This is a genomic window from Janthinobacterium sp. JF4, assembly GCF_059617925.1.
Genome location: NZ_JCAQAV010000023.1, coordinates 1 through 57,671 on the forward strand (window position 1 = coordinate 1; position 57,671 = coordinate 57,671).

Genomic DNA, 57,671 nt, shown 5'->3' on the forward strand with positions numbered 1-57,671 from the left:
GGAAAAATATTTGATCCGACCTTGCACGCCGCTTGACGGGGATAACAGTATCTACAGGTAATACGCCGTCTTCGTCATCACTTTGCCCATGATGCCCATCAGCGCCTTCACGGGCGCCGGGGTATCGATGGCGCCCAGCCGCTGGGCCGCGGCGCCGTGTTCCACTTCGTCGATGGCCATCTGCCTGACGATGGCGCGCGACTTGGCGTCCTGCGGCGGCAATTCCTGCAAGTGGCTGGCCAAGTGCGCTTCTACCTGGCGTTCCGTTTCCACCACAAAACCCAGGCTGCGGCCGTCGCCCATGCGCGCGGCGATGGTGCCCAGCGCAAAGGAACCCGCATACCACAGGGGATTGAGCAGGCTCAGACGCGAGCCCAGCTCCGTCAGGCGCTGCGCCGTCCAGGCCAGGTGATCTTCCTCTTCGCGTCCCGCTTCGTCGAACTGGGCGCGGATGGCCGGGCTGTGCGCATAGCGCGCCTGCGAGTTGTACAAGGCTTGCGCGCACACTTCGCCCACATGGTTGACGCGCATCAAGCCGGCGCTGTGGCGCTGCTCGGCCGGGCTCAGCTCCGCATCGGGCGCATGCGCGGCCGGCGTGGGACGCGAGGCCGAGGCCACGCCCGCCATGACGCGCAGGGCCTTGTCGGCGCCAACAATCAAACGATCCAGGGGGTCAAAATGGCGGTTCGCGGTCATCGTGGCTATGCTCATGAGTAGTAAAGCATGAATTATAGGACCATCGGGGCCAGCCGTCCCCACGCCGCGCGCAGGGTGAACGGGGCTTTATTGACTTGTGCGCGCTTTTTCCTGCTCGATCCAGTCCACCACAGGGCCGACGGCGTCCAGGCCGGACAAGCTTTTCGCCACGCCCAGGTTCAGTGAAATCAGGAAAAAAATGCTGTCGACGGGAATGTCCGGGCAGTGCTCGGCAAACGCGGCGAGAAAACGCTCCGATTGCAGCACGCGCAAGACTTTCTCGCCGCTCATGAATTGCAGCACGCTGGCGATGCTGTGCCCGCCACCTATCGAGTGATAGATAAAGCGGTTGTACTTGGCGTCGATCTGCTTGAAATCGAGGGTTTCCTCCGTCATCAGGCCGGCCAGGTAGTACAGCCCCAGGCTGACGCGGAAGAAACCGATGGCTTCGGCACTCGTCATGCCGGCACGGGCCACGGCCAGTACCTTGTCCTGCATCGCCTGATCGATCGTTTGCATTGCGCTCTCCCGCGCCGTCCGCCGGCGCCCACCGGGCCAGCTTGCATGAAGATGCTGTTTTTTTCAATAGACCAAACGATATTTCCACCTTGCAAGTTACATTTTTTGCATGCTACTCTCGTTCCTCACCGTCAAATGGATGAAGCACATGATTGAGGTCAAGCATCTGGCAAAACGTTTCCGCATGCCGCCCCACAAGGGCAAGGCCATGCACGTCAGCGATCCGCGCGAACACGAGGGCTGGTTTCACGCCGTGCGCGACGTCAGTTTCAGCTGCGCCCCCGGCGAAGTGCTGGGCCTGCTGGGCCCGAATGGCGCCGGAAAGACGACCACCCTGCGCCTGCTGTCGACGGCCTTGCAGGCGGACGCGGGCAGCGCCCTCGTCAACGGCGTCGATGTACTTCAGCAACCGCTGGTGGCGCGCCAGAGCATCGGTTTCCTGTCCGGCTCGACGGGCTTGTATGGCCGCCTGACGGCGCGCGAAAACGTGGAATACTTCGGCCGCCTGCATGGCATGCCGGCCGACAAGCTGAAACGCCGCTGCGACGAGCTGTTTTCCCTGCTGCAAATGGAAGAGTACGGCGGCAAACGGGCAGATCAGTTGTCGACCGGCATGAAACAGAAGTGCGCGATCGCCCGCACCGTCGTGCACGAGCCGCAGGTGGTCATCCTCGACGAGCCGACGACGGGCCTGGACGTGATGTCGGCCAAGATACTGCTCGACTTCATCGCCAGCTACAAGGCGCTGCGCGTGCCGCTGATCTTTTCCACGCACCATCTGCACGAGGTGGAAAAGCTGTGCGACCGCGTCTGCATCATCAACCGCGGCACCACGGCCTTCAATGGCACGGTCAGCGAACTGCGCCACCTGGGCGGCAGCGCGGACTTGTACGACGCCTTTGTCAGCGTCATCAACCAGGGAGCCTGAAGCATGTGGACCATTTATCTGAAAGAGCTGCTGGAACTCACGCGCGACCGCAAGACGCTGATCTTCACCATCCTCATCCCCATCTTTGCCATGCCGCTGATCTTTGGCGGCTTCGCCTATGTCTCGAACAATATGTTCAAGAATGCCAAGACGGCGGAAATGCGCTACGCGCTGTTCGGCAAGGACCATTCGCCGGGCCTGAGCGCGCGTTTTGCCCAGCAGCACAACCTGCGCGAAGTGCCGCTGGCCAACGAAGGCGACATCCGCCGCGCCATCGGCGACGACAGCATCAAGTTCGCCGTCGTCATTCCCCCCCGGTTTGAAGCGGCGCTGCAGCAACAGCAGCAAGCCAAGGTGGTGCTGCACTACAACAGCGCCAGCACGGTCGATGTGACCCAGCAGCGGGTGCGCGAGATCGTTGAGGCGTACAACGCCAGCCTGCGCGAAGGCGCGCTGTCGGCCCTGAACCTGAGTCCGGCCCAGCTGGCCTTTGCCCTGCACCCCATCGTGCTCGACAAGCAGTCGACGGCCAACGAGCGAGAGCAGATGGGCGCCATCGTCGGCGGCATGCTGCCCTATCTGCTGCTGATGGTGTGCCTGACGGCGGCCATGTACCCGGCCATCGACCTGGGCGCCGGCGAAAAGGAGCGGGGCACGCTGGAAACCCTGCTGCTGGCGCCCGTGCCGCGCAGCGCCATCGTGCTGGCCAAGTTCCTCGTGCTGTTTACCGTCGGCATGACCTCGGCCGTGCTGATGGTGGGCAGCATGGGCGCCCTGCTGGCCATCTTCGGCAGTTCTCTGGAAGGCAACATGGCCGTCATGGTGCGCAGCATCGGCTTGCCCGACCTGGCCATGGTGACCCTGATGCTGGTGCCGACGGCCGCCATCTTCGCTTCGCTGCTGCTGTCGATCTCGATCTACGCGAAAAGCTACAAGGAAGCGGCCGGCATGATCACGCCATTGATGCTGTTCGTCATCCTGCCCACGGTGGCGGCCATGCTGCCCGGCGTCGAGCTGAACTGGATGTGGGCCATGGTGCCGCTGACGAATGTGTCGCTGGCCATGAAGGAACTGGTCAAGGGCACCATGGATTACCGCATGTTCGGCGTGATCCTGGCCTCGACCACGGTGATCGCGGGCGCCCTGCTGATGCTGTGCCGCTGGTGGTTTAACCGGGAATCAGTACTGTTCCGTAATTGATAATTACGCGGCGCGCTGGAAGGACCAGATCCGGCGCGCCATCCACCCCGCCCATCTGCACTCTGGCCACGCGAAAATGCCGTGTATCGCATGTAACTGCCCAGTACGTCTTAAATTCAATACAATGCCAGCATAGAGTAGCCCTGCACCATCGGGCAGCAACGCATGAGTCAGGAGTTGTATGGAATTGCATATCCGTAAATTGTCGAAGACCTACGCGAATGGCGTGGCGGCGCTGGATAACGTGTCGCTGACGATACCGCCGGGGATGTTTGGCTTGCTGGGCCCGAATGGCGCCGGCAAGTCGACCCTGATGCGCACCCTGGCCACCTTGCAGGAATGCGATTCCGGCTCCATCTTCTTCGGCGACTACGACGTGCTCGACGACAAGGACGAGATCCGCCGCATGCTGGGCTACCTGCCGCAAGACTTCGGCCTGTACCCGAAAGTGACGGCGTATGAACTGCTCGACCATTTCGCCACCTTGAAAGGCTTGTCACAGCGGGCGCGCCGGCGCGAAGTCGTCGATGGCCTGTTGCAGCAAACCAACCTGTTCGACGTGCGCCACCAGCGCCTGGGCAGCTTTTCCGGCGGCATGCGCCAGCGCTTCGGCATCGCGCAAGCCCTGTTGGGCGACCCGAAACTGATCATCGTCGACGAACCGACGGCCGGCCTCGACCCGCAGGAAAGAGTCCGCTTCCATAATCTGCTGTCCGACATCGGCGAAGACAAGACGGTGATCCTGTCTACCCATATCGTCTCCGACGTGGCCGACCTGTGCGCCAACATGGCCATCATCAACAAGGGTCATTTGCTGCTGTGCGGCAAGACCCAGGAATTGATCGACGAAGTCAGCTGCAAGATCTGGGCGCGCTTTGTCGAAAAGAAAGAACTGGCCAGCTTCCAGCAGCGCCACGCCGTCATTTCCACGCGCTTACTGTCGGGCCGCACCTTGATCCACGTCTACAGCGACGACGACCCGGGCGACGGCTTCGAGGAAGCCATCGGCGACCTGGAAGACCTGTATTTCGCCACCATTGCGGGGCGCCACCGCGTCGCTCCGCAGTGCGACTGAGGGGACGGCCATGTTTGCCATCGCCCGCTTTGAAGCGCGACAGCGGCTCAAGCTGCTGTCCACCTGGGTGTATTTCGCCATGTTTCTGGCGCTGGCCATGCTGTGGATGGCTGCCGCCGGCGGCGTCTTCAAGGAAGCGAGCATCAGCTTCGGCGGCAAGTTCCTGATCAACGCGCCGCGCTCGCTGGCATTCACGTGCAGCCTGCTGGGCTGCTTCGGCGCCGTGGTGGTGGCCGCCATGATGGGCCGCTCGGTGCAGCAGGATTTCGAATACGGCATGCAGCATTTCTTCTTCAGCGCGCCGATCAGGAAGTACCAGTACGTATTTGGCCGCTTCCTCGGCGCCTGGCTGGTGCTGGCCGTGGTGTTTTCCAGCATCGTCATCGGCGCCTGGCTGGGCGCCTGGCTGCCCGGCATCGACCCGGAACGGCTGGGGCCGCAACGGGCCCTGGCCTACCTGATGCCGTATATGTTTACCTTGCTGCCCAACCTGTTCATCTTCGGCGCCATCTTCTTCGTCATCGCGGCCCTGACGCGGCGCATGCTGCCCGTGTACATCAGCTCGGTGGTCATGCTGATCGGCTACCTGGTGGCCCCGTCGCTGGCGCGCGACCTCGACTACAAGACCCTGGCCGCCCTGATCGATCCTTTCGGCACGACGGCGCTGATACGCCTGACGGAATACTGGCCGAACGCGGAGCGCAACACGCGCCTGGTGACACTGGAGGGCGTGTACCTGCTGAACCGCGCCATCTGGTCCGGCTTCGCCCTCGTGGCCTTGCTGCTCGGTTACTGGCGCTTCCAGTTCCACGCCACGACGGACGCGGGCGCCGGCAAGCGCCGCAGCGAGGGCGACGTCCCGCTGCGCCTGTCGAACGCCTCGCTATCCACGCAGGAAACACCGGACTTCGCGCAGCGCAGCCTGGCCGCCCTGCTCGTCAAGATGAGCTGGCTGAACCTGCGCGAAACCATCAAGAATATCTATTTTGTCGTCATCGTGCTGGCCGGCGTGCTGACCATGTATGCGGGCGCGCTCGACATGGGCTCCCTCTACGGCACGAATACCTATCCGGTGACGGAAAAGGTGCTGGACATGGTCAGCGGCTCGTTCGCCCTGTTCATGCTGATCATTACCACCTTTTACGCGGGCGAGCTGGTGTGGCGCGAACGCGAGGCGGGCATGCATCTGATGCTCGACGCCCTGCCCGTGCCGAACTGGCTGCCCCTGCTGTCGAAACTGTTCGCGCTGATCGGCCTGCAAGCACTGCTAAGTCTGGTCATCATGCTATGCGGCATGTCGATCCAGGTCTTCAAGGGCTATTACCGCCTCGACCCCGGCCTGTACCTGGAATCGCTGTTCCTGTCGCACCTGCCGTCCTACGCGCTGATCGCCGTGCTGGCCATCTTTTTGCAGGTGTTGATCAATCACAAGTACCTGGCGTATTTCGCCATGATTCTGTACCACATCGCCAGCATCAGCTTTTCCTCGCTGGGCCTGGGCGACCCGCTGCTGCTGTACGGCATTACGCCAGACGTGGTGTATTCGGCCATGAACGGCGCCGGCCACTTCGTGTTGCGCGAGCGCTGGTACTTGCTGTACTGGAGCGGCGCAGCCGTCATGCTGACGGTGCTGTCGCTGCTGTTCTGGCCCCGCGGCGCGCCGGACAGCTGGCGCATCCGCCTGCGCCTGGCGCGCCACGGCCTGACGCACGGCGTGCTGGCCAGCTTTGCCGGCGGCGCCCTGCTCTTCGTCGGCGCCGGCACGGTGCTGTTCTACGTCTTCCACGTGGCCAACGATTACAAGTCCGAATTCGCGCGCGATGCGGACCGCGCCAGTGCCGAGCGCCAGTACCGCAAGTTTGCCGCCACGCCGCAGCCGAGAATCACCGACGTGAAACTCGACGTGGCCATCTATCCGGCGCAGCGCAGCCTGGCCGTCACGGGCCGCTATGTGCTGCAAAACAAGACCAGCCAGCCGATCAGCCACATCTTTGTGCAGCAAGACCCGACCGCCACCCTGCGCCTGCGCTTTGACGCGCGCGTGCATCCCGGCCTCGATGACGGCAAGCTGGGCTTTTACAGCTACCGCCTGGCCGCGCCGCTGGCGCCGGGCGCCACCCTGGGCCTCGATTTCGACGTGCGCTATGCGCCGCGCGGCATCTTCGACCTGGGCCAGGATACGCCCGTGGTGGCCAACGGCACCTTCTTCACGAATGCCGTGCTGCCGCACATCGGCTACCAGCCACAGCAGGAATTGACGGACCCGCGCGACCGCAAGAAACACGGCTTGCCTGCGCGCGAACGGGCCCTGCCGCGCGACGATGCGCGGGGACTGGCCGACAATTACGTCAGCAACGACGCCGACCGCATCAACTTTGACGCCACCGTCAGCACCGTCGACGGCCAGACGGCCATCGCGCCGGGCATGCTGGACAACGACTGGATCGCCAAGGGCCGCCATTACTTCCATTACACGATGGAGCAGCCGATCCTGAATTTTTACGCATTCCAGTCGGCCCGCTACACCGTCAGGCACGAGCGCTGGCAAGACGTGGCCATCGACGTGTATTACCACCCGGGCCATGAATACAACCTCGACCGATTCGTGCGCGGCAGCAAGGAAGCGCTCGAGTACTACACGAAGAACTTCGGTCCCTACCAGCACAAGATCCTGCGCATCGTCGAGTTCCCCCGCTACGCCACGTTTGCGCAGTCGTTCCCGAACACGATACCGTACTCGGAAGGGCTGGGCTTCATCGCCAAGGTGGACGACAAGAATCCGAAAGATATCGACTACCCGTTCTACGTCACGGCGCATGAAGTGGCGCACCAGTGGTGGGCGCATCAATTGGTGGGTGGCAATACACGGGGCGCTACCGTGCTCAGCGAAACCCTGGCCGAATACTCGGCCCTGATGGTGATGAAGAAAACCGTGGGGCCGGCCAAGATGCGCCGCTTCCTGCGCTATGACCTGAATCAATACCTGATGGGGCGCAGCGAAGAGCGCAAGAAGGAATTGCCACTGGCCGAGAATGAAAACCAGGCGTATATCCACTACCACAAGGGCAGCCTGGCCATGTACTTGCTGCAAGACATCATCGGCGAAGACAAGGTCAACGGCGTGCTGCGCGAACTGCTCCAGACCCACGGCCAGAAAGGCCCGCCGTATGCCAGCGTGACGGCACTGATTGCCGGCTTGCGCCAGGTCACGCCGCCCGAGCAGGCTTACCTGATCGACGACCTGTTCGAGAAAATCGTGCTGTTCGACAACCGCGCCCTGTCGGCCACGGCCACCAAACGCAGCGATGGCAAGTACGCCGTCACCCTCAAGGTGCAGGCGGGCAAATTGACGGCCGGCGAACAGGGCGAGGAACACGACGCGCCCCTGCACGACTGGATCGAGATCGGCGTCGACGATGCGAACGGCCATCCGCTGCTGCGCGAACGCCTGCGCATGACGGCGCGCGAAGCGAGCTATACCGTCATCGTCGGCAGCCGGCCCGGCAAGGCGGGCATCGATCCCGACAACAAGCTGATCGACCGCAAGCCGGACGACAATATGGTCACCGTCGAACTCGAAGAACCGTGACGAAAAATGGCCACCCTGAACAGGTGGCCATTTTTTGGAGTGTCAAACGCTCATCAGGCTGCCGCGCAGCGCGTCACCAGGCTCAGGCTGATGCCCATTTCCGTCAGGTGCTCCATGTCGGCCAGCGAGAGGTCGAGCGGCGCGTCAACGGTGTCGTCGCCATTCAATTCCAGTTGCAGCTCGGCCACGATGCGCGGCATGCTGAAGGTGACGCCGCGCGAGCGGCATTCGGCCAGGTAGCTGCGTATGCGCGAGGGCAATACTTGCGATTTGGGCGCCTGCGCGATCAGCACTTCGAAGCCGGAATCGAGATGCACGCGGCCCGCGCCCTTCGCCTCGCCCTTGCGCCATTGCCGCTCCGGATCGGTGGGCAAGACTTCGAGGATGGATTTGAGCGTGGGGTCGTCCCCATGCACCGACAGCTTCGCCATATTCATATTGCAAGACTTTCTAGTCAGGACGCCGCCAGGAAGACGGTGCGATCATCAGACCGACAAGTCTACGCATGGATGGCAAATATGTCCATACGGCAATATTTGCAATATTGGATATCCAGCTCTGATTTGTGCTGCATCAAACAGGCGGAACAGGATTGTTCCGCCGCCACACACAATTACAAGGCCACGCCACGCGCCTGCAAGGCGGCCCGCACGCCGGCGCCGTAGGCGGCATCGGCCCGGTCGAAGTGGCCCAGCTGACGCTGCAAGGTTTCCGGCCGCACCTGGCTCAAGGGACCGGCCAGGTTGTCGAACAGGTTTTGCTTCGCCTGCGCCGGCATCAGGCGGAACAGATTGCCCGCTTGCGTAAAGTCATCTTCCACGCCGCGCCCATCGTAGCGGGCCGCGCCGCCATCGAGCGCCAGCGCCCCCTCGCCATGGCCCAGGCCTTGCGGCTGCGTGCCGGCCGCCGCCACGTTCGCGTAGTTCTGTGCCGCGCCGCCATTATGGATGGCCATGCCGCCGTCGCGCTGCTGGTTATGGAAGGGGCAGCGGGCCGCATTCACGGGCAAGTGCTGGTGGTTCGTGCCGACCCGGTACAGCTGGGCGTCGTGGTAGGCGAACAGCCGGCCTTGCAGCATCTTGTCCGGCGAGTAGCCCATGCCCGGCACGGCGTTGGCCGGCGAAAAGGCCGCTTGCTCGACTTCCGCGTGATAATTGACCGGGTTGCGGTTCAGCTCGAAAATACCGACGGGCAGCAGCGGGAAGTCCGCGTGCGGCCACACTTTCGTCAGGTCGAACGGGTTCCAGCCCGTGCGCTGCTCCCATGCATCGAGTTGCTCCTGCGTCGCCACCTGCAGCTTGACTTCCCACTGGGGGAAATCGCCGCGTTCGATAGCGCCGAACAGGTCGCGCTGAGCGTAGTCGGGATCAAAGCCGGCCAGGCGGCCCGCTTCCGCGGCAGGCAGATTCCTGATGCCCTGGCGCGTCTTGAAGTGCCATTTCACATACACGCGCTGGCCGTCGGCATTGATCAGGCTATACGTGTGGCTGCCGAAGCCATCCATGTGGCGGTAGCCGTCCGGCGTGCCGCGGTCCGAGAACAGCATGGTGACCTGGTGCAAGCTTTCCGGCGCATGGCTCCAGAAATCGAACATCATCTCGGCCGATTTCAAGTTGCTCTGCGGATCGCGCTTTTGCGTGTGGACGAAATCGGGGAACTTGATCGGGTCCTTGATGAAGAACATGGGCGTGTTGTTGCCAACGAGGTCCCAGTTGCCTTCTTCCGTATAGAAGCGCACGGCGAAGCCGCGCGGATCGCGTTCCGTGTCGGCACTGCCGCGTTCGCCCCCGACGGTGGAAAAGCGGGCAAAAGTCGCCGTCTGCTTGCCCACTTCACTGAACAGCCTGGCCTTGGTGTAGCGCGAAATGTCGTGTGTGACGGTAAAGGTGCCGTAGGCGCCCGAACCTTTCGCATGCACCACGCGCTCGGGGATGCGCTCGCGGTTGAAATGCTGGAGTTTTTCGATCAGGTGGAAGTCTTGCAGCAGCAGCGGGCCACGGGGACCGGCGCTGAGGGAATTCTGGTTGTCGGCGACGGGGATGCCCGAGGCGGTACTGAATGGCGGCTGTTGGCTCATGGCTGCTTTTCCTTCGTTGTTGACTGATGGAAGCAGTGTAGCGAGGTCAACAACAAAGGAAAAGCTAATTGATTTTATCGAACCGATAGCTATTTACAATGCACACCCTTGTGCGTCGCATACGCCGCCCAGTTGCGCCTGCAACTTCGCGGGCTGGCCCAGGAAGCCCCCGATATCGATCACGGACCACTTGCCGCTGCCGTCGTCGAGCACGAACGTGGGAAAGCCCTGCCCGCCCACCTGCGCCAGCAGGGCGCGGCTGGCCTCGATGTGCTGCAACGTGGCGGCGCCGGACTGCCGGACATACTCGGCCTGGAATGCCGCCCCGTCCATGCCCAGTTCTTGCGCCAATGTCACCAGCACGGGCACGTCGGCGATGCGCAAGCCATCCACGTAATGGGCGCGCTGCACGCGCTGCAGCATGTCCAGGCCCTTGCCAGCCAGCGATTCGGCTGCCAGGATGGCCGTAATCGGCGGTTCGGAATCCATCATGGCCGTGGTGTCGTTCAGCAAGCCGTTGATATAGGCGTCGCCGAAGGGCTGGCCCGACAATTGCTCGATGCGCCGGTCATGCGGCAGCACATAGCCGCGCCAGGCGGGCGTGATCTGGCGGCGATTGCTGCCCGTCATCATGCCGCCACCATGAAACGCGACCGTCAGCCCCGGCACGGCGCGCGCCGCCTCGACCAGCGGCGCGGCGCCGTAGCACCAGCCGCACAGGGGATCGAAAATGTAGTGCAGTGTGGGCATGACCCTATCCTTTATAAAAGACTTGAAAAACCGTAGCGAGCGGCGCTAGTTCTGGCTGAGAAGCGCAACTGTGCTAAAGCACAGTGAGCATCACAGGCCGGAAATCGCATCGCGCAGTAGGTTTTTACCATTTCATTTCGCCTTTGGCGACTTTCGCACTGGTCTCCAGGGCGCCATCGAGGCCCAGCTTCGGATAGCGCATTTTCATCGCCTCGATCAGGGCGGCGGAATTGGCGGCCTTGGCCGTTTCCGCTTCAAACGTCACCAGGTAGTCGCGCGTAAAACCGATGCTATCCGGTGTCAGGGGTGAACCCACCTTGAAGTGGCCGGGCACGACGGTGACGGGTTGCAGGGCGGCGATGCCATCGAGCGTCTTGAGCCAGTCCTGGCGCGATTGCGCGCTTTGCGTATCGGCCGTCCACACGTGCAAGTTGCCAAACAGCACCACGCCGCCGACGACGGCCTTGAGCGATGGAATCCACACATAGGTGCGCGCTGGCGTCGGGCCGGCGATGTCCAGCGACTGGCCTTCCAGGGCAATGCGCTTGCCCGTCAGCGCTTCGGGAATGACGATGCTTTTCGGCGCATTGTCTTTCAGGATAGGCCCCCAGTAGGCGACCTTGGCATCGGCCTTGCGGCGGATTTCCGCCACGGTTTCCGCCGTGGCAACGATTTTCGCCTGCGGGAAGGCGGCCTTGATCACGTCGAGGCCAAAGTAGAAATCGGGATCGCTGTGGCTGATGTACACGGTCGTCAGTTTCTTGCCACTGGCGCGTATCTTTTCCACCAGCTTTTGCGCTTCGGCGCGCGAAAACTGCGCATCGATCAGCACGGCGTCATGCTTGCCCGCGACCAGCACGGAAGCGACGGGGAAGATGGCCGCTTCGCCCGGGTTGAAGACTTCCAGGGTCAGGGGCGCGCTGGCGGCGGCCGAAGCGGCGCCGGCGGCAAACAGGGTGGAAACAAGAACGCTGCTGATGGATTTGGAGAACATGATCTGCCTTCACAAGATGATTGGGATGGCTGCATCTTACGTTGCTTAATCCGGTAGAAAAACCGACTAAAGCGCAATAGTTTATTGCACAAATCGGCGTAATCGCCGGTCATCGAACACCAAATGTGTCACAGCGTCATGAGGGCGTCACATTGGATTGTTATCTTGCCAGCTCTTTCAAACCTAGCCGGATGAACCACATGACACGCAGAAAAATTTCCGTCGCTGGCTGCAGCGTCGCCATCACCCTGATGCTGGCCGCCTGCGGCAGCGACGCAAAAAAAGAAGAGGCAGTGGCTGAAGCCCCGCCGAAAAACGTCATCTTCTTCCTCGGCGATGGCATGGGCCTGACCACCATGACGGCCGCGCGCATCTATTCGGTGGGCGAAGACGGTGCGCTGACCATGGACACCCTGCCGGAAACGGCGTTCGTCAAGACGTTCTCGAACGACGCGCAAGTGACGGACAGCGCGCCATCGATGGCCGCTTACATGACCGGCGTCAAGATGAACAATGAAGTCATCTCGATGTCGGCCAACACGGTCGCCATCGATCCGGGCACGGATGCGAACGGCAACAAGCTGCTCAACAAATGCGGCAGCGGCAACGGCACGCCCGCCACCACCTTGCTGGAACTGGCCAAGGCCAAGGGCTTTGCCGCCGGCGTCGTCAGCACGGCGCGCGTGACGCACGCCACGCCCGCCGCGACCTACGCGCACATCTGCCACCGCGACCTGGAAAACGATATCGCCGCGGCCCTGGTGCCTGGCGGCACCGGCTACAACAGCGCGCTGGGCACTGCCGGCCTGGACGTGGTCCTCGGTGGCGGCGCGCAATTCTTCAAGCCGTTCAAGGATGGCGGCAAGCGTTCCGACGGGCGCGACCTGCTGGCCGAACTGAAAGCGAAGAGCTACACGGTCGCCAACACGGGCGCCGACTTCAAGGCCGTCGATGCGGCCAAGACGGAGCGCCTGTTCGGCGTGTTCACGTCCAGCCACATGAGCTACGACCTGGACCGCGATGCAAGCAAGGAGCCTAGCCTGGCGGAAATGACCACCAAGGCCATGGACGTATTGACCAAGAACAAGAAGGGGTATTTCCTGATGGTCGAAGGCGGCCGCATCGACCATGCGCTGCACGAAACGACGGCCAAGAAAGCGCTGCAAGACACCGTCGCGTTCGATAACGCCATCAAGGCGGCCATCGAGAAAGCCAAGCTCAGCGACCCGACCCTGGCCAATACCCTGATCGTCGTCACGGCCGACCATGACCACACCCTGGTGCTGAACGGCTATGCCAAGCGCACGGGCAAGACGGCTGCCGGCAATCCTGGCGTGCTGGGCGTGGTGAAGAACTACGTCACCGGCGCGGTCGAGAAAGACCTGGACGGCGCACCATATTCGATCATCGGCTTCGGCAATGGCGAAAACCGCACCCAATCGAGCCGCGCCGCCATGGCCAGCCTCGATGAAACCGTCACCAGCGCCAATAATTACCACCAGGAAGCGGTGATCCGCACCGCGGCCGGCAATGAAACCCACGGCGGCACCGACGTCTTCCTGGGCGCCATCGGCAAGGGTTCGGAAACCTTCCTGGGCACCATCGACAACACCAAAGTATTCGGCCTGGTCAAGACGGCCGGCGGTCTGTAATCCCAAGAGACAAGAATTGGACAAGCACATGAAATTCACCTTGAAACCCGCATTGAAACTGTCGTTGCTGACCACGCTCGTGGCCGCCAGCGTTGCTAACGGCGCCTACGCCGCCGACGCCAAGAACGTCATCTTCTTCCTCGGCGACGGCATGGGCCCGTCCGTCGTGACGGCGGCGCGCATCTACCAGTACAAGGAAGATGGCAGCCTGACCATGGACACGCTGGAACGCACGGCCCGCATCAAGACGTTCTCGAACGATGCGCAAACGACGGACAGCGCGCCATCGATGGCCGCCTACATGACCGGCGTCAAGATGAACAATGAAGTCATCTCGATGGCACAGGACACCATCGCCAAGGAACCGGGCCGCGACGCCAACGGCAACCTGGGCGTGGACAATTGCCCGGCCGGCGGCAAGAGCGTGCCGACCATCCTGGAACTGGCAAAAGCCAAGGGCAAGGCCGTGGGCGCCATCACCACCACGGAACTGACGCACGCCACGCCGGCGACGACTTTCTCGCACATCTGCAACCGCAATGCGCAATACGCGATCGCCGCGCAAGCGACGCCGGGCGGCGCGGGCTACAACGCGGCGCTGGGCGACGGCGTCGACGTGCTGATGGGTGGCGGCCGCAACCACTTCACCCCATGGTCGGCAAGCAACAAGTATGGCCGCGTCGATGGCCGCAACCTGTTGACGGAATTTGCCGCCAAGGGCTACACCGTGGCCGCGACGAAAGCGGAAATGGCGGCAGCGCCGAGCGGCAAGAAATTCATCGGCCTGTACAGCACCCGCAGCCATCTGGAATATGAACTGGACCGCACGGCCACGCCACCACTGGGTGAAGGCGCGACCCAGCCTAGCCTGTCGGAAATGACGCTCAAAGCCATCGACTTGCTGTCGAAAAACGCGAACGGCTACTTCCTGATGGTTGAAGGCGGCCGCATCGACCACGCCTTGCATGGCATCAACGCCAAGCGCGCGCTGACGGACACCATCGCCTTCGACGACGCCGTCAAGGCCGCCATCGGCAAGATCAGGGAAACCGATCCGAAGCTGGAAAATACCCTGATCGTCGTCACGGCCGACCATGACCACACCCTGGCATTCAACGGCTACGGCAAGCGCGGCAACCCTATCCTCGACATCAACCGCGGCTACAAGGATAACCAGCCGAGCAAGGATGCCGATGGCAATACCTACACCACCCTGGTGTTCGGCAACGGCCCAAACCGCCCTGCCCTGCGCAGCAACGTCGACAGCGCCACGGCCCTGAAAGATAACTACCTGCAAGAAACAGGCGTGCGCCTGGCCAGCGAAACCCACGGCGGCGGCGACGTCAAGCTGCTGGCCACGGGCGCCGGTGCCAAGACCTTCAAGGGCACCCTGGACAACACCAAGGTGTTTGACTTGCTGAAGGCGGCCTTCGGCTTCTGATCCACAGCAACACGGCAACCCCACCGGGGCGGATGGCGCAGGCCCTCCGCCCCTCTGCACGTAAAGGCAAGACCATGAAATCGTCCCTGATCGCCGTCCTCCTCGCCGCCGGCTTTGCCGCCAGCGCGCAAGCCGCTCCTGCCACGCCGTCTGCCCCTGCCGACCTGGACCTGGGCATCACCTATTACAGCCGCGTCCTGACGCCGGAAGGCGTGACGCGCGAGAGCCGCTACGAAGAAAAGATGCTGCGCCGTCCCGGCCACGTGTGGGTCGAGCGCGTGCTGGCGCCGTCGACGGACGCGCATGCGGGCCACAAGCATGGCGACAACACCAAAGTGGCGCTGAAGGCCACGCAGCATGAGCACAAACACTTCAATCCCGTGCTGATCCCGCGCCACGTGGTGCTGGAAAAAAACATCGTGCGCGTGGAATACATCGATGCGCATGACAAGATCGTCGTCGCCATCCCCAAGGCCGAGTACGAAAACGTCAATTTCGACGGTTCCTGGGAAAACAGTTTTTATCTGCTGGACCCGAAGCTGGTGGCCGCCATGCCGCTGTCGAAACAGGCGTCAAACGTGACGGGCGCGCGCTGGCGCGAAGTGGAAAAGAATGGCGTGTTCCAGCGCATCCTGTGGAATGAGCAAAAGCAGATTCCGCTGATCATCGAAAGCGGCGACCGCGCGAATACCTTCTATCGCCGGGTCGACGTCAAGCTGCAGCCAACCGTCAGCAAGGCGCAGCCGTGGGCCAACCTGCAGAACTACGCGCAGCGCGAGTATTCCGACTACCTGGATTAAGCGCCAGGTAACAGCGGGACGTAAAAAAAGCCAGGGAGCGATCCCTGGCTTTTGTCTGCCTGTCTGCCTGGCGCCGGATTACTCCGCCGCTGCCGCTTTCTTCGCCGGCGCCTTCTTGACAGCCGGCTTTTTCACGGCCGTGGCTTTCTTGACCGGCGCCTTTTTGACGGCTGCCGCTTTCTTGACGGCCGTTTTCTTTACTGGCGCCGCGCCTTCTTCGCCTTCGACTTCGACGGCTGCCGCCTTGGTCTTCGCGCCCGGCTTGGCCTTGCGCTCTTCAAACTCGAAGCTCACCTTGCCATCCTTGCCGCGCACGAGGAAAGCCTTGAACGGACGACGCGTACGCTGTGAAACAAAGCCAGGCAGCAAGTCCGTCTTGCCATCGTTGAGCAGTTTTGCCATTTGTTCCGGCAAGATTTCCTGCTGCAAGATGATGCGGCCGCTGCGGAAATCGCATGTCTTCGGCTTGGCCATGCTGTGTTCGCACACATAGGCCAGGCCCATTTCGTACACGCCGGCGTTGCACTTGGGGCAAGGTCCCACGGGCGTCTGGCCCGTGAAATCGACGCCTTCGCCATCTTCGCTTTCGTCGTTCTGGCCGAAATCGAATTCCAGCTTGAAGTTCTTGATCTCTTCATCGCGCACGATGCGCAGGATGGCGGCGAACGGACGGCCCATCTTCGAGCGGAAGCCTTGCAGCGGGCCGATGGTGCGGTCCTTCAGCAATTGTTCCACTTCGGCGATTTCGAACTGGCGCGAACCGGGTGTCTTGCTCATCGAAAATTCGCACTTGGTGCAGGCGAAACGGCGGTAGTTTTCCTTCACCACGCCGCTGCAATTCGGGCAGGGCGTTTCCAGGGTGGCGTAGTCGCCGGGAATGGTGTCGTTGTCGTATTCCTTGGCGCGCTTGACGATGATTTGCGTCATCTGCGCGATTTCGCGCATGAATTCCTCGCGCGAAATCTTGCCTTTTTCCATCTGCGACAGCTTGTATTCCCACTCGCCCGTCAGCTCCGGCGCCGTCAATTCGTTGACGCCCAGGCCTTTCAACAAAGTCATCAGCTGCGATGCCTTCGCCGTCGGAATCAGTTCGCGGCCTTCCCGGATCAGGTAGCGTTCCGTCAGCAAGCCCTCGATGGTGGCCGCGCGCGTGGCTGGCGTGCCGAGGCCCTTGCCAGCCATCGCATCGCGCAGCTCGTCGTCGTCGATCAGCTTGCCGGCGCCTTCCATGGCCGACAGCAACGTCGCCTCCGTGAAGCGCGCAGGCGGCTTGGTGACCAGGCCGTTGGCGTTGACGCTTTCCGTCTGGACTTTCTCGCCCTTGGCCACTGGCACCAGGTTGCCGTTGCCATTGCTTTCCTTGTCGGCGTCCGTCGACGCTTCCTTGCCGTAGATGGCCAGCCAGCCCGGATTGGTCATGACCTTGCCTTCCGTCTTGAACTGATGGCCGGACACTTCCGTGTAGCGCGTGGTGACCTGGAATTCCGCAGGCGGGAAGAACACGGCCATGAAACGGCGCGTGACCAGGTCGTACAATTTTTGTTCCGGCTCGGACAAATTCTTGGGCGCGATCGTCGTCGGGATGATCGCGAAGTGATCCGAGATCTTGGTGTTGTCGAAGATGCGCTTGTTCGGCTTGACCCAGCCCTTGTCGATGATCTGCTTGGCGAACTGGTGGTAGTTGCTGTTTTCCTTGACCGTTTCCAGCGCCTGCAACACGGTCGGCATGTAGTCTTCCGGCAGGTGGCGCGAATCGGTACGCGGATACGTCAGCACCTTGTGCTTTTCGTATAGCGCCTGGGCCAGGCCCAGGGTATTCTTGGCCGAGAAGCCGAAACGCGAGTTCGCTTCGCGCTGCAGGCTGGTCAGATCGAACAGGCCCGGCGCCATCGAGGTGGTCGGCTTCGACTCTTCCGTGACGATGCCTTGACGGCCGCGGCAGGCGGTGGCGATCGAGTCGGCAGCCGTCTTGCTCCACAGGCGCTCGGCGCGTTTCTCGGGGTCGTTCTCGTCCTTCTTGAACTTCGTGTCGAGCCAGCGGCCTTCATAGATGCCGGCCGCGCAGACGAACTCGGCGCGCACTTCCCAGAAGTCGCGCGGCACGAATTTCTTGATCTTGTCTTCGCGTTCGACGACGATGGACAAAGTTGGCGTCTGCACGCGGCCCACGGTGGTCAGGTAAAAACCGCCTTCTTTCGAATTAAACGCCGTCATGGCGCGCGTGCCATTGATACCGATCAACCAATCGGCTTCCGAACGGCAGCGGGCCGCGTCCGCCAGCGGCAGCATTTCTTCGTCGCTGCGCAGGTGCGAGAAACCGTCGCGGATGGCGCCCGGCGTCATCGACTGCAGCCACAGGCGCTTGACCGGTTGCTTGGCTTTCGCGTTTTGCGCGATCAGGCGGAAAATCAGCTCGCCTTCGCGCCCCGCATCGCATGCGTTGATGAGGGTGGTGACGTCTTTGCGTTTGATCAGCTTGTTTAATACTTTGAGGCGCGCTTCCGTCTTGGCGATCGGGTTCAGCGCGAAATACGGTGGAATCATCGGCAAGTGCGCGAAACTCCATTTGCCGCGCTTCACGTCGAATTCTTCCGGTACGGCGATCTCCAGCAAGTGGCCGACCGCCGACGACAGGACGTATTCATCCGATTCAAAGTACTCATCGTGCTTGGTGAAGCCGCCAAGCGTCTTCGCGATATCGTTCGCGACAGAAGGCTTCTCGGCGATGATGAGGGTTTTTGTCATATTTTTTAGTCTCGAAAAATGCTCTAGGATAGTTTCAGCATGCGCATCATACAGTGCATTGCCAGGCGCCGACGCTTTTGTCTGCGCAAGGCCTTGTGACTTGTGGTCTTGTCAAGCGGCCAATGATAAGCGCCTATTGAAGAATTCGGCAAGTTATCTGCAAGCAAGAATGCGCAGGCGCAAACGCGATTGTCAAGCGTGCATGCCGATGCAGCACATAGTAAAGGGGATGGCGCGGCGATGGCGCCAGGGTCGGGCAGGCAGCGACAGTGGCCGCCAGCGACGTCTATATGATTAGTGCAATAGGCGCGGGGGGAGGTCTTCGTCGTCGACAAACAGGTCGTCGAACATCAGGGCATCCGGTTCCTTGCCCTGGCTCCACAGCAGCATCAGCACGATGACTTTCAGCTTGCCCAGCGAAACGGGCGCCTCGTCGAGCGCCAGCGCCCGTTCGATGACGATTTCGCGCTGCAGCGGCGAGAGCACCTTGGCGCTTTCCAGGAACTGGATGAAACCGATGGCGGCCGTGCCCAGCACATCACTTTCCTGCTGCACATAGAAGCGCGTGCCCGTGGAGCTGGCCGTCAGGGTTTGTTCGACGCCGGCCATGGCGTTCAAATCCGTCAGCCACACGAGCGCTTCGGAAATCTCCACGTCGTCGAAACCGACGGCCGACAGTTTGCGCGCCAGGACTGCCGGCTCGGGGCAGGCATCGGGGCGATAGTAAGTCTCGTAGAGGTACACCAGGATATCGAACATGGCTCTACTCTAGCAGCTAAGTTCGCTAAGACACAAGGGTGTGCACCGACAAAGCGCCCCCGTGCGGCAAGGCCGCCACACAAGTGACAAGCTGTCATTTACAGCGTTGAAACAGTCCTCCCGGCAAGCGCTCCACCCGGCCTGCCAGCTCCAGCGCCAGCAATTGCCCCATCAGCGCGCCCATGGCCAGGCCGCTGCGCGCGGCCAGGGTATCGGCATCGACGGGATCGTGGCCCAGCGCCGCCAGCAGCGGCGTCTCGTCTTCCACCACTGGCGCAACCTCGGGGATACCGCCCAGCCACTGCAGCTCCTGCAGCACGTCATCGGCCGACTCGACCAGCTTGGCGCCCTGCTTGATCAATGCATGGCAGCCCTTGGCCAGGGTGGCATGGATGGAACCGGGCAAGGCATACACGTCGCGCCCCTGCTCGCCGGCCAGGCGCGCCGTGATCAATGAACCCGATTGCGCGGCCGCCTCGATCACCAGCACGCCGCGCGCCAGGCCGCTGATCAGACGATTGCGGCGCGGAAAGTTACCTGGCATGGCGGGCAAGCCCAGCGCATACTCGCTGACGATGCAGCCCTGTTCAGCAATTCTTTGCGCCAGATCAAGGTTACGTCGCGGATACACCAGATCGGCGCCCGTGCCGATGACGGCGATGGTGGCGCCCGCGCCGCGCAAGCCACCCTCGTGCGCGTGCGTGTCGATGCCCAGCGCCAGCCCGGAAATGATGGTCAGGCCCGCCGCGCTGAGGGCCTGCGCAAAGGCGGCCGCATTCTGCATGCCTTGCGCGCTGGCATTGCGGCTGCCGATGATGGCCACGCCAGGACGCGACAGCAGTTCCGCCCGCCCCCTTACATATAGCAAGAGCGGCGGATCGGCGATTTCCAGCAGCAGGGGCGGATACGCGGCATCGGCCAAGGTCAGCACGGCGTTGCCGGGGCGTTGCAGCCACTGCAGGGTGAGTGCCAGCTGGCTGTTGGCCACCGGCTTGGGCGGCTGCGCGATGGCGCGCGCCACGCTGGCCGGCACCACTTCGCGCAGGGCCTCGAATGATGCGGCGAAGATGGCCGGCGGCAAGCCGAAGCGGGCCAGCAAGGCACGCGCCGCCACCGGCCCCACGCCGGACAGATGCTGCAGGCGCAGCCAGCCCGCCAGTTCCGTGGCCGTGTCTGTCATCGTTGCTGGTGCATGCATGGCAACCTCGCTGTGTACTGTGCCACCCCATGCTAGCGCCATGGCGCGCGCGCGATACCGATGCGCGCAACAATGCGTGCAATGGCCATGCAAAACGGCCCGCCGTCCACAGGGGCATGGGCGTCTGTGATAAAATTTCCCTTTGCAGCAAACGAATAGCGCACGGGCAAACGCATCTGCCGTGCCGTTGTGCCATACGCGCTCAAGGCGTACCCAACACAAATAGCCCTGCCATCGTTCGCATGGCCCAGGCATGAATAATCCGGCGCACCGGCGCCCACCTTAACCAGTCGAATCCGTATGTCCATATTAAATATCCTGCGTTACCCCGATCCGCGCCTGCACACGATCGCCAAGCCCGTCACCGAATTTGACGCGCGCCTGCAAACCCTGATCGACGACATGGCTGAAACCATGTACGACGCCCCAGGCGTCGGCCTGGCTGCGTCGCAAGTAGACGAGCATATCCAGATGATGGTGATCGACACCACCGAAGAAAAAAACCAGCTGCAGGTATTCGTCAATCCGGAAATCACCTGGGCCAGCGAAGAAAAGCAGATCTACGACGAAGGCTGTTTGTCCGTGCCTGGCGTCTACGATGGCGTCGAGCGCCCGGCCCGCATCAAGGTGCGCGCCCAGGACCGCCATGGCAAGCCGTTCGAGCTGGAAGCCGATGGCTTGCTGGCCGTCTGCATCCAGCATGAGATGGATCACTTGCTGGGCAAGGTATTCGTCGAATATCTGTCGCCGCTCAAGCGCAACCGCATCAAGACCAAGATGATCAAGGAAATCCGTGGTCTTGAGCGCGAAGCGAGCCTGCGCGCACAGAACCGCCGTTTCTAAGCCGCTTTTGCGATACTGCTGATAGACTAAGCAACAACAGTAGCCGTTCCACCATGCCAGCCTGGCGCCTCCGGCGCGGGCCTGCGCACCTCACGTCAAGGAACCATATGAAAGTGATCTTCGCAGGCACGCCTGAATTTGCCGCCACGGCCCTGAAAGACTTGCACGAAGCGGGATTCGAGATTCCGCTGGTGCTGACCCAGCCCGACCGCCCTGCCGGACGCGGCATGCAATTGCACGCCTCGGCCGTCAAGCAGTATGCGCAGCAGCACGGCATCGAGGTGCTGCAGCCGCTGTCCCTGCGCATGGACAGCAAGGACCCGCAGCGCGCCGCCGAGGCAAAAGCGGCCCACGAGCGCCTGCTGGCCCTTGACTACGACGTGATGGTGGTGGCGGCCTACGGCTTGATCTTGCCGCGCAGCACGCTCGACATCAAACCCTGCATCAATATCCACGGTTCATTGCTGCCGCGCTGGCGCGGCGCCGCCCCCATCCACCGCGCCATCGAGGCGGGCGACGATGAAACGGGCGTGACCATCATGCAGATGGAAGAAGGCCTCGATACGGGTCCCATGCTGGCCATCGAGCGCACGCCCATCGAAGCGGGCGATTCCACCGCCACCCTGCACGACAAGCTGGCCACCCTGGGCGGCAAGATGATCGTCGAGACCCTGCGCAAGATGCAGCAGCAGCCGCTCGAAGCCGTGCCGCAGCCGGAAGCGGGCGTGACCTACGCGGCAAAGATCGCCAAGGAAGAAGCGGCGCTCGATTTCAGCTTGCCGGCGCTGGAACTGGGCCTGAAAATCCGCGCCTTCAATCCGTTTCCCGGCGCCTGCGGCCAGGTCGATGGCGTCACCATCAAGATCTGGTCCGCCGAGGTAATTGAAGCGGACAGCAAGGAAGCGCCGGGCCAGGTACTGGCGGCCGACGCCCAGCACGGCATCGTCGTGGCCTGCGGCAATGGTTCCCTGCGCCTGACGGAACTGCAAAAACCGGGCGGCAAGCGCCTGCCTGCGGCCGAGTTCATCAAGGGCTTCCCCCTCGAAGGCAAACGCTTCGTCTAAGCAGGCAATCGATACCGGCGGCACGCTCCCATGGACCAGCTGACCGCCTTGCGCGCCCTGCGCCGCGTCGTGGAACTGGGCAGTTTCACGGCCGCCGGCGCCGCGCTGGGCATCTCCCACTCCATCGTGTCGCGCCAGATCCGCCAGCTGGAAAGCCAGCTGGGCGCCCAGTTGCTGAACCGCACCACGCGCCGCTTCGCCTTGACGGCCGCCGGGCAGGAATACTATATGGCCAGCCGCGACATTCTCGACGCCCTTGACGCGGCCGACCGCGCCGTCGCCATGCACCAGGCGCAACCGTCCGGCAGCCTGCGCATCAATGCGCCGATGGCCTTCGGCACCCTGGAACTGGCCGCCTGGCTGCCCGATTTTACCCGCCAATACCCGCACATCCACATCGACCTCGTCTGCAATGACCGCATCGTCGACCTGATCGACGATGGCTTCGACGTGGCGCTGCGCCTGGCGCGCGGCTTGCCCGATTCCACCCTGGTGGCGCGCCAGCTGGCCAGCAGCCGCACGGTGGCCGTCGCCTCGCCCGCCTACCTGGCCCGCCATGGCCATCCGGCCACGCCGCAAGAGCTGGCGCAGCACAATTGCCTGATATACACCTCCGGCGACAAGCCGGCGCAGTGGTCGTTCACGGATCGTGACGGCGCCGCGCACCAAGTGGCCGTGCGTGGCAGCCTGCAAGCCAATACCAGCGTCGCCCTGCGCGCAGCCGCCGTGGGCGGCATGGGGATTGCCGGCGCGGCCGCCTTCATCGTGCGCGACGCGCTGCACAGCGGCCAGCTGGTCGAGATATTGCCCGGCTACACCTTGCACCCACGCACCTTGTACGCGCTGTATCCGCACAGCCGCCAGCTGTCGCCAAAGGTCAGGGTCTTCGTCGATTTTGCCGTGCAACACTATCAGGATCGCCGCTGGGATTGATCACGGCTGCTGCAGCGCCTTGCGCACGGCGCGGAACTGCTGCGTCAAGCCGCCATAGCCCCAGGCCGCCTGGCGCGCGTCGTGCACGTGGATGTAGCTGACGTCATGCAGGGCGCCGAGACACTCCTGCATGGCGGCGAACACTGCGGCGATATACGCGGCCTTTTCCGCCGCCGTATTCGTTTCATCGCTGATCAGGATATCGAGGAAAAAACTGCTCTTGCCCTGGGCTTGCAGCGAGGGGCCGCCGACAAACCAGTGCGCCGCGTCGACATGGCTGATCGCCACCGACGTCAATTCGGGCGCCTTGTGCAGCAGCCGCGCCGTCAGGCCGCTCAGGGTGGCGGCGATGGCGGCCGACTGGCGCGCATCGGGCGCGGTGGACAAACGCAGGTTCAGGATGGGCATGGGATGCTCCGCAAGTGGATGAAGACCCATTCTAGGCAGGCGTGCCGGGAAATGGCAGCCTCCGCCAGGCACAGGATCTGTGCAATTTATGCACCAATGCCTGCGCGCATAAAAAAAGGGCTTGCCGCGGCAAGCCCTTTTTGCATCCCCCGCTGGCTTAGCGGCGCTGGACGTTCATCAGGCGCGCGCGGACGGACGACGACAGGCTGACCTCGAAGCGGCCACCGGCCGGCAAGGCGCTCACGTCGACGCTGGCATTGCCACCCGTCAAGCCGCTGGCGACCACCGTCTTGCGGCCATCGGCGGCCACGTGCAGCACGGCCGCATACGGCTCCGCATGCGCATCCCAGACCAGCGCCAGCTGGCCGCCGTTTTGCTTGACCTCAAAGCTGCCATCGTTGGCGGCCTTGCCGCGGCGAAGCGGGCGGTCCAGGGTGGCCAATGCCCTACCTTTTGACAATACTTTCACGTCGCTGATATCGCCCGGATTGGCGAAGCTGACGCGGAAGTGGCTCATGGCGCTGCCGCCATGGTCGGCCACGGTCACGGCATCGAAGGGCAAGTCAATAGTCGCTCCGGACGCCGTCAGGACCCGCAAGGTGTAAGCCTGGCCGCTGCCGCTGGCCGCTGCGCCAACGCGCGTGGACGAGGCTACGGCTGGGCGCAAGGCCACGCCGCTTGGCGTGATGCGGCCGGAAATGGTCAGATAGCCATTCTCCGCCACGGACATGCTGGCGGCCAGCACATTGCTGCCCGTGCTCTGCGTGCTGCGTTTTTCCAGGAATTGCTGCACCCGCGCATAGCTATAGTCGGAAAACCAGGCGCCGCTGCAATAGCTCATCACGTCCTTCATCGGCGTGCTGCCGTAGACAGGCTTGCTCAGCTGGCCAATGTTGCCCGCATAATCGCTGTTATACAGCGGTTGCGGGCCCAGATTGCCATTCGCATACGGGTAGTCGGCAGCGGTGCCGGACGGGCCGCCGCAGGCAACGTGCTGCAGCGAGTGGTTGTGGCCCAGCTCATGCACGAGCGTAGTCAGCCATTCCGGCCATTGATTGCCGAATGGATCGACCGATGCGGTGCTGTTGAACCTGGCATCGAGGCCGATGGCCGACGTGAAGTCGCTGCCGCTGCTGCGCTGGTTGATGTAGGCCAGGCCGGCGGCGCGGGTGGAAGACATTCTCGGCACGAAACCATAATAATAGGCGCCGCTGTCTTCCAGCGCGCGCTTGCTTTCCAGCTTGCCCAGGGTATCGCTCCACCAGCTGTCGGCCGTGCTGCTGCCTGGCATGCTCAGCGCAGCGCGCGTGGTGATGCTGATATTTTCCGTCGCATACGGATACACGCGCAGCAGCGCGGCACGGATCGTCTCGGCATCAGGCAGTTGTGCCACGCCATCGTCGGTGCTCAAGGGCACGAGCACCAACCGGATTCTGGCCAGGCTGGCCACTACGGGCGCCGCTTCCTGGCTCACCTGCACGCCATCATTGCCGACGGCCGTCACGCGCACGCGCACGCCGGGCAAGATCCAGCCGGAGGGCAGGACGGCACTGAAATTGCCATTGAAACTGTCATCGTTCTTCGTCGTCGGCAAGAGCGCCGGCCCTGTCATCGCGATGCTGCCCAGGTTGCTGCCATTGGCGGCGGTCGCATTCAAGGTGACCGCCGGGCTGGCCTGGCCCGCCTGCGTGGCCAGCACGGACACGCGCACGGCGGCCGGCTTGCCGCGCGTCAGGCGCAATGCCGTATTGCTGGCGTTCAAATTCAGTACTTGCGCGAAATCAATGCTGCCCAGGGTAAAGGCCGACACCGTGCCCGCATTCACCGCGATGCGCGAAGCGGCCGACAGCATCACATTGCCCGTTGCCGCCGCTGGCGCGGACAGCAGCAGCCGGCTGGCACTGGCGCTGACGATGACGGCCGGCGTATTGCCCACCGAAGCCGAGCTGACCTGATCGAGATTGCTGCCCTGCACCGTTACCGACAAGGTCGCGCCGTTGACGGCCGAGGTGATCGACGTCACCGCCACGCTGGCCAAGACCGTGTACGCGTCGCTGCTGACCACATCGTTGTAGGGACCGCGCACCGTCAGCACGCCTGTCGCCGCACCCGCAGGCACCACTACGGTCACGCTGCTGGCCGTCTGGCTTTGCGGCGTTGCCGCCGCGCCATTGCCAAACTGCACCGCCGTCACGGCACCCATGCCGCCGCCCGTGATCGTCACGCTGGAACCGACACCGCCCGTCGCCGGGGCAACGCTGCCCACGCTCAATGGCAGATACACATTGACGTTATAGCTGGTGGCCGCCGTGCCACTGGCGCTGACCAGGCTCAAGGCGCCCGTGACGGGTACGCCAGGCATGGCCAGGGTCACGCTGGTGTCGCTGGCGGCACTGGTGGCAACGGTCACGCCGGCCACCTGGAAGGCCGTCACGCGGCTCAGATTGGTGCCCGTCACCACCAGGCTGCCACCCACGGCGACATTCGCCGCCGAGACGGCCGTCACGGCAGGAGTCAGGACAGGCGTACCCGAAGTGGTCGCCACCACCGTGTCGCCACCGCCGCCACCGCCGCCGCCGCAGGCGGACAGGCCCAGCATGACAAACAATGCTGCAAGCAGATGGTTTTTCATGGCTGGCCACCATGTTGATGCAGCGCGATGCCGGGGAGGACACAAGATAAATGTGACATATTGGTGACTTTTGGTGAGAATTTGATTTCCAGGAATCAATATTATCGGCTAATTCAATTCCCAATAACAACTATTAATGCTTTTGATTCAATTGGTTTTGATAATAGTTAAAATATCTGCTTGGCAAACTTTATTCTGAGCACTATTCCTCTCACTCTGTACTGACTTAAATCAAAATTATTTTCCTTTGCGGCTATTGCCATTCGATTCATGAAAAAGAATCGGAACGGATTCAAATAATGTGGAAATTTTTCCACAGCCCAGACGCCAATACTTTCCTGCCAACTTAGACGAAAGAATTAACATTTTTAATAAGATTTTCAGGAATGTCATTTTCAGCAGCAGGCGTGGCGGAAGGCGATGTGTTGCAAGAAGGCCTGCCGTGGGGCGAACGGCTGCTTTTGCTTAAAGCCGAAGCAGCCTGATGCCGTATAATTTTAGACCCGGTGAAATCAGGCGATTGCCACCTTCTGCCTGCCCTACCCGGCCGGCACTCTCCGTCAGCTGATCCTGCTGGCCCGCAACCGCCTCGTACCAGTCCTGTCGCCGCGCCGCCGCCCGTTTGCCTATTGAAAGCATGAAATGAACGATACCGTGATCCCCGCCATGTCCCCGACCGAAGCCACCTTGCGCGCCATTCTGGCGCAGCGGATCATGATCCTCGACGGCGCCATGGGCACGATCATCCAGCAATACAAGCTCGACGAAGAAGCCTACCGTGGCGGTCCCGCCGGCCGCTTCATCGATTTCGCCGCGCCAGCCGACAGTGGCGCGCGCGAACTGTTCGTCAAGGGCAATAACGAGCTGCTGACCCTGACGCAGCCGCACATCATCCAGGAAATCCACGAGCGCTACCTGGCAGCCGGCGCCGACCTGATCGAAACGAATACCTTCGGCGCCACGACCATCGCGCAAGACGACTACCACATGGCCCACCTGGCCTATGAAATGAACGTGCAGGCAGCCAGACTGGCGCGCGCCGCCTGCGACAAGTATTCCACCCCGGACAAGCCACGTTTCGTCGCCGGCGCCCTGGGACCGACGCCGAAGACGGCATCGATCTCGCCCGACGTCAACGACCCGGCCGCGCGCAACGTCAGTTTCGACCAACTGGTGGCCGCCTACCTGCAACAGACGCAGGGCCTGGTGGAAGGCGGCGCCGACGTGCTGCTGGTGGAAACCATCTTCGACACCTTGAACTGCAAGGCGGCCCTGTTCGCCATTGACTTGTTCTACGAGCAAAATCCTGGCGTCGTGCGCCTGCCTTTGATGATTTCCGGCACCGTCACGGACGCCTCGGGACGCATTTTGTCCGGCCAGACCGTGCCCGCCTTCTGGAATTCCGTGCGCCACGCAAAACCGCTGACCATCGGCCTGAACTGCGCGCTGGGCGCCGCCCTGATGCGTCCATACGCGGAAGAGCTGGCCAAGATCGCCGACACCTTCGTGTGCATCTACCCGAACGCGGGCTTGCCCAACCCCATGAGCGACACGGGTTTCGACGAGTTGCCAGCCGACACGTCCGCCCTGCTGCGCGAATTTGCCGACGCGGGCTTCTTGAACATGGCCGGCGGCTGCTGCGGCACCACGCCCGAGCACATCGCCGCCATCGGCGAATTGCTGTCGAAAAACACGCCGCGCACCGTGCCGGCCCCATCGCACGACTTGCGCCTGGCCGGCCTGGAGCCGTTCGTCGTCAATGACGATTCTCTGTTCGTCAACGTGGGCGAGCGCACCAACGTCACAGGCTCGAAAGCGTTTGCGCGCATGATTCTCAACGAGCAATACGACGAGGCCCTGTCCGTGGCGCGCCAGCAAGTGGAAAACGGCGCGCAAGTGATCGACATCAACATGGACGAGGCCATGCTCGATTCGCTGGCCGCCATGACGCGCTTTTTGAACCTGATCGCCTCGGAACCCGATATTTCGCGCGTGCCCATCATGGTCGACTCGTCGAAATGGTCGGTCATCGAAGCGGGCCTGAAGTGCGTGCAGGGCAAGGCCATCGTCAATTCCATCTCGATGAAGGAAGGCGAGGAAGAATTCCTGCGCCAGGCGAAACTGTGCCGCCGCTACGGCGCCGCCGTCATCGTCATGGCCTTCGATGAAAAGGGGCAAGCCGACACCTTCGAGCGCAAGATCGAAATTTGCGCGCGCGCATATCACTTGTTGATCGATGCGCTGGACTTCCCGCCGGAAGACATCATTTTCGATCCGAACATCTTTGCCGTCGCCACCGGCATCGAAGAGCATAACAACTACGCCGTCGACTTCATCAACGCCACGCGCTGGATCAAGGAAAACCTGCCGTACGCGAAGATCTCGGGCGGCGTGTCGAACGTGTCATTCAGTTTCCGCGGCAACGATCCCGCCCGCGAAGCCATCCACACGGTCTTCCTGTACCACGCCATCAAGGCCGGCATGACCATGGGCATCGTCAACGCCGGCATGGTGGGCGTGTACGACAACCTGGACCCGGAGTTGCGCGAGCGCGTGGAAGACGTGGTGCTGAACCGCCGCGAAGACTCGACCGAGCGCATGATCGAATTTGCCGGTACCCTGAAGGCGGGCGGCAAGGCCGAAGCGCAAACCCTGGCCTGGCGCGAAGGCACCGTGCAGGCACGCCTGTCGCACGCGCTGGTGCACGGCATCACGCAATTCATCGTGGAAGACACGGAAGAAGCGCGCCAGGAACTGCTGCACAATGGCGGACGCCCCATCCACGTGATCGAGGGCCCGCTGATGGCCGGCATGGACGTGGTCGGCGACCTGTTTGGCCAAGGCAAAATGTTCTTGCCGCAAGTGGTGAAATCGGCGCGCGTCATGAAGCAGGCCGTGGCCCATTTGATCCCGTTTATCGAGGAAGAAAAGCTGCTGGAAGAAAAGCGCACGGGCATCGTCGCCAAGCCGAAAGGCAAGATCATCATGGCGACCGTGAAAGGCGACGTGCATGACATCGGCAAGAATATCGTCACCGTCGTTCTGCAGTGCAACAACTTCGAAGTGGTCAACATGGGCGTGATGGTGCCGTGCTCGGAAATCCTCGCCCGCGCCAAGGTGGAAAACGCGGACATCATCGGCTTGTCCGGCCTGATCACGCCATCGCTGGAAGAAATGGCGTATGTCGCCAAGGAAATGCAGCGCGACGAACATTTCCGCATGCTCAAGATTCCCCTGCTGATCGGCGGCGCCACCACCAGTCGCGCCCACACAGCCGTAAAAATCGCCCACAACTACGAAGGCCCCGTGATCTACGTGCCGGATGCCTCGCGTTCCGTCTCCGTGGCGCAATCGCTGCTGACGCCGGAACAGCGCGACAAATACGTGGAAGACATCGAACTCGACTACGCGCGCATCCGCGAGCAGCACGCCAACAAGAAGGCGCTGCCCATCCTGCCGCTGGCGCAAGCCCGCGCCAACAAGATGATCGTGCCCTTCGACGGCCCCTGCACGCCCGTGAAACCGAAGTTCATCGGCCGCCGCGTGTTTAAAAATGTCGACCTGGCCACGCTGGCCAACTATATCGACTGGGGCCCGTTCTTCCAGACCTGGGACCTGGCCGGCCCCTTCCCCGCCATCTTGACGGATGACGTGGTGGGCGACGCGGCCACCAAGGTGTACGCGGAAGGCCAGGCCTTGCTGAAAAAACTCATCGACGGGCGCTGGCTGACGGCCAATGGCGTCGTGTCCCTGCTGCCGGCCAACAGCATCAATGACGACGATATCGAGGTGTACACGGACGATACACGCAGTACCGTGGCGTTCACGTACTACGGCATGCGCCAGCAGGGCGTCAAGCCGGTGGTCGACGGCGTGCAGCGTCCGAACCAGTGCCTGGCCGACTTCATTGCACCGAAGGCTTCGGGCGTCAAGGATTACATCGGCATGTTCGCCGTGACGTCCGGCCTGGGCATCGAAAAGTACGAAAAACGCTTCGAGGATGCGCACGACGATTACTCGTCCATCATGCTCAAATCGCTGGCGGACCGGCTGGCCGAGGCGTTTGCCGAATACCTGCACGAACGCGTGCGCAAGGATTTGTGGGGCTATGTGCCGGACGAGCATTTGAGCAATGACGACATGATCGGCGAAAAGTATGTCGGCATCCGCCCCGCGCCCGGCTACCCGGCTTGCCCCGAGCACACGGTCAAGAAAGAGATGTTCGAGGTCATGCAGGCCGGGGAAATCGGCATGCTGCTGACGGAATCGTATGCCATGTTCCCCGGCGCAGCCGTTTCCGGCTTCTATTTTGCCCATCCGGAGTCGAAATACTTCGTCGTCGGCAAGATCGGCATGGATCAGGCAGAAGACATGGCCAGGCGCCGTGGCGCCAATATCGAGGACGTGGAACGCTGGCTGGCACCGAATCTGTCATAATATATGTACAAGGCGCGCGGAACTTATCGCGCGCCGAAGCGCACTAACGCAGTATGCCGGTCGGCATGCTGCATGCCCGCTCCGGCCCGTTCCCCAACTGGCAAGGAGGATATATGGCAACCAATTTCAAACTGAAACGCTGGCAGGATCAAGTGATCCTGTTGCTGGGCCTGTGGCTGGTCGTCTCGCCCTGGGCCTTTTCCTATCCCGAGGGTTCACCGCAGATGATCAACGCCTTTGTCTCGGGCCTGGTGATCGCCGTGCTGGCCGCTTTCGACCTGTACAAGACCTATTTCTGGGCCGTCGTCGTCAACCTGCTGGTGGGCGTCTGGGTGGCTGCCTCGCCATGGGTACTGCGGCTGGCCGAGCAGCCCGTCGTCATGTGGAACGAGCTGCTCGTCGGTATCGCCGTCGTCGTGCTGGCCCTGTGGGAATTGCGCACCGACCCCGAGCTGCACAAGCACTGGCCGGGCGCCGCAGCGTAGCGGCGTAAAAAAGCCCTGCCACGGCATCGCCGTGCAGGGCTTTTTTTTTGGGCGGGTCGCGTAGGTCGGATTAGCGCTTGCGCGTAATCCGACAACACCACAACCATGCCAACAATATTGTCGGATTACGGCCCTGCGGGCCTAATCCGACCTACAGCGCATATCTGACAACGTTGTCGCTCCATTCGTAGGCGGCCATTTCCAGCTCCACCAGGTCGTCCGGCGACATGGCCAGGTCGCGCAAGGTCGGTACGATCTCGCCTTCCATGTCTTCGATGCGCTCGATGCATTCGGCCAGGCGCAGCAGGTCGCCGTAGAAACCCTCGCGCGACAGCAGCGCTTCGGCCACTTCATCGATCACTTCGATCTGGCTGAGGATTTCCGACATCGGCACGCCGAACAGGGTATCCATCAGCGACATGATGCCGACCGTAAAGGCGATATCGGCCGAATGGGCGTGGTTCGGGCGCAGTTTATGCGCCAGCAATTCCAGCAAACGGCCGCGCGTGGTGGCCAGCATCAGCAGCGGCGTCATGCTATGGCCGCGCTTGCTTGGTTCCGCATACAGCATGATTTGCAGCCAGCGCTGCAATTGGCGGCGGCCCAGCACGGTCACGGCCTGGCTCAGCGAATCGATGCGCTGGCGTGCGCCCACGGCGGGCGTATTGACCAGGCGCAACAGGTTCAGGGCCAGCGACACGTCGCGCTTGATGGCGCGCTCGATATCCATGTTGTCGGCGTCCGACGTCACCAGTGTCATCAGTTCCATGACGGCCAGTTGCGACGGCGACAGCTTCTTGCCCGTCATGATGGCGGGCTTGGCAAAGTAATAGCCCTGGAAGAAATCGAAGCCCAGATCCAGGCCCGACTTGAATTCTTCGCGCGTCTCGACCTTCTCCGCCACCAGTTTCTTGTTTTGCTGCTTGAAACGGGGCGCCAAGGTTGCCAGCACTTTCGGGTCGACCTTGCTCATGTCCATCTTGACGTACTGCACCAGCGGCAACAATTCCTGCACTTGCGCCGTATCGGAGACGACGTTTTCCAGCGCGAAGGTGAAGCCATGGCCCACCAGTTCGCTGACGCGCGCGCGCACTTCCGGCGTGACGGGCATCGATTCGACGATTTCCAGCACGACTTTTTCACGCGGCAGGAAAACGAAGATGTCGCTCATGATCACGTCGGCATCGACGTTGACGAAACCGAGCGCGTCGCCGATGACCTTTTCCATCCCCAGCTGGGAAGCGTGGGCGATGACGGACGCCGTGGCGGACAGGTCGCTGGTAATGTTGGCGGGACCGACCGGAGCGTTGCGGAAAAGCAACTCATAGCCAAACAGGGCTTGATTGCGGTCAAGGATAGGTTGTCGCCCCAGATAGAACTCGCGCACGCGCAAGGGTTTCGGGGTGATGTCGTTGCTGGAAATATCGATCATTAATTCTTCATCAATCACGTCGAGTGACGCCGGCCGCGCCGCGCCCGCATCAAGGTTCACTATTGACAATACTTTAGCTGAATTCCGCCCGCGCTGTGGATATTTTGGCAGCAATCGAGCGTATTGTCGTCAACAAATTAGGCCACTGGCGTGTCTTGCACCATCCCGTCGACAAATAATTTCAATTCGCCCGGCGCAAACGCCGTCCATTGCTCATTCGTCGTCAGCGGTTGGGTAACGATCACGGCCACGCGGTCCTGGGGTGTCGTCACCTGGGAAAAGTCCACGCTCAGGTCTTCATCGGAGAGTTTAGCAGTTGGAAACGGATGTTGTCGCACCAGATAGTGCAAGCTGGTCGAACAATGGGCAAACAGCGCCTCGCCGCTCGACAGCATCATGTTGAAGGTACCGTGGGCCGCGATGCCGGGCAACCACTCCGCCAGGGCGGCATGCAGTTGCGGCAACGCCGGCGGGGCATCGCCAAAGCGCGCGTGCAATTGCTGCAGCAGATAGCAGAACGCCAGCTCGCTGTCCGTGCAACCGACGGGGCGGTAACTGCCCGTCAGCACGGGGTGGAAATCCTTCAAATCGCCATTGTGGGCAAAGACCCAGTAGCGGCCCCACAGTTCGCGCACGAAGGGGTGGCAGTTTTCCAGCGCCACCTGGCCTTGCGTGGCCTTGCGGATATGCGCGATGACATTGCGCGACTTGATGGGATAGCGTTTGATCAGTTCGGCCACGGGCGAGGCGATGGCCGCCTGGTGGTCGACGAAATGGCGCACGCCGGCGCCCTCGAAAAAGGCGATGCCCCAGCCGTCATGGTGGGTATCGGTATGGCCGCCGCGCATGGCGAAGCCGGTAAAACTAAAGACAATGTCCGTGGGGACATTGCAATTCATTCCGAGAAGTTGGCACATGGTCTGTTTGCAGCAAGGTAACACAGCCACCATACCACGCCGCCTGGCGGATTGGTATGGTGGCGAGCACCATCAGACAGCCACTGTCAGTGCAACAGGACGGGCTGGCTCATGAGGGAATCGTAGCTGCCCAAAAATTCATCGATCTCTTCCATGCTGGGTTCACTGGCGATCAATTCCGTGACGTCGCGGCGGAAGTTTTGCGCAAGAATGCCGGCGATAAACGTTTCCCGCTTGCCGCCCTTGTCGACGATTTCATAGCCGCCAAAGCGCAAGGCTTCCAGGTCGACGTCGGCGCCGAATTCCACGACACTATATTGTTCGCTGTTATAGATCAGGTTCATTTTGCATCCTTCGCTCAAGCAGGAGAAGCTCCTGCGGTGTCAGAACAGAGGTGGGGTTCACACGGCGCCATTTCAAGCGGCCATGCCACCCTGCGGGCTACAGAGTTGTAACGAGATGCAAACTGCGCTTGCGGTGAGTCGATCAAACAATCGTCAGGAAACCACGATGTCGGCTTGCAGCGCCAGCAGGGCATCGTAGGGACTGGCGGTGAGCCAGGTGCGCAATTGTTCGATGTGCGAGGCGTCGGCCAGGCTGATGAACAAGCGCGCGGGTGGATGGCGCAGCAGACGATTCAATGTTACACGCAATACGAGATTGCCGCTGCAGCACAGGCAACCGGGCGCGATGCGCAACAGTTGCAAGGGAAATGATGGAGAAGGGGAAACTTGTTCGGCCAGGTCGGCCAGGATGGCGCTGCTGTCAGCGAGGCCCTCGAGGATCACGGCGGCCGGCTGGCCAGGCGACAAGGCTTGCGCGATGGCCGCCTCACGCCCGGCGGCGCGTCCACCGCTGACCAGGGTCAGCGGCGTCGGACGCCGCACGGTTGCCGTCACAGGTTTTTCTTGGCCAGCTTGCCCGGTTCGACGCCCAGCTGTTTCAGCTTGCGGTACAAATGGGTACGCTCGAGGCCCGTTTTTTCCGCCACGCGGGTCATGCTGCCACCTTCGCGCCCCAGGTGGTGTTCGAAATACATGCGTTCAAACGCATCGCGCGCCTCGCGCAGCGGCAAGTCGAACGACAGGTTGTAGCCATGCCCTTCGGCCACCGCCGGTAGCGCGATGCCCGGGCGTACCATCAACTGTTGCGGCGCGCTGCCGCCAAAGCTGGGCACGGGATGCGTGCTTTCCTCGACCACCACGGGTGCCACGGGACGCGGCGCCACGCTCGGCGCACGCACGGTTTCCTGTGCCCGCGTCAAGCCTTGCTGGACTGCCTTCAGCAGTTTTTGCAGGGCAATCGGTTTCTCCAGGAAGTTCATGGCGCCGATGCGCGTCGCCTCGACCGCCGTATCGATGGTGGCGTGGCCCGACATCATGATCACCGGCATGGTCAGCAAGCCGTCGCGCTGCCATTCCTTGAGCAAGGTGACGCCATCGGTGTCGGGCATCCAGATATCCAGCAGTACCAGATCCGGCGCACCGGCGGCACGCGCTTCACGCGCCTGCTGCGCATTTTCGGCCAGCTGGATAGCATGTCCTTCGTCGCCCAAAATTTCCGAGAGCAACTCACGGATACCCATTTCATCATCCACTACGAGTATGTTTGCCATTCGTGTCTTGCCTTCCTCATTTCGCCGGCCGTCGCGCACAAGATGCACACGGCGGACAACTATGATTTTATTAGTGTTTTAAATACTAAACCAGACCCTCACGCCAGGAATTCCTGGGCAGGAGTGTCGGGAGCTAACTTTAACAGCAAAATGACCACCGAAGCGCCATTGCCGTCGACCCGGTTCTCGATATCGATGCGTCCGCCGTGTTCATCGATAATTTTCTTGACCATCGCCAGGCCCAAGCCCGTGCCGCGCGCCTTCGAGGTCACATACGGCTCGAAGGCCCGCGCCAGGATTTTTGGCGCAAAACCAGGACCATTGTCGCTGATGGCCAGCCGCACGGCGATATTCACGCCGCCGTCCGCACTGCGATAATGAATTGCTTCCGTCCTTACGTCAATCCGCGGATGCGGCGAGTCCGGCGGCAGGTCGGCCATGGCGTCCTGCGCGTTCTGCAGCAGGTTATGGATCACCTGGCGCAACTGGGTCGGATCGCCCATCACCATCGGCAGATTCGGCGCCAGCAGCGGGTGGATGATGTCGCCATCGTCGCCGCGCAGGTACAGGTTCAATATCTCTTCGATCAGCTCGTTCAAGCGCAGCGGCGTGAGCACGGCCGGCGGCGTGCGCGCATAGTCGCGGAAGTCGTCGACCATGCGCTTCATCGCATCGACCTGCTTGACGATGGTGGTGGTGGCGCGGCTGAGCAGGTCGGCGTCCGGCTGCTCCAGCTTGCCTTCGAGCTTCATCTGCAGGCGCTCGGCCGACAGCTGGATCGGTGTCAGCGGATTCTTGATTTCATGCGCCAGGCGGCGCGCCACCTCGCCCCAGGCGATCGAGCGCTGCGCGGAAATCACGTCGGAAATATCATCGAAGACGACGATGTAGCCGCTGCCGGACTCCAGCGGCAGGCGCGAGCCGCGCGCCAGCAAGGTGATGTCATGCTCGTCGGCACTGCTGCCCAGGCGGCGCGGAATCTCGATCTGGCGCTGCCAGTGCAGGCGCTGCTGGTTGCGGCCCGATGCCGATTGCGCGCTTTGCGCCGTGAAGGCGCTGATGATGGCGCCGCCAAATTCTTCCATTCCAGCAATATGCGCCAGCGGCTGGCCCACCATGCTCATGCCCGAATGCTGCAAGATGCGCTCGACCGACTCATTGCAGGTCACCAGTTTAAAGTCGCCGTCGAGCACCATCACGCCGGCCGACATGTTCGCCAGCACCGATTCCAGGTGGGCCTTGGCGTTTTGCAAGGCGGCGCGGTTGCTTTCCACGGCCGTGCGCGCATCGAGCAACTGGCGCGTCATGATGTTGAACGACTGCGTCAGGGTGCCCAGTTCATCCTTGGTGGCGACGATGGGGCGCGGCGACAGGTCGCCCTCGGCCACCGCGCGCGTGCCTTCGGCCAGCAGCAGCAGGGGCTGGGCCAGGTTGCCCGCAATCAGGAAAGCACTGCCGATGGCGCCGAAAATGGCCAGCAGCAAGGTCAAGGTGAGGATTTCCATGTACATCTTGCGCAAGCCCACGCGCGCGACGAAACGTTCCTTGTATTCGCTGTAGGCGGCGCGCAGCACTTCGCCATTCGTCGCCAGCTTGGGCGGCACCGATTGCAGCAATTGCAGGTAGCGGGGCGAGACGGACGGCCCCGGCACGGCCACCAGCACGCGCAGGCGCAGGCTGGCCGCCGTTTCCAGCGATGCTGGCAAGCCCGAGCGGAAACCGCCGCCGCCCGACTCCGTGCCATCGTCGTGCAACTCCAGCCCGCCTTCGGCGGAGGCATAGCCGGCCGGCAAGGCCGCCTGCACCAGCATGGCAGCCGTCGGCAAGTCGGCCGCGCTGTGCGGCCCGGCGCTGGCCAGCAGCACGCCATCGCCGCTGACGATCATGACATTTTGCATGCCCTCTTCGCGTAGCAGGCTGGTCAGCACGGCCGGGCTGGCCACCGGATCGGCGCCCAGTTCTTCGACGGCCTTGTGACCCCGGTGGTCGAGCTCGACCAGGGCCGCATCGAGTCCGGCACGGCCCAGCTCAATCCCCGATTCCAGCGCCGCTTCAATCTTGACGTTGAACCAGGATTCGATGGAGTGGGAGACGAATTGCACAGAGACAAGGAAAATCACCAGGCCCGGCAGGATGCCGACGGCGGCGAACAGCATCACCAGGCGCGTCATCAGCTTGGAGCCGAACTTGCCGCTCTTGTAACGCGCGTACAGGCGGGCCAGGGAAATGCCCACCAGCGCCAGCAGGGACACGGCGACGGCCGCGTTCAGGCCCAGCAGCCAGGTGTAGTAACGGTCGAAGAAGCCGGAATTGTCGGAAGCCGACGCCAGCAGGAACAGCAGGATACTGACAATGCCGCCGCCCACCACCAGCAGATAGCGCAATGCTTGACTCACTACTCCGCCGTATACAAGAAGGTTTTTTTATTCGAAGCCAGGCGCCAGTCGCTGTTATTGAAGGCATTGACCTGTATCGGCTTGGGCAGGTAGTCGCGGTCCATGCCCATGCGCAAGGTGACGTTATACGTCTGCCCCACTTTCAGCTCGCCGCGCCGCGCCACCAGCCAGCGGCTGGGACGGCGGATCAGGAACAGCGCGTCATCGAGCGTGGGGAAGCTTTGCTGCAAGCCGCCACCCGACACATGATACTGGCGCGTGAGCACGTTATACGACAGCTTGCTGGTCTGGCGCGCGACGATGGCTTTTTCATCGAACCAGTACCAGCGGGGCCGGGTCAATTCGATTTCAGTCGTGAAATACAACGGCACGCCATGCTGTACCGCATCATCGAGGTCGTGATTGAGCTCAAAGGAATACGTGGCAGCCAGCTTATAGCCCTCTTCGCTCGACTCGATGTAGGCACGGGTGATCTCGACCATGTCGGCGGCATGCGCGCGTGGCATGGTACATGCCAGCATCAGCAGCAGGGCCAGGAGTCGGAAGAGTCGTGTTGTCACAAGTGTGCCGGTGTAGTCCGTAGGAAAAGGTTCGACGAATCGCTCAAGCCGCATTTTTTTGGAATAGCGCATAGAACAAACCGTCGTGGTCCTGCTCCGCGCTGCCAGTCGGCAACAGCTGGCCAGGCGCTGTCAATCGGGTCGCATTATTGCGCACCGCAAATGCCGCCGCCTGTGCCTCGGACTCTTGCGGCCACAATGAACATGTCACGAACAGCAATTTACCATCGGGGCGCAGCATCTGCCACAGGTTGTCCAGAATTTTGGATGAAAGTGTTGCAAGTTGGAACGCGTCACCCTTGCGGCGCAACCAGCGGATATCGGGATGGCGGCGCACGATGCCCGAGGCCGTGCACGGCACATCGGCCAGGATGCGGTCGTACTGCTGGCCGTCCCACCACGCGCTCGATTGCGCATCCTGCGCTTTCAGGGTAGCGTCCAGGCCCAGGCGCTCAAGGTTTTCCGCGATGCGCGGCAGGCGCTTGGCATCCGCATCGATGGCCGTCACTTGCACGTCGGCCAGTTCCAGGATGTGGCACGTCTTGCCGCCCGGCGCCGCGCAAGCGTCGAGCACGCGCATGCCGTCCTGCAAGTCCAGCAGCGGTGCGGCCAATTGCGCGCCGGCATCTTGCACGGAAACGACACCCTGCTCGAAGCCGGGGATCAGCGCCACGCCGATCGGCTTGTCCAGGCGCACGGCAAACGGTCCCACCTGGCGCGCGGCAATGCCCGCCTCCTCCAGCACGGCCAGATACGCTTCCACCGTGCTCTTGCGGCGATTCACGCGCAAGGTCAGCGGTGGCACGGCATTGCCGGCCGTCAAAATGGCCTGCCAGTCGCGCGGATACGCCAGGCGCAGCGAGTCGATCCACCACTGCGGATAATTCCATTGCGCCAACGGTTGCTGCAGGGCCGCTTCCAGCAAGGACTTGCGCTCGCGCAAGAAGCGGCGCAAGACGGCGTTGACCATGCCCTTGGCATGCGCCAGGTCAGGGTGCGAGGTGGCGACCGTGACGGCCTGGTCGACAACGGTAAACTCTTCGTACGGCTGTTCGCCCGGCTCGGCCGACATCAGCGACAGCGCGCAGCACAGCAGGGCGGCCAGCATCGGCGGCTCGGGCGCCTTCGACGTCATCAGGCCGACCAGGGTTTCGCTGCGGCCCAGCTGGCGCATGGTGCGGTAGGAAATATCCTGGATGGCGCCGCGCGCCTGCGGGCTGGCGTTCGATTGCGTAAACACCTTGGCCAGCGCCTGCGGCAAGGCCGTGCCCGTGCGCACTTGCGCCACGGCATTAGCCGCGCCCAGCAGGCAAAACGCCAGCGAATCGGCGCGCAAATCGGGCTGGAAGCCTGGCTGCAAGACCGGTTTCAGGTCGGGATGATAGCTGGGACGCAATTTCGGTGCGGCAGGAGCCTGGCCTGGCGCCGGCTTGGTTTTCAATTTCAGCGTGGGGCGCTTGTTCATAGTTATCCGGTGTGGCTGCGCGCGGCGGACTGCATGGTGGCAAAGTCGCGGCCGCGCGTCATCAATAAAGGGTCGATTGTAGCGTTTGTGGCGCCCTCTGGCCCAAGCGATTGCAGCGATACCTGTAAATTGCGGCAAAAAACTGCATATATACAAGCAGAATGCGCCATGCTGATGTTTTCATGCACCAACACAACCATGCTGTCCTGATAATATCGTGAAACGCGCCGGCGCGGGGACACTGCCGGCTGGCGTATTGTTCCCGGCAGCAAACCAGTATAATTAACGCAGTCTGGGCGGCTTGGGTACTTGCCGTCCGTTTTGCTTTTTGATTCATTTTATTCATTCTTAACGCGGTTCCGCCGCCATCCTGCTCATGCTCGCCCAACAGAAACAAGAAATCATCGCCCTGTTCCAGGCCGCCCTCGCTCCCGTCCTGGCCGGCACTTCGCTTGCGCCTACCGTGGTGCTCGAGCGACCACGCGATGCATCGCATGGCGACGTCGCCTGCAATATCGCCATGCAACTGGCCAAGCAGCTGAAACAGAATCCGCGCGAACTGGCGCAAACCATCGTTGCGGCCGTGCTGGCCAACCCGGCCGGCAAGGGCCTGGTCGAGGCAGTGGAAATCGCCGGTCCCGGCTTCATCAACGTGCGCGTGTCCGCCGCCGCCAAGCAGGCCGTGGTAAAAACCATCTTGAGCGAGGCCGACAGCTATGGCCGCAGCACGGCAGGCGCCGGCAAGCAAGTCATCCTGGAATTCGTCTCGGCCAACCCGACCGGCCCCCTGCACGTGGGCCACGGCCGCCAGGCAGCCCTGGGCGACGCCCTGTCCTCGCTGTTCGACGCGCAAGGCTACCAAGTGACGCGCGAGTTCTACTATAACGACGCAGGCGTGCAGATCCAGACCCTGGCCAATTCCGTGCAGGCGCGCGCGCGCGGCTTCAAGCCGGGCGACGCCGAATGGCCCGAGTCCGCCTACAACGGCGACTACATCGCTGACATCGCCAACGACTTCAAGGCCGGCAAGACCGTCTCGGCCAGCGATGGCCAGCCTGCCACGGCCAATGGCAACGTGGAAGACATCGATTCGATCCGCCCGTTCGCCGTTACCTACCTGCGCAACGAGCAGGACATCGACTTGCAGGCCTTCGGCGTGAAGTTCGACAATTACTACCTGGAATCGTCGCTGTACGCGGACGGCAAGGTCAATAGCGCGGTCGAAACCCTGATCAAGGCAGGCCACACTTACGAGCAGGATGGCGCGCTGTGGCTGCGCACCACCGACTTCGGCGACGACAAGGACCGCGTCATGCGCAAGACGGACGGCACCTACACGTATTTCGTGCCGGACGTCGCGTATCACCTGGTGAAATGGCAGCGCGGCTTCGTGCAGGCCATCAATATCCAGGGCAGCGACCACCACGGCACCATCGCGCGCGTGCGCGCCGGCCTGCAGGCCGTCGACATGGGCATCCCGCAAGGCTACCCCGATTACGTGCTGCACAAGATGGTCACCGTCATGAAGGACGGCGAGGAAGTCAAGATTTCGAAGCGCGCCGGCTCTTACGTGACCGTGCGCGACCTGATCGAATGGTCGGGCGGCGGCGACATCGCCAAGGGCCGTGACGCCGTGCGCTTCTTCCTGATCTCGCGCAAGGCCGACACGGAATTCGTCTTCGACGTCGACGTGGCGCTGAAAACCACCGATGAAAACCCCGTCTATTACGTGCAGTATGCGCATGCGCGCATCTGCCGCATCCTGGAAAACTGGGGTGGCGATGCCAGCACGGTCGCCGGCGTTGATTTGTCCCCACTGACGGCGCCGACCGAAGCGACCCTGCTGGCGACCCTGGCCGCCTACCCGGAAATGCTGGCGCGGGCGCAAGCGGAACTGGGACCGCACCAAGTCGCCTTCTACCTGCGCGACCTGGCCGCCAACCTGCACAGCTTCTACTTCGCTGAAAAAGTGCTGGTCGAGGACGAAGCCGTCAAGATGGCCCGCCTGGCCCTCGTCATCGCCGCGCGCCAGGTACTGCGCAACGGCCTGGCACTGATCGGCGTGTCCGCGCCAAACAAAATGTAATCGCGAAGGTCAAACCGTCAATGAATCATGCTTCCCGTTTCTCTTCGACCCGGCGCCAGCAGGGCAATACCCTGGTCGGCATCATCATCGGCCTGGTCATCGGCCTGGGCATCGCCGTGGTGGTCGCCCTGGTGATCACCAAGGGCGCCTCGCCGTTCACCGACAAATCGGGCAAGGCCGGCAAATCGGCCGAACCGACAGCCGGCCAGATCGCCGACCCGAACAAGCCGATGTACGGCAACAAGGAAGCGGCCAAGGAAGCGGCACGCGACTTCTCCAAGGAGCCACGCGAGATCGTCACGCCGACGCAGCCGGCCGCGCCGGCACCCGCGCCCGCCACCGCGCAGCAGCCGAAGGCGCCGCCGCCGGACGCGCTGCAGGAGTTGATCGGAACATTGAAGGACAAGCCGGCGCCGAAAACGCCGGCGGCAGCACCAGCAGCGCCCGCGCCGCAAGCGAAGGCCGATGCAGCCGGCGACAAATGGATTTATTATCTGCAGGCCGGCGCCTTCCATGACATGTCGGACGCCGAAAGCACGCGCGGCAAACTGGCGCTGCTCGGCTTCGAAGCGGCCATCAGCGACCGCAGCACCGACGCCGGCGTACTGCACCGCGTGCGCATCGGGCCGTTCAACCAGCTCGAAGCGATGAACCGCGCGCGCACCAAACTGTCTGAAAACGGCATCGATGTCGCCGTCGTCCGCAACCAAAAATAAGGAACCAGCATGCGTTTTCTGAAGAAAATCCTGTTCGCCGCCGCCCTGTGCACTGCCGCCATGGGCGCGTCGGCCTCGCCGGCCGAACCGAAGAATGGCGTCGAATACGAAACCCTGGCCACGCCGCAGGCGACGGAATCGGGCAAGAAAATCGAAGTGACGGAATTCTTCGCCTATTACTGCCCGCATTGCAACGTGCTCGAACCGCAACTGGCGGCCTGGGTCAAGAAACAGGGCGACAACATCGTCTTCAAGCGCGTGCACGTGTCGCGCGATGACAGCGTGGCGCCGCAGCAGCGGCTGTTCTTCACCCTGCAAGCCATGGGCCTGGTCGACAAGCTGCACACCGGCGTCTTCCACGCCATGCACGTGGAACGCAACCGCCTGAACACCGACGACGCCGTCTTCGACTTCGTCGCCAGGCAGGGCGTGGACCGCCAGAAATTCATCGACACCTACCGTTCGATGGGCGTCTCGGCCCGCGTGCGCCGCGCGGACGCCATGATGCAAGGCTATAACGTCACGTTCTGGCCCATGATCGCCATCGATGGCCGCTACATCACTTCGCCTTCGCAGGCCGATCAGGGCAGCAAGTCGGCCAAGAACGAAGAGCAGCTGAACGCCCAGGCGCTCAGCGTGATGGACGTGCTGGTCGCGAAAGCCAAAGCGGAAAAGAAATAAGCATGGCCACTTCCCTGGCGCGCCCGGGCCTTGCCTGATGCACCGCGTTTTCATCACGGGCGCGTCGAGCGGACTGGGCGCCGCCCTGGCGCTGCAATACGCGCGCCAGGGCGCCCAGCTGGGCTTGCTGGCGCGCCGCGGCGACACCCTGCAGCAACTGATCGCCTCCCTGCCCCACCCTGAACGCCACCGCGCCTACGCCGTCGACGTGTGCGACCACGCCGCCCTGAAAAGCGCGGCCGATGACTTCATCGCCCATGCCGGCGGCATCGACGTCGTCATCGCCAGCGCCGGCGTGTCCTACGGCACCCTCACCGAACACGCGGAAGACCTCGACGCCTTCGCGCGCCTCATCGCCATCAACGTCACGGCCACCGTCGCCACCTTCGCGCCCTTCATCGCCGCCATGAAAAGCCAGGGCAGCGGACGCCTGGTGGGGATCGGCAGCGTGGCCGGCATCCGCGGCCTGCCCGGCGCCGAAGCCTACAGCGCCTCGAAGGCGGCCGTCATCAGCTACTGCGAATCGCTGCGCCTGGAATTGAAACCGGCGGGCGTCAAGGTCGTCACCATCACGCCCGGCTACATCGACACGCCGATGACGCGCCACAATGCCTACCGCATGCCCTTCCTGATGCCGGCCGACAAATTCGCCGTGCGCGCCGCGCGCGCCATCGCCGACGGCGACAGCTACCGCGTGATTCCGTGGCAGATGGGCGTCGTCGCCAAGCTGCTGCGCGCGCTGCCCAATGCCGTCTACGACCGGGCCTTCGCCAACGCGCCGCACAAGGCACGCAACTGAACTGACCACCATGACGAAGCACTCAGACTTGAACAGCGCGGCCATCGCCGCCCATTGCGCCACGGGCGCCTCCCGCGTGGCCATCGAAGTGGTCGACGAAACGGGATCGACCAACGCCGACCTGCTGGCGCGCTGCGCCACCCTGGCCGGCCCCACCCTGCGCATCGCCGGCCAGCAGACGGCCGGACGGGGGCGTGCCGGACGCCCGTGGGTGTCGCAGCCGGACGCCAGCCTGATGTTCTCGCTGGCCTGGCGCTTCAAGGGGCCGCTGCATCAGCTGGTCGGCCTGCCGCTGGCCGTCGGCGTGGCGCTGGCCGAAAGCATGACTTCCTTGGGCGTGCCGGTGCAACTGAAGTGGCCGAACGACCTGCTCAAGGATGGCCATAAACTGGCCGGCATCCTCGTCGAGACGCAGCAGGCAGCCGATGGCGGCGTGTGGGCCGTGATCGGCTGCGGCATCAATCTGCTGATGCCCGATGCGCTGGAACGGCAGATCGGGCGCAGCGTCTCGGCCGTGCCCTGGCTGGCGCAGATGGAGCGCAACACCATGGTGGCGGCGCTCTTGAGCCGCCTGGCCGGCGTGCTGGCCGAATTCGACGACACGGGCTTTGCGCCGTTTACGGAACGCTGGAACCTGCTCCATGCCTGGCAGGGCCAGCACGTGAAAATTCTCGACAACGGCCAGCTGCTGCAGCAAGGCGTGGCGGCTGGCGTGGACCAGCTGGGCCGCCTGCTGCTGCGCACCGATGGCGGCCTGCAGGAAATCATGTCCGGCGACGTGTCCTTGCGCCTGAGCGGGGAGTAAGCGCATGCTACTGCTGATCGACGCCGGCAATACGCGCATCAAGTGGGCACTCGTGGCCGCCGACAGTGCCGCCGGCGGCTGGCTGGCCAGCGGCGCCGTCACGCATGCGCAGATCGATACCCTGGCCGCGCAGTGGGCGACACTCGGCATCAGCGAAGCGCTGCTGTCGAACGTGGCAGGCGCCGTCATCGGCACGCGCCTGCGCGCCATGCTGCCGGTAGTGCCGCGCGACTTTATCTCGCTGCCGCAGCTGGCGGGCCTCACGAATGGCTACCGCGCGCCGTCGCAGCTGGGCTGCGACCGCTTTGCCGCCGCCATCGGCGCGCAGACGCTGGCGCCTGGCCTGCCCGCCATCGTCGCCAATTGCGGCACCGCCACCACCATCGACGCCATCACGGCCGATGGCGTTTTCCTCGGCGGGATGATCTTGCCGGGACTGGGACTGATGGCCAGCTCGCTGGCGCGCAACACGGCGCAGCTGCCGCAAATCGCCAGCGATGCCATGCTGCCGGCCGGCTTTGCCGACAACACGGACGACGCCATTCTCTCCGGCTGCCTGGCGGCCCAGGCGGGCGCCATCGAACGGGCCGTGCGCATGCACGGCGCCAGCGCCTGCCTGCTGTCGGGCGGCGCCGCAGCGCGCATCGCACCGGCCCTGGCGCTGGCCGTGCCGCTGCATCTGGTGGACAATATCGTCATGCTCGGCCTGCAGGCGGCCGCGCGCGCCGGGGCAGCGGGAACACAAGGAAACCACGTATGCTGAAATTCGTCTTCTGGCTGCTGGCCGGCGTCAACCTGCTGGTGCTGGCCATCGGCCAGGGTTATCTGGGCAGTTTTCGCACCGAGACGCGCGAACCGGCGCGCCTGAAAAACCAGCTACAGGCGGCCAAGCTCACCTTGTTGACGCAGGAGCAGGCCACGGCGCCCGCCGCCGAAGAGGGCGCGCCGCCGGCGGCGGCGGCACCGGCGCCGCCGCCATCGTATGCCTGCACGGAAGTGGGCAATTTCCTGCTGGCTGACGGGCGCCGCTTCGAAGCGCAAGTGGCGGCGCTGGACCTGGGCGACCGCCAGTCGCGCCGCAACGTGGCCGGCCAGGAGGTTTCCAGCTACATGGTGTACATCCCGCCGCAGGGCAGCAAGGAAGGCGCCGACCGCAAGGCCGGCGAATTGAAGCAGCTGGGCGTGACGAATTACTTCATCATGAACGAAAGCAGCCCGCTACGCTGGGGCATCTCACTGGGCGTGTTCAAGTCGGAAACCAGCGCGCAAAGCCAGCTGGCATCGCTCAACAAACAGGGCGTGCACAGCGCCCGCGTCGCGCCGCGCTACAGCGCCAGCAAGCAGCTGGCCTACCAGTTCCGCGACCTCGACGCCGCCACGCGCGCGCGTCTCGAGAAGATCAAAACGCAGTTCCCAGAGCAGGAACTGCGCAGCTGCAAATAAGCGCCTGACCAAACCTACTGCGCGTCGCGCTTTGCGGCCTGCGATGCTCGCTGTGCTCCAGCACAGCTGCGCTTCTTAGCCACAAATCGCTGCCGCTCGCTACGGTTTTATCAGGTGCTTTGCACCGTCAGGCGCGCCTAGCGTTGGATGACGATGGGCTTGATGCCAGTCGATTCCGGTAAATTCGCCGCCGCGCGTGCCGCCTCGGCGCGGCTGGAGAACGGTCCGCCGTACAGGCGGAACAGATTACCGGCCTGCACCACGCCCAGGGTCCCCAAAGCTGCCGCATACGGCGCCAGGCGCGAACGTCCCGATTCCGCATTGTCGGCGCGCGAGTAGGCGCCCAGCTGCAAATAGAAGCCGCTGGCCAGCGCCGCCGGTGCCGGCATGGCCACCGTCGCATCGACAGGCAGCATCTGCGTCGACACTTCCGGCTGCACCACGGCGCCCGTTTCCACCGGCGTATCGATGGAGATGGCCACCACGGAAGGCACCGGCTTCGGTGCCGCTCTAGCCGCCAGGATGGCGTCGATATCGGCCGGCAGCAGCCGTTCGACCACCACCTGGTGGCTGCCCTTGCCGAGGAATCCCAGCTTCAGCGCCGCCGTATAGGACACGTCGATGACGCGCTTGGCATGGAAGGGACCGCGGTCGTTGATGCGCACGATCACCTGCTCGCCGCTGTCGATGCTCGTCACCCGCGCATACGACGGAATCGGCAAGGTCGGATGGGCCGCCGTCATCTTGTACATATCGTAGATTTCACCCGACGAGGTGCGCTGGCCATGGAATTTCTTGCCATACCAGGTGCCCGTGCCCTTCTGGGTAAACGGTTCGTTGTCGGTGATCGGCGTGTACGTCTTGCCGAACACGACATACGGGCGGTTCGAGCGCGTCGAATACGGCTCGTTGCGCACTTCCGCGTCAGGCACGTCGCGCAGGTTGGCTGGCGGATTGTCTCCCGGGCCGTCATCCTTGTAGTAGCCGCCGCGCCCGGAGCCGGCCGCCGGCAATGCCGGCAAGGTGGGATCCTGGCGCACCGGCACCTTGACCTTGCCGCCGGACGGCAGCGGCACATTATGCGATGCGGGCTTGTGCGGCGCCGTGCCGCAAGCGGCAAGAGTCAGCAAGACCGCCAGCAGTGTGGCAACATTCGGCCCGCGCATGGCGAAGGTATCGACAGGCGCGCGCATCAGGTCTGCACCAGCTTGCGGTGGCGCTGAATGCTCATCAGGATACCGGTGGCCACGCCCAGCGTCAGCAGCGCGGTGCCGCCGTAGCTGAGGAATGGCAAGGGAACGCCGACCACCGGCACGATGCCGCTGACCATGCCCATGTTGACGAAGGCGTAAGTAAAGAAAATCATAGTGATCGCTCCTGCCAGCAGGCGAGTGAAAAAACTGGGGGCGTTGGCGGCGATCATCAGCCCCCGTCCCACCAGCAGCAAATACATCAGCATCAGGATCAAGTTACCGACCAGGCCGAATTCCTCGGAATATACGGCAAAAATGAAATCGGTCGTACGTTCCGGAACAAACTCCAGGTGGGCTTGCGTGCCGTGCGTCCAGCCCTTGCCCGTCATGCCGCCGGAACCGATGGCGATGATGGACTGGATGATATGGAAGCCCTTGCCCAGCGGATCCTTGGTCGGGTCGATCAGCATCATCACGCGGTCGCGCTGGTAATCATGCAGGTGCGACCAGGCGATGGGCAGGCAGGAAACAAAGGTGATCAGCAAGCCGGCCAGCACCTTCCACGACAGGCCGGCCAGGAAGATGACGGTAAAGCCGGCCGCCACCACCAGCAGCGCCGTGCCCAGGTCGGGCTGGCGCGCGATCAGGTAGACGGGCACCAGCAGCAGCACGGCCGCCATCAGGAACGATTTCCAGCGCAGGGCGCCCGCATTATGCTGGAAAAACCAGGCCAGCATCAGCGGCGTGGCGATCTTCAGGAATTCGGACGGCTGGATATCGATCACGCCGATATGCAGCCAGCGCCGCGCACCGAGCTTGATGGTGCCGAACAGCGCCACGGCCACCAGCAAGATCACCGAGATCGTGTACGCGGGCACGGCGATGCGCATCATCATCTGCGGCGTGATGTTGGCCGCCACCCACATGACGAAAAAGCACAGCAGGATGTTGCGCAGGTGATCCTCGATCTTGCCGGGGATGCCGATGCTGGCCGAATACAGGGTCAGCAAGCTGGTACTGAGCAGCATCAGGATGATGATCATCAGCGGCGGATCGAACACCGCCAGATAGGGTTTGGCGCGCCGCCACAGCGAGCGCCTCTCGTTAATGGGCATGTGCTTCCTTATTGTCTGGCAGGTGCCGCCGGGGCTGCTTGCTCGTCCGTGATTTCTTCGAGGGTGCGCACTTCGTCGACATCTTCCTTGGGCACCTTGGTGGTGTCCTTTTCCTTGTCGCTCGGACGCTTGCCCAGCAGGTAGTAGTCGAGCGCCTTGCGCGCGATCGGCGCGGCCACGCCGGCACCGAAGCCCGCATTTTCCACCACGATGGCAATCGCGATGCGCGGCTTGTCGGCCGGCGCGAAGGCCGTGAACAAGGCGTTGTCGCGCAGGCGTTCGGCCAGCAGCTTGGCATTGTACTTCTCGTTTTTCTTGATGCCCACCACTTGCGCCGTACCCGTCTTGCCGCCCACCGTGTACTGCACGCCGGTGAAGATGCGCGCGGCCGTGCCGCCCTGCTCGCTGGTCACGCCCACCATGGCGCGCTTGATGATGTCGATGTTTTCCTGCTTGAGCGCGATGCGGTAGCTTTCCTTGGGCACCGTCAGGGTGCGCGCGCGCGTGGCGGCGTCTTCGATGATCTTCACCAGATGCGGCTTCATCACCACGCCGTTGTTGGCCAGGTTGGCCGTCGCGTGGGCGATCTGCAGCGGCGTATACGAGTTGTAGCCAGAGCCGTTACTCACCGAAATCGTGTCGCCGCCCACCCATTTTTTCTGCTGCGGCGTCTTGAAGCGGTTGCGCTTCCATTCCGTCGACGGCAGCACGCCCGTCTTTTCGTTATTCAGGTCGATGCCAGTCAACTGGCCGAAGCCGAACGGCTTCATGAAGTCGTGGATGGCGTCGATGCCCATGTCGCGGCCCAGCTGATAGTAATAGGTGTTGCAGGACACGACGATGGACTTGTGCATGTCCACCGTGCCATGGCCGCCCACCTTGTCGTCGCGGAAGGTGTGTCCGCCGAGGATGAAGAAACCGGGATCGGAAATCGCCTGGCTCGGCGTGCGCTTGCCCAATTCCAGCGCGGCCAGCGCCATGAAGGGCTTGAAGGTCGAGCCGGGCGCATAGGTGCCGGACAGAGGACGGTTGACCATCGGCCGGTCCAGCGAGGTATTGAGTTCGTTCCAGCTTTGCTGGTCGATGCCGTCGACGAACAAGTTGGGGTCGTAGCCTGGCTTGGACACGTAGGCGAGGATGTCGCCCGTGGCCGGGTCGATCGCCACGGCCGCGCCGCGCCATTCGCCGAACGCTTCCTCGACCACCTTCTGCAGTTCGATGTCGATCGACAGGATCAGGTTATTGCCAGGAGTGGCCGCCGTGCGCGACAAGGTACGCATGGCGCGCCCGCCGGCCGACACTTCCACCTCTTCGTAGCCGGTGGTGCCATGCAGCTGCTTTTCGTAGCTTTTTTCCAGGCCTTCCTTGCCGATATGGTCGGTGCCGTTGTAGTTGGCCGCGTCCTCGCCCTCTTCCAGCGCCTTGGCTTCATTGCGGTTGATGCGGCCGATGAAGCCCACCACGTGCGATGCCACCTCGCCCATCGGATACTGGCGGAACAGGCGCGCCTGTACCTCGACACCGGGGAAGCGGAAACGCTGCGCCGTGAAGCGCGCCACTTCCTCGTCCGTCAGGCGCGTGCGCAGCGGCACGCTGACGAAGTTCTTGGATTCCTCCAGCAGCTTCTTGAAGCGGCGGCGGTCCTTGATGTCGATCTGCACCAGGGTCGACAGCTCGTCGATCACCGAATCGAGACTGGCGCTCAGCTTCGATGGGGTGATTTCCAGCGTATAGGCCGAGTAATTACGCGCCAATACCACGCCGTTGCGGTCGAGGATCAGGCCGCGCGTGGGCACGATGGGCACCACGGCGATGCGGTTGTCTTCGGCCTTGGTCGCATAGTCCTCGTGCTTGATCACCTGCAGCCAGATGAAGCGCGCCAGCAGCAGCGAAAAGCAGACGAAGACGAGCGCGCCCAGGATGGTCAGGCGCCTGCGGAAAAAATGCAGTTCGCGCTCAGTGTTCTTGAGTTCAGTCATGGCAGGCGCCCGTCAAATCGGCCGGTTATGGTCGCGGTCCACTGCGCGGCGCTGCGGCGCCAGCAGTATCCACGTGACGATGGGCCACAGGGCGACGGCGACGAAGCTCTCGATGAAATTGAGCCAGCCGGGGAAGCGGCCCGAGACGATCAGGCGCGTCAGCAATTGCAGCGCCTGCGTCAGCAGCAACAGCGGCAGCACGTGGAGCGCCTGCGTCATGATGGGGAACCACAGCACGCGGCGGTGCATCATGATGGCGAAATACGACAGCAAGGTATAGGCCAGCGCATTCTCGCCCAGCAGGGTCGAATCGTGCACGTCCATCATCAACCCCATGAAGAACGCCACGCCGATGCCGACCTTGCGCGGCTGGTGTATACCCCAGAAGACCAGCACCAGGGCGACGAAGTCGGGCACGCCGACGAACTGCCCCCATGGCAGCAGGTTCAGCAAAAAAGCGCACAGCAGGGAAAACCCGATGAACAGGGGGCTGACCGGCAGCAGGATGTAATGCGGGCGGTTCATCGTGTCGCTTCCTTCGGTGGCACGGCGGCGGGTGCGGGCGCTAGTGCCGCAGGTTTTGCGGGCGCGGGCGCAGCCGCGTTGGCGGCAGGCGGCTTGGCGACCGGCGTGGCGGCCGGCACCGCAGCGGCAGGCTCCTTGGCAGGATCCTTGATCGGCGCCATCTTGCCAGCGATCTTGCGGCCCGTCTTGACCTCTTCGGCGGGCGGGCGCGGTGGAATCTCGGGGGATGTCATCAAGATGAGCAGCTGGGTGTTGCGTTCGATGCCGGCCAGCGGCTGGCACACGACACGGCCGAACGGGCCATGCGCATTGCGCTCGACCAGGGTCACGCGCGCCACGGCCAGGCCGGCCGGGTACAGTCCGTCGAGACCCGAGGTGATGACGATATCGCCGATCTGGATGTCGGCGCTGGGGGCCGTGAAGCGCAGCTCCATGGTGCCGGACTTGCCGCGCCCGATGGCCACGCTGCGCACGCCATTGCGCAGCAGCTGCACCGGAATGGCCTGCTCTTCGTCCGTCAGCAAGGTCACTTCGGAGGTGAACGGGAACACGCGCGTGACTTGCCCCACCACGCCCAGGTTGTCGATCACGGGGCGGCCCAGTTCCACGCCATGCTGAATGCCCCGGTCCAGCACGATCTTGCGCGTGGCCGAATCGCGCGTGTCATACAGCACTTCGGCCATCATGGTCTTGACGGGCACGCGCTCGCGCGCCTCCATCAGCTTGCGCAAGTGGTTGTTTTCAACGATGTTGAGCTGCGCCTGCTGCATGATCTGCGCCGAGGCGATCTGTTCGTGCTTCAGGTCGCGCACCTGTTTTTCCAGGGCGGAGAGCGAAGAAAAGTAATTGCCGACACCGAGCGCCACGTCGCGCGGCACCAGGGCCGCCATCTGCACCGGATACAGCACGGTGCCGACTGCCTGGCGCACGGCCGTCAGCGCGTGCATGCGCGAATCGACCAGCAGCAGGGCGATAGAAATGCCGGCGAACACCATCATCTTGACGCGGGCGGAGGCGCCTTGTTTGAAAAGTGGCGGAGGACTGTATTCCATGACTTCCAATAATCAGGCCAGGCGCAGTGCGCCAACGTGCAGGCCCCGGTCAAACGCCGGCGCCAAAACCAAAAAAAGGCCGGAGTGGTTTCCGGCCCTTCTGTCAGATTATTCGTAGGAGAAGATCGAGCCGAGCTTGTCCATACGTTCCAGGGCCATCCCGGAACCGCGCACCACGCAGGTGAGCGGGTCCTCGGCCACCAGCACCGGCAGGCCGGTTTCCTCCATCAGCAGGCGGTCCAGGTCGCGCAGCAGTGCGCCGCCGCCCGTCAGCATCATGCCTTTTTCGGCGATGTCGGCGCCCAGTTCCGGCGGCGTCTGTTCCAGCGCGTTCTTCACGGCCGAGACGATGTTGTTCAGCGGGTCGGTCAGCGCTTCGAGAATCTCGTTGCTGGAGATGGTGAACGAGCGCGGGATGCCTTCGGACAGGTTGCGGCCCTTGACTTCCATTTCCTTCACTTCCGAACCCGGGAAGGCCGAACCGATGGCCTTCTTGATGGCTTCAGCCGTCTGTTCGCCGATCAGCATGCCGTAGTTGCGGCGGATGTAGTTGACGATGGCTTCATCAAACTTGTCGCCGCCGACGCGCACGGAACCCTTGTAGACCATGCCACCCAGCGAGATGATGCCCACTTCCGTGGTGCCGCCGCCGATGTCGACCACCATCGAACCGGTCGCTTCCGACACGGGCAAGCCGGCGCCGATGGCCGCTGCCATCGGTTCTTCGATCAGGTACACCTGCGAGGCACCGGCGCCCAGGGCCGATTCGCGGATCGCGCGGCGTTCGACCTGGGTCGAACCGCACGGCACGCAAATGATGATGCGCGGCGATGGACGGAAGAATTTCGAGTCGTGCACCATGCGGATGAATTGCTTGAGCATCTGCTCGGTCACGGTGAAGTCGGCGATCACGCCATCTTTCATCGGACGAATCGCTTCGATATTGCCCGGCACCTTGCCCAGCATCTGCTTGGCTTCCTTGCCGACTGCCTGAATGGTCTTCTTGCCATTCGGACCGCCTTCCTGGCGGATGGCGACGACGGATGGCTCGTCCAGGACGATACCGAGGCCGCGTACATAAATAAGGGTGTTGGCCGTGCCCAAGTCAATGGCCAGATCGGTGGAGATATACCTGCGTAAAAAACCAAACATGAGTGTCCTGTAGCGCATCGAGCTGCGCAAAAGCTGTTTATGGGGAGTTTCAAAGCGGGCGCTTTCAGGCCCCCTGAAAATCCATGAAGGCGATTTTCCCGGGTTTCACTTAGCGCTTGCGCAATCTTTTCTATGCTGCGGCTGCAGTCCATCAGCGCCGGCAACGCATTAACCCGCCATTCTACCTTATAATTTGAATGCGATTTGCTCAAAAACCATGGAAAAGTGCGACTCTTGCAGCCGCGAGTTACGCGGCATTCCTCGATTTTTGTGAGCAAAATAGCAGTAAATACCCGCGTTTTATCAAAACGCCAACTTAATACTAATGCGCGGCACTCCGCGCCATTCGCCATGTCCCTGACACTCTCCGACGTAAAACGCATCGCCCACCTGGCCCAACTTGAAATGGCCGACGACCAGGCCGTCACGTCTTTGGCCCAATTGAACAAGATTTTTGCACTGGCGGAACAAATGCAAGCCGTCAATACCGATGGCGTGGCGCCCCTGAGCCACCCGCTGGCCGCCCATATGGACAATATCGCCCTGCGCCTGCGCGAGGACGTCGCCACCGAGGAAAATCGCCGCGACGCCTACCAGGCCGTGGCGCCGAAGGTCCAGGATGGACTCTATCTGGTGCCAAAAGTAATCGAGTAACTGGCACCTGACATAAGCTACTGCGCGTCGCGATTTGCGGCCTGCGATGCTCACTGTGCTAAAGCACAGCTCCGCTTCTCGGCCACAACTCACTTCCGCTCGCTACGCTTCTGTCTGGCGCTAGAACGGCGCAGTGCACGAATCCCAACCTTGCCGAATAGATAAAAATAGAAACGCCATGCATACAAAATCCATCAAACAGCTGTCCACGCTTTTGCAGAACAAGGAAATTTCCGCCGTTGCGCTGGCGACGCATTTCCTCGACCGCATCGAAGCGGACAACTCGAACGCCTTCCTGCACGTCGACCGTGCCCTGACCCTGGCGCAAGCTGCCGCAGCGGATGCGCGCATTGCCGCCGGCACGGCCACGCCATTGACGGGCGTGCCGATCGCGCACAAGGACTTGTTCGTCACGCAAGGCTGGCGCACGACGGCCGGCTCGAAAATGCTGGCCAACTACGCCAGCCCGTTTGACGCCACCGTCGTGGAAAAATTCCAGGCGGCCGGCATGGTCACCCTGGGCAAGGTCAATTGCGATGAATTCGCCATGGGCTCCGGCAACGAGAACTCGGCCTTCGGCGCCGTGCGCAATCCGTGGGACAACACCGCCGTGCCGGGCGGCTCGTCGGGCGGCTCGGCCGCCGCCGTCGCGGCTGGCCTGACGCCGGCGGCCACCGGCACCGACACGGGCGGTTCGATCCGCCAGCCTGCCGCTTTTTGCGGCATCACCGGCATCAAGCCGACGTATGGCCGCGTCTCGCGCTTCGGCATGATCGCCTTTGCTTCGTCGCTGGACCAGGGCGGCCCGATGGCCCGCTCGGCCGAAGACTGCGCCCTGCTCTTGAGTGCCATGGCCGGCTTCGACGAACGCGACTCGACCAGCCTGTCGCCGGAACAGGGCGGCGTGGCGGAAGATTTTTCGCGCAGCCTGAATGAACCCCTCACAGGCTTGCGCATCGGCGTGCCGCGCGAATACTTCGGCGAGGGCCTGGCCAAGGACGTGGAAGCGGCCGTGCGCGGCGCGCTGGCGCAGTATGAAAAGCTGGGCGCCACCCTGGTCGACATCTCGCTGCCGAACACCGCCCTGTCGATTCCCGCCTACTACATGATCGCGCCGGCGGAAGCATCGTCGAACCTGTCGCGCTACGACGGCGTGCGCTACGGCCATCGCGCCACCGAGTACAAAGATTTGCAGGACATGTACAAGAAGTCGCGCGCGCAGGGCTTCGGCCCGGAAGTGCAGCGCCGCATCATGGTCGGCACCTATGTACTGTGCCACGGCTACTACGACGCCTACTACCTGAAGGCGCAAAAGATCCGCCGCCTGATCGCGCAGGATTTCGACGCCGTCCTGAATGGCCCGAACGCCGTTTGCGACGTCATCATGGGCCCCGTCGCGCCGACCGTCGCCTGGGACCTGGGCGACAAGACGGACGATCCGGTGGCCAACTACCTGGCCGACATCTACACCCTGTCGACCAGCCTGGCCGGCCTGCCCGGCATGTCGATCCCATGCGGCTTTGGCGATGGCGAGAAAAACAGCAAGCGCCCCGTCGGCCTGCAAATCATCGGCAATTATTTTGGCGAAGCCAAGCTGCTGAACATCGCCCACCAGTTCCAGCAAGTGACGGACTGGCATACGCGCGCTCCTGCCGGCATCTAACTATATATTTGCGCCGCTTTGCCGGCGCCACCAAAAATAAGCGAGAACACTATGCAATGGGAAGTCGTCATCGGTCTTGAGAACCACGTGCAGCTCACGACCGAATCCAAAATTTTCAGCGGTTCGCCGATCAAGTACGGCGCCGAAGCCAATACGCAAGCGAGCCCAGTCGACCTGGCGCTGCCTGGCGTGCTGCCCGTGATGAACAAGCAGGCCGTCGACCGCGCCATCCGTTTCGGCCTGGCCGTCGGCGCCACCGTCGCGCCGCACTCGGTCTTCGCGCGCAAGAACTATTTTTATCCGGATTCGCCCAAAGGCTACCAGATCAGCCAGTTCGAGGACCCCGTCGTCATCGGCGGCGCGCTGACCTTCGGCTACGAAAAGGATGGCGAATTCGTCACCAAGACGGTCAACCTGACGCGCGCCCACCTGGAAGAAGACGCCGGCAAATCCCTGCATGAAGATTATGCGGGCATGAGCGGCATCGACTTGAACCGCGCAGGCACGCCGCTGCTGGAAATCGTCTCGGAGCCGGAAATCCGCAGCGCCGCCGAAGCCGTGGCCTATGCCAAGGCGCTGCACTCGCTGGTCATGTGGCTGGGCGTTTGCGATGGCAACATGCAGGAAGGCTCGTTCCGCTGCGACGTCAACGTTTCCGTCCGCCCCGTGGGCCAGAAGGAATTCGGCACGCGCTGCGAAATCAAGAACCTGAACTCCTTCCGCTTCATCGAAGAAGCCGTGCACGTCGAAGTGCGCCGCCAGATCGAACTGATCGAAGACGGCGGCAAGGTCGTGCAGGCGACGCGCCTGTACGATCCGGACCGCAAGGAAACGCGCGAAATGCGCAGCAAGGAAGACGCCCAGGATTACCGCTACTTCCCGGACCCGGACCTGCCGCCGCTGGTCATCTCGCCAGAGTGGATAGCCACGGTCAAGGCCTCGATGCCGGAACTGCCGGCCGCCATGCGCGCGCGCTTCATCAGCGAATACGCGCTGCCGGAATACGATGCGCTGGTGCTGACGCAATCGAAAGCCATGGCGACCTATTTCGTCGCCGTGGTCGACAAGGCCGGCAAGGAAAACGCCAAGGCCGCCGCCAACTGGCTGATGGGCGACGTGTCGTCGACCCTGAACCGCGAAGGCGTGGACCTGGACGACGCCCCCGTCTCCGCCGCGCAGCTGGCCGCCATGCTCAAGCGCATCGCCGACGGCACGATCTCGAACAAGGCGGCAAAAGAGGTCTTCGCCGGCATGTGGGAAGCGAAGTCCAGCGACGAGCACCTGGTCGATGCCGTCATCGACGCCAAGGGCCTGAAGCAGATTTCGGATTCTGGCGCCCTGGAAGCGATCGTCGATGAAGTGCTGGCGGCGAACGCCAAGTCGGTGGAGCAGTACCGCGCCGGCAAGGAAGCGGCCATCAACGCGCTGATCGGCCAGGCCATGAAAGCATCCAAGGGCAAGGCCAACCCGGCGCAGCTGACGGAACTGCTGAAGGCCAAGCTGGCGGGATAAGTTCCCCAGTTCCAAAATCCACAAAAAAAGACGCTGCGGCGTCTTTTTTATTGGAAGATATACTATTTCATTAATCAAATAATGTTCACGATCATCATATGCGCAAGATGAATTATTGACAAATAATTGGGACAAAGGAAAATACAGATCTAAGATTTGGCAAACTCAAAAAAGCAAGATAGAGTGTAAAAAATATTCCATAAAAAACCAAAAAATTAAAAAACTTATCTTTACCGACAATCAAAACAATTTTAGCAGAAAATATAATTCCACGAAGATATGCAATTGCAGCAAGTGCAGGTGCGAATATAAAAAATACAGAAAGCGTGTTTGCAGTTATCACGCTAAAAACAACAACGACGACTGCAAGAAAAGAATATACCATAAACATAGGAATACTTGACAGCTCATTGATGCTTAAGAAATAACAATAGGAAATGAAAGCCACATTCAAAAAAACAAAAAATGCAGCAATATACTTTACCGCCCTCCCTACATCACGTTTAGTATCAGAAATAAATTTTTCAAATATTTCAGTCCGTTTATACGCCCAAGCACCTATGGATCCTGCTGTATAAAAAAACATCAAAAATGTAGTGGCAGATACCTGTTTGGCTGTTTTAAAATCAATTTTATCGAAAAAAACGTAAAGAATGAAAGAAAAAAAGGCGCCTCCTAAGAAGTAA

The 57,671-nt window shown here is 62.5% G+C and carries 48 protein-coding genes (1 of these 48 running past the window's edge); 22 read left to right on the plus strand and 26 right to left on the minus strand.

Annotated features, from left to right (window positions below):
• Positions 1–51: 51 nt before the first annotated feature.
• Positions 52–696 carry a 2-polyprenyl-3-methyl-6-methoxy-1,4-benzoquinone monooxygenase gene (gene coq7 / locus AC54AF_RS17095; RefSeq protein WP_496637507.1) on the minus strand — a complete coding sequence of 215 codons (645 nt, stop codon included), beginning with the start codon at positions 694–696 and terminating at the stop codon, positions 52–54.
• Between the two features lie 87 nt (positions 697–783).
• Positions 784–1,215, minus strand: a complete 432-nt coding sequence (locus AC54AF_RS17100; RefSeq protein WP_131688732.1) for a hypothetical protein — start codon at positions 1,213–1,215, stop codon at positions 784–786.
• Between the two features lie 148 nt (positions 1,216–1,363).
• Here AC54AF_RS17100 and AC54AF_RS17105 point away from each other — a divergent pair, with 148 nt between their 5' ends.
• The 4 genes from AC54AF_RS17105 (at position 1,364) to AC54AF_RS17120 (ending at position 8,007) form a co-directional block, all read left to right on the plus strand.
• Complete coding sequence (locus tag AC54AF_RS17105; RefSeq protein ID WP_131688731.1) at positions 1,364–2,143, plus strand: ATP-binding cassette domain-containing protein; 780 nt, start codon at positions 1,364–1,366, stop codon at positions 2,141–2,143.
• 3 nt (positions 2,144–2,146) lie between these two features.
• Positions 2,147–3,343: an ABC transporter permease gene (locus AC54AF_RS17110; protein ID WP_496637508.1), complete on the plus strand. Its 1,197-nt coding sequence runs from the start codon at positions 2,147–2,149 to the stop codon at positions 3,341–3,343.
• 181 nt (positions 3,344–3,524) lie between these two features.
• Positions 3,525–4,418, plus strand: a complete 894-nt coding sequence (locus AC54AF_RS17115; RefSeq protein WP_496637509.1) for an ABC transporter ATP-binding protein — start codon at positions 3,525–3,527, stop codon at positions 4,416–4,418.
• A 10-nt stretch (positions 4,419–4,428) separates the two neighbouring features.
• Positions 4,429–8,007, plus strand: coding sequence for an ABC transporter permease/M1 family aminopeptidase (locus AC54AF_RS17120; protein WP_496637510.1), 3,579 nt, complete (start codon positions 4,429–4,431; stop codon positions 8,005–8,007).
• Between the two features lie 53 nt (positions 8,008–8,060).
• Here AC54AF_RS17120 and AC54AF_RS17125 read toward each other — a convergent pair whose 3' ends face one another.
• From AC54AF_RS17125 to AC54AF_RS17140, 4 genes are all read right to left on the minus strand, one after another.
• Positions 8,061–8,444, minus strand: coding sequence for a hypothetical protein (locus tag AC54AF_RS17125; protein WP_496637511.1), 384 nt, complete (start codon positions 8,442–8,444; stop codon positions 8,061–8,063).
• 176 nt (positions 8,445–8,620) lie between these two features.
• Complete coding sequence (locus AC54AF_RS17130; protein ID WP_496637512.1) at positions 8,621–10,084, minus strand: catalase; 1,464 nt, start codon at positions 10,082–10,084, stop codon at positions 8,621–8,623.
• Positions 10,085–10,177: 93 nt separating this feature from the next.
• Complete coding sequence (locus tag AC54AF_RS17135; protein ID WP_496637513.1) at positions 10,178–10,834, minus strand: DsbA family protein; 657 nt, start codon at positions 10,832–10,834, stop codon at positions 10,178–10,180.
• A gap of 124 nt (positions 10,835–10,958) precedes the next feature.
• Positions 10,959–11,828 (minus strand): MBL fold metallo-hydrolase, encoded by an 870-nt coding sequence (locus tag AC54AF_RS17140; protein ID WP_496637514.1) that lies wholly within the window; start codon positions 11,826–11,828, stop codon positions 10,959–10,961.
• Positions 11,829–12,028: 200 nt separating this feature from the next.
• On the opposite strand from AC54AF_RS17140, the gene AC54AF_RS17145 reads away from it, so the two are divergent.
• From AC54AF_RS17145 to AC54AF_RS17155, 3 genes are all read left to right on the plus strand, one after another.
• On the plus strand, positions 12,029–13,480 hold the full coding sequence (locus AC54AF_RS17145) for an alkaline phosphatase (protein WP_496637515.1): 1,452 nt from the start codon (positions 12,029–12,031) through the stop codon (positions 13,478–13,480).
• 28 nt (positions 13,481–13,508) lie between these two features.
• Positions 13,509–14,921, plus strand: coding sequence for an alkaline phosphatase (locus AC54AF_RS17150; RefSeq protein WP_496637516.1), 1,413 nt, complete (start codon positions 13,509–13,511; stop codon positions 14,919–14,921).
• Positions 14,922–14,995: 74 nt separating this feature from the next.
• Positions 14,996–15,721, plus strand: coding sequence for a hypothetical protein (locus AC54AF_RS17155; protein WP_496637517.1), 726 nt, complete (start codon positions 14,996–14,998; stop codon positions 15,719–15,721).
• A 78-nt stretch (positions 15,722–15,799) separates the two neighbouring features.
• Here the strand turns inward: AC54AF_RS17155 and AC54AF_RS17160 are convergent, their stop codons facing one another.
• The 3 genes from AC54AF_RS17160 to dprA all read right to left on the minus strand — a co-directional run bounded on the left by AC54AF_RS17160 (position 15,800) and on the right by dprA (position 20,423).
• Complete coding sequence (locus tag AC54AF_RS17160; protein ID WP_496637518.1) at positions 15,800–18,466, minus strand: DNA topoisomerase III; 2,667 nt, start codon at positions 18,464–18,466, stop codon at positions 15,800–15,802.
• 294 nt (positions 18,467–18,760) lie between these two features.
• On the minus strand, positions 18,761–19,225 hold the full coding sequence (locus tag AC54AF_RS17165; RefSeq protein WP_034749287.1) for a Smg family protein: 465 nt from the start codon (positions 19,223–19,225) through the stop codon (positions 18,761–18,763).
• A gap of 94 nt (positions 19,226–19,319) precedes the next feature.
• A complete protein-coding gene (dprA, locus tag AC54AF_RS17170) occupies positions 19,320–20,423 on the minus strand; it encodes a DNA-processing protein DprA (RefSeq protein ID WP_496637519.1) in 1,104 nt (367 codons plus the stop codon).
• A 300-nt stretch (positions 20,424–20,723) separates the two neighbouring features.
• Between dprA and def the strand changes: the two genes are divergently transcribed.
• The 3 genes from def to AC54AF_RS17185 all read left to right on the plus strand — a co-directional run bounded on the left by def (position 20,724) and on the right by AC54AF_RS17185 (position 23,263).
• Positions 20,724–21,266: a peptide deformylase gene (def, locus tag AC54AF_RS17175; RefSeq protein WP_131688719.1), complete on the plus strand. Its 543-nt coding sequence runs from the start codon at positions 20,724–20,726 to the stop codon at positions 21,264–21,266.
• A 107-nt stretch (positions 21,267–21,373) separates the two neighbouring features.
• Positions 21,374–22,330: a methionyl-tRNA formyltransferase gene (gene fmt, locus AC54AF_RS17180; protein ID WP_496637520.1), complete on the plus strand. Its 957-nt coding sequence runs from the start codon at positions 21,374–21,376 to the stop codon at positions 22,328–22,330.
• A 30-nt stretch (positions 22,331–22,360) separates the two neighbouring features.
• Complete coding sequence (locus tag AC54AF_RS17185) at positions 22,361–23,263, plus strand: LysR family transcriptional regulator (protein ID WP_496637521.1); 903 nt, start codon at positions 22,361–22,363, stop codon at positions 23,261–23,263.
• Here the strand turns inward: AC54AF_RS17185 and AC54AF_RS17190 are convergent, their stop codons facing one another.
• Both AC54AF_RS17190 and AC54AF_RS17195 read right to left on the minus strand, forming a co-directional pair.
• Positions 23,264–23,671 (minus strand): tautomerase family protein, encoded by a 408-nt coding sequence (locus tag AC54AF_RS17190; protein ID WP_131688716.1) that lies wholly within the window; start codon positions 23,669–23,671, stop codon positions 23,264–23,266.
• Between the two features lie 157 nt (positions 23,672–23,828).
• Positions 23,829–26,303 carry an autotransporter outer membrane beta-barrel domain-containing protein gene (locus AC54AF_RS17195; protein WP_496637522.1) on the minus strand — a complete coding sequence of 825 codons (2,475 nt, stop codon included), beginning with the start codon at positions 26,301–26,303 and terminating at the stop codon, positions 23,829–23,831.
• A gap of 642 nt (positions 26,304–26,945) precedes the next feature.
• Here AC54AF_RS17195 and metH point away from each other — a divergent pair.
• Both metH and AC54AF_RS17205 read left to right on the plus strand, forming a co-directional pair.
• Positions 26,946–30,740: a methionine synthase gene (gene metH, locus AC54AF_RS17200; protein WP_496637523.1), complete on the plus strand. Its 3,795-nt coding sequence runs from the start codon at positions 26,946–26,948 to the stop codon at positions 30,738–30,740.
• Positions 30,741–30,853: 113 nt separating this feature from the next.
• Complete coding sequence (locus AC54AF_RS17205; protein ID WP_131688714.1) at positions 30,854–31,225, plus strand: SPW repeat domain-containing protein; 372 nt, start codon at positions 30,854–30,856, stop codon at positions 31,223–31,225.
• Between the two features lie 151 nt (positions 31,226–31,376).
• Here the strand turns inward: AC54AF_RS17205 and AC54AF_RS17210 are convergent, their stop codons facing one another.
• From AC54AF_RS17210 to rsmB, 8 genes are all read right to left on the minus strand, one after another.
• Positions 31,377–32,657: an EAL domain-containing protein gene (locus AC54AF_RS17210; protein ID WP_131688713.1), complete on the minus strand. Its 1,281-nt coding sequence runs from the start codon at positions 32,655–32,657 to the stop codon at positions 31,377–31,379.
• Between the two features lie 137 nt (positions 32,658–32,794).
• Positions 32,795–33,574, minus strand: a complete 780-nt coding sequence (locus tag AC54AF_RS17215) for a class II glutamine amidotransferase (protein ID WP_131688712.1) — start codon at positions 33,572–33,574, stop codon at positions 32,795–32,797.
• 86 nt (positions 33,575–33,660) lie between these two features.
• Positions 33,661–33,918 (minus strand): BTH_I0359 family protein, encoded by a 258-nt coding sequence (locus AC54AF_RS17220; protein WP_071079509.1) that lies wholly within the window; start codon positions 33,916–33,918, stop codon positions 33,661–33,663.
• Between the two features lie 153 nt (positions 33,919–34,071).
• A complete protein-coding gene (locus AC54AF_RS17225) occupies positions 34,072–34,473 on the minus strand; it encodes a GTPase (protein ID WP_496637524.1) in 402 nt (133 codons plus the stop codon).
• The gene (locus tag AC54AF_RS17230) at positions 34,470–35,189 is read right to left on the minus strand and encodes a response regulator (RefSeq protein WP_496637525.1); all 720 of its coding nucleotides are present in this window, start codon (positions 35,187–35,189) and stop codon (positions 34,470–34,472) included. Before AC54AF_RS17230 ends, AC54AF_RS17225 begins: the two co-directional genes overlap by 4 nt.
• Positions 35,190–35,287: 98 nt before the next feature.
• Complete coding sequence (locus AC54AF_RS17235) at positions 35,288–37,585, minus strand: sensor histidine kinase (RefSeq protein ID WP_496637526.1); 2,298 nt, start codon at positions 37,583–37,585, stop codon at positions 35,288–35,290.
• A complete protein-coding gene (locus AC54AF_RS17240; protein ID WP_226938932.1) occupies positions 37,585–38,091 on the minus strand; it encodes a DUF4390 domain-containing protein in 507 nt (168 codons plus the stop codon). Before AC54AF_RS17240 ends, AC54AF_RS17235 begins: the two co-directional genes overlap by 1 nt.
• 97 nt (positions 38,092–38,188) lie before the next feature.
• Positions 38,189–39,610, minus strand: coding sequence for a 16S rRNA (cytosine(967)-C(5))-methyltransferase RsmB (gene rsmB / locus AC54AF_RS17245; protein ID WP_496637527.1), 1,422 nt, complete (start codon positions 39,608–39,610; stop codon positions 38,189–38,191).
• Between the two features lie 376 nt (positions 39,611–39,986).
• Between rsmB and argS the strand changes: the two genes are divergently transcribed.
• Genes argS through AC54AF_RS17280 form a run of 7 tightly spaced genes read left to right on the plus strand, consistent with a single transcriptional unit; the run spans position 39,987 to position 46,140 of the window.
• Positions 39,987–41,696 (plus strand): arginine--tRNA ligase, encoded by a 1,710-nt coding sequence (gene argS / locus AC54AF_RS17250; RefSeq protein ID WP_131688706.1) that lies wholly within the window; start codon positions 39,987–39,989, stop codon positions 41,694–41,696.
• A gap of 20 nt (positions 41,697–41,716) precedes the next feature.
• A complete protein-coding gene (locus tag AC54AF_RS17255) occupies positions 41,717–42,412 on the plus strand; it encodes an SPOR domain-containing protein (protein WP_496637528.1) in 696 nt (231 codons plus the stop codon).
• Between the two features lie 9 nt (positions 42,413–42,421).
• Positions 42,422–43,093 (plus strand): thiol:disulfide interchange protein DsbA/DsbL, encoded by a 672-nt coding sequence (locus AC54AF_RS17260; protein WP_496637529.1) that lies wholly within the window; start codon positions 42,422–42,424, stop codon positions 43,091–43,093.
• 37 nt (positions 43,094–43,130) lie between these two features.
• A complete protein-coding gene (locus AC54AF_RS17265; protein WP_496637530.1) occupies positions 43,131–43,892 on the plus strand; it encodes an SDR family oxidoreductase in 762 nt (253 codons plus the stop codon).
• A gap of 10 nt (positions 43,893–43,902) precedes the next feature.
• Complete coding sequence (locus AC54AF_RS17270; protein ID WP_496637531.1) at positions 43,903–44,697, plus strand: biotin--[acetyl-CoA-carboxylase] ligase; 795 nt, start codon at positions 43,903–43,905, stop codon at positions 44,695–44,697.
• A 4-nt stretch (positions 44,698–44,701) separates the two neighbouring features.
• A complete protein-coding gene (locus AC54AF_RS17275; protein WP_496637532.1) occupies positions 44,702–45,460 on the plus strand; it encodes a type III pantothenate kinase in 759 nt (252 codons plus the stop codon).
• Complete coding sequence (locus tag AC54AF_RS17280; protein ID WP_496637533.1) at positions 45,454–46,140, plus strand: SPOR domain-containing protein; 687 nt, start codon at positions 45,454–45,456, stop codon at positions 46,138–46,140. The genes AC54AF_RS17275 and AC54AF_RS17280 overlap by 7 nt, the downstream gene beginning before the upstream one ends.
• A gap of 137 nt (positions 46,141–46,277) precedes the next feature.
• On the opposite strand, the gene AC54AF_RS17285 is transcribed toward AC54AF_RS17280, so the two are convergent.
• From AC54AF_RS17285 to AC54AF_RS17310, 6 genes are all read right to left on the minus strand, one after another.
• Positions 46,278–47,333, minus strand: a complete 1,056-nt coding sequence (locus tag AC54AF_RS17285; protein ID WP_496637534.1) for a septal ring lytic transglycosylase RlpA family protein — start codon at positions 47,331–47,333, stop codon at positions 46,278–46,280.
• On the minus strand, positions 47,333–48,448 hold the full coding sequence (gene rodA, locus AC54AF_RS17290) for a rod shape-determining protein RodA (protein ID WP_131688698.1): 1,116 nt from the start codon (positions 48,446–48,448) through the stop codon (positions 47,333–47,335). Before rodA ends, AC54AF_RS17285 begins: the two co-directional genes overlap by 1 nt.
• Positions 48,449–48,456: 8 nt before the next feature.
• The gene (gene mrdA, locus AC54AF_RS17295; RefSeq protein ID WP_496637535.1) at positions 48,457–50,427 is read right to left on the minus strand and encodes a penicillin-binding protein 2; all 1,971 of its coding nucleotides are present in this window, start codon (positions 50,425–50,427) and stop codon (positions 48,457–48,459) included.
• A gap of 12 nt (positions 50,428–50,439) precedes the next feature.
• Entirely contained in the window at positions 50,440–50,952 is a 513-nt protein-coding gene (gene mreD / locus AC54AF_RS17300; protein WP_034749354.1) for a rod shape-determining protein MreD, read from the minus strand.
• Positions 50,949–52,004: a rod shape-determining protein MreC gene (mreC, locus tag AC54AF_RS17305; protein ID WP_496637536.1), complete on the minus strand. Its 1,056-nt coding sequence runs from the start codon at positions 52,002–52,004 to the stop codon at positions 50,949–50,951. Before mreC ends, mreD begins: the two co-directional genes overlap by 4 nt.
• Before the next feature lie 108 nt (positions 52,005–52,112).
• Positions 52,113–53,156, minus strand: coding sequence for a rod shape-determining protein (locus AC54AF_RS17310; protein WP_010393186.1), 1,044 nt, complete (start codon positions 53,154–53,156; stop codon positions 52,113–52,115).
• Positions 53,157–53,507: 351 nt separating this feature from the next.
• Between AC54AF_RS17310 and gatC the strand changes: the two genes are divergently transcribed.
• The 3 genes from gatC (at position 53,508) to gatB (ending at position 56,985) form a co-directional block, all read left to right on the plus strand.
• Positions 53,508–53,810 (plus strand): Asp-tRNA(Asn)/Glu-tRNA(Gln) amidotransferase subunit GatC, encoded by a 303-nt coding sequence (gene gatC, locus AC54AF_RS17315; protein ID WP_131688694.1) that lies wholly within the window; start codon positions 53,508–53,510, stop codon positions 53,808–53,810.
• Between the two features lie 178 nt (positions 53,811–53,988).
• Positions 53,989–55,473 carry an Asp-tRNA(Asn)/Glu-tRNA(Gln) amidotransferase subunit GatA gene (gatA, locus tag AC54AF_RS17320; protein ID WP_496637537.1) on the plus strand — a complete coding sequence of 495 codons (1,485 nt, stop codon included), beginning with the start codon at positions 53,989–53,991 and terminating at the stop codon, positions 55,471–55,473.
• Between the two features lie 36 nt (positions 55,474–55,509).
• A complete protein-coding gene (gatB, locus tag AC54AF_RS17325; RefSeq protein ID WP_496637552.1) occupies positions 55,510–56,985 on the plus strand; it encodes an Asp-tRNA(Asn)/Glu-tRNA(Gln) amidotransferase subunit GatB in 1,476 nt (491 codons plus the stop codon).
• A 112-nt stretch (positions 56,986–57,097) separates the two neighbouring features.
• On the opposite strand, the gene AC54AF_RS17330 is transcribed toward gatB, so the two are convergent.
• A protein-coding gene (locus tag AC54AF_RS17330; RefSeq protein WP_496637538.1) for a hypothetical protein crosses the window boundary here: on the minus strand, positions 57,098–57,671 show its 3' portion. The gene runs 137 nt beyond the window's last position; only the last 574 of its 711 coding nucleotides appear in the window; the start codon falls outside the window, past its right edge — the gene reads right to left on this strand; the stop codon is at positions 57,098–57,100.

What these genes read in the sequence shown, in the direction of transcription:
- coq7 (WP_496637507.1), bottom strand. Translation starts at nt 696, where the DNA reads ATGACCGCGAACCGCCATTTTGACCCCCTGGATCGTTTGATTGTTGGC.
- AC54AF_RS17100 (WP_131688732.1), bottom strand. Translation starts at nt 1,215, where the DNA reads ATGCAAACGATCGATCAGGCGATGCAGGACAAGGTACTGGCCGTGGCC.
- AC54AF_RS17105 (WP_131688731.1), top strand. Translation starts at nt 1,364, where the DNA reads ATGATTGAGGTCAAGCATCTGGCAAAACGTTTCCGCATGCCGCCCCAC.
- AC54AF_RS17110 (WP_496637508.1), top strand. Translation starts at nt 2,147, where the DNA reads ATGTGGACCATTTATCTGAAAGAGCTGCTGGAACTCACGCGCGACCGC.
- AC54AF_RS17115 (WP_496637509.1), top strand. Translation starts at nt 3,525, where the DNA reads ATGGAATTGCATATCCGTAAATTGTCGAAGACCTACGCGAATGGCGTG.
- AC54AF_RS17120 (WP_496637510.1), top strand. Translation starts at nt 4,429, where the DNA reads ATGTTTGCCATCGCCCGCTTTGAAGCGCGACAGCGGCTCAAGCTGCTG.
- AC54AF_RS17125 (WP_496637511.1), bottom strand. Translation starts at nt 8,444, where the DNA reads ATGAATATGGCGAAGCTGTCGGTGCATGGGGACGACCCCACGCTCAAA.
- AC54AF_RS17130 (WP_496637512.1), bottom strand. Translation starts at nt 10,084, where the DNA reads ATGAGCCAACAGCCGCCATTCAGTACCGCCTCGGGCATCCCCGTCGCC.
- AC54AF_RS17135 (WP_496637513.1), bottom strand. Translation starts at nt 10,834, where the DNA reads ATGCCCACACTGCACTACATTTTCGATCCCCTGTGCGGCTGGTGCTAC.
- AC54AF_RS17140 (WP_496637514.1), bottom strand. Translation starts at nt 11,828, where the DNA reads ATGTTCTCCAAATCCATCAGCAGCGTTCTTGTTTCCACCCTGTTTGCC.
- AC54AF_RS17145 (WP_496637515.1), top strand. Translation starts at nt 12,029, where the DNA reads ATGACACGCAGAAAAATTTCCGTCGCTGGCTGCAGCGTCGCCATCACC.
- AC54AF_RS17150 (WP_496637516.1), top strand. Translation starts at nt 13,509, where the DNA reads ATGAAATTCACCTTGAAACCCGCATTGAAACTGTCGTTGCTGACCACG.
- AC54AF_RS17155 (WP_496637517.1), top strand. Translation starts at nt 14,996, where the DNA reads ATGAAATCGTCCCTGATCGCCGTCCTCCTCGCCGCCGGCTTTGCCGCC.
- AC54AF_RS17160 (WP_496637518.1), bottom strand. Translation starts at nt 18,466, where the DNA reads ATGACAAAAACCCTCATCATCGCCGAGAAGCCTTCTGTCGCGAACGAT.
- AC54AF_RS17165 (WP_034749287.1), bottom strand. Translation starts at nt 19,225, where the DNA reads ATGTTCGATATCCTGGTGTACCTCTACGAGACTTACTATCGCCCCGAT.
- dprA (WP_496637519.1), bottom strand. Translation starts at nt 20,423, where the DNA reads ATGCATGCACCAGCAACGATGACAGACACGGCCACGGAACTGGCGGGC.
- def (WP_131688719.1), top strand. Translation starts at nt 20,724, where the DNA reads ATGTCCATATTAAATATCCTGCGTTACCCCGATCCGCGCCTGCACACG.
- fmt (WP_496637520.1), top strand. Translation starts at nt 21,374, where the DNA reads ATGAAAGTGATCTTCGCAGGCACGCCTGAATTTGCCGCCACGGCCCTG.
- AC54AF_RS17185 (WP_496637521.1), top strand. Translation starts at nt 22,361, where the DNA reads ATGGACCAGCTGACCGCCTTGCGCGCCCTGCGCCGCGTCGTGGAACTG.
- AC54AF_RS17190 (WP_131688716.1), bottom strand. Translation starts at nt 23,671, where the DNA reads ATGCCCATCCTGAACCTGCGTTTGTCCACCGCGCCCGATGCGCGCCAG.
- AC54AF_RS17195 (WP_496637522.1), bottom strand. Translation starts at nt 26,303, where the DNA reads ATGAAAAACCATCTGCTTGCAGCATTGTTTGTCATGCTGGGCCTGTCC.
- metH (WP_496637523.1), top strand. Translation starts at nt 26,946, where the DNA reads ATGAACGATACCGTGATCCCCGCCATGTCCCCGACCGAAGCCACCTTG.
- AC54AF_RS17205 (WP_131688714.1), top strand. Translation starts at nt 30,854, where the DNA reads ATGGCAACCAATTTCAAACTGAAACGCTGGCAGGATCAAGTGATCCTG.
- AC54AF_RS17210 (WP_131688713.1), bottom strand. Translation starts at nt 32,657, where the DNA reads ATGATCGATATTTCCAGCAACGACATCACCCCGAAACCCTTGCGCGTG.
- AC54AF_RS17215 (WP_131688712.1), bottom strand. Translation starts at nt 33,574, where the DNA reads ATGTGCCAACTTCTCGGAATGAATTGCAATGTCCCCACGGACATTGTC.
- AC54AF_RS17220 (WP_071079509.1), bottom strand. Translation starts at nt 33,918, where the DNA reads ATGAACCTGATCTATAACAGCGAACAATATAGTGTCGTGGAATTCGGC.
- AC54AF_RS17230 (WP_496637525.1), bottom strand. Translation starts at nt 35,189, where the DNA reads ATGGCAAACATACTCGTAGTGGATGATGAAATGGGTATCCGTGAGTTG.
- AC54AF_RS17240 (WP_226938932.1), bottom strand. Translation starts at nt 38,091, where the DNA reads ATGCCACGCGCGCATGCCGCCGACATGGTCGAGATCACCCGTGCCTAC.
- rsmB (WP_496637527.1), bottom strand. Translation starts at nt 39,610, where the DNA reads ATGAACAAGCGCCCCACGCTGAAATTGAAAACCAAGCCGGCGCCAGGC.
- argS (WP_131688706.1), top strand. Translation starts at nt 39,987, where the DNA reads ATGCTCGCCCAACAGAAACAAGAAATCATCGCCCTGTTCCAGGCCGCC.
- AC54AF_RS17255 (WP_496637528.1), top strand. Translation starts at nt 41,717, where the DNA reads ATGAATCATGCTTCCCGTTTCTCTTCGACCCGGCGCCAGCAGGGCAAT.
- AC54AF_RS17260 (WP_496637529.1), top strand. Translation starts at nt 42,422, where the DNA reads ATGCGTTTTCTGAAGAAAATCCTGTTCGCCGCCGCCCTGTGCACTGCC.
- AC54AF_RS17265 (WP_496637530.1), top strand. Translation starts at nt 43,131, where the DNA reads ATGCACCGCGTTTTCATCACGGGCGCGTCGAGCGGACTGGGCGCCGCC.
- AC54AF_RS17270 (WP_496637531.1), top strand. Translation starts at nt 43,903, where the DNA reads ATGACGAAGCACTCAGACTTGAACAGCGCGGCCATCGCCGCCCATTGC.
- AC54AF_RS17275 (WP_496637532.1), top strand. Translation starts at nt 44,702, where the DNA reads ATGCTACTGCTGATCGACGCCGGCAATACGCGCATCAAGTGGGCACTC.
- AC54AF_RS17280 (WP_496637533.1), top strand. Translation starts at nt 45,454, where the DNA reads ATGCTGAAATTCGTCTTCTGGCTGCTGGCCGGCGTCAACCTGCTGGTG.
- AC54AF_RS17285 (WP_496637534.1), bottom strand. Translation starts at nt 47,333, where the DNA reads ATGCGCGCGCCTGTCGATACCTTCGCCATGCGCGGGCCGAATGTTGCC.
- rodA (WP_131688698.1), bottom strand. Translation starts at nt 48,448, where the DNA reads ATGCCCATTAACGAGAGGCGCTCGCTGTGGCGGCGCGCCAAACCCTAT.
- mrdA (WP_496637535.1), bottom strand. Translation starts at nt 50,427, where the DNA reads ATGACTGAACTCAAGAACACTGAGCGCGAACTGCATTTTTTCCGCAGG.
- mreD (WP_034749354.1), bottom strand. Translation starts at nt 50,952, where the DNA reads ATGAACCGCCCGCATTACATCCTGCTGCCGGTCAGCCCCCTGTTCATC.
- mreC (WP_496637536.1), bottom strand. Translation starts at nt 52,004, where the DNA reads ATGGAATACAGTCCTCCGCCACTTTTCAAACAAGGCGCCTCCGCCCGC.
- AC54AF_RS17310 (WP_010393186.1), bottom strand. Translation starts at nt 53,156, where the DNA reads ATGTTTGGTTTTTTACGCAGGTATATCTCCACCGATCTGGCCATTGAC.
- gatC (WP_131688694.1), top strand. Translation starts at nt 53,508, where the DNA reads ATGTCCCTGACACTCTCCGACGTAAAACGCATCGCCCACCTGGCCCAA.
- gatA (WP_496637537.1), top strand. Translation starts at nt 53,989, where the DNA reads ATGCATACAAAATCCATCAAACAGCTGTCCACGCTTTTGCAGAACAAG.